Origin of the sequence: Micromonospora noduli (assembly GCF_003264365.1) — a bacterium.
GTDB classification, from domain to species: Bacteria; Actinomycetota; Actinomycetes; order Mycobacteriales; family Micromonosporaceae; genus Micromonospora; species Micromonospora noduli.
In genome coordinates this window covers 1-56,215 of the sequence record NZ_PYAK01000037.1, presented here as the reverse complement: position 1 = coordinate 56,215, position 56,215 = coordinate 1, and the positions used below count along the sequence as shown (strand labels likewise).

The following is a 56,215-nucleotide window of genomic DNA, read 5'->3' as shown; positions in this document are numbered from 1 at the left end:
TTACTACGTTACCCGCTCGTTTCCGCCGTGTCAAACCGATATTTCGCGGTTCGTCGTGCTTCAACCCGATAACGCGGGCACCATGTCGCAACCGGCTTGCGCCGCTCTCGTCATGGATTCGGCAGGCCGGCCGTCGCGATTTCTCGCGACCCGCCCGGTGCCCTACCGGTTCGTAACCATACCCGGTCGGTTTCGCGGCGCCAAATCCGCCTCGCGGCGTTTCTGGCGGCACCTCCCGGTTGGGGCTCCGGTGGGCACGCCCACCCGACCCCCTGGCCGTTGGCCGGCGCTCCGGCCGCCTCAGGCTTTCGCCTGTTTCGTCCGTTCCGCGCTGGCAGAGAGAAAGTTACGCGTCCGGCGGGATGATCGTCAAATCTGCCGGACGCGTCCCCCGTCACATCGTCGACAGGTGGCTATTCACCCAGCTCAACGCCCGCGAACGAACGCTTCCCCCGGCGCAGCACCAGGTATCGGCCATGCAGGAGGTCGGCCGGCGACACCCTCGCGTCCACCTCGGTCACCCGGTTGTTGTTGACGTAGGCGCCGCCTTCGGCGATCACCCGCCGGGCCTCCTTGAGGCCACTCACCAGACCGGAGTCCCGCAGCAGACCCGCCACATCCGGCAATTCGCCGGTGAGGCGTACGAGACCCGCCTCGGTCAGGGCCGCGCGCAGGGTCTCCGGCGCCAGCTCGTCCAACGATCCGCGGCCGAAGAGCGCCTGGCTGGCGGCGATCGCCTGTCGGGTCTCGTCGGCACCGTGCACCAGGATGGTCAGCTCCTCGGCCAGCGCCCGCTGCGCCAACCGGGCCGCCGGTCGTTCGGCGGTCGCCTTGGCCAGCTCCTCCAGCTCCTCGCGGGTCCGGAAGCTGAAGTACCGCAGGTAGCGGTCGACCTCCTGGTCCTCCACGTTGAGCCAGAACTGGTAGAACGCGTACGGGCTGGTCATCGTGGGGTCGAGCCAGACGGCACCGCCCTCGGTCTTGCCGAACTTCGTGCCGTCGGACTTGGTGACGAGCGGCGTGGTGAACGCCTGCACCGGCCCCGCGCCCCGCCGGCGCACGTAGTCGACGCCGGCGGTGATGTTGCCCCACTGATCGGAGCCGCCGAACTGGAGCTGACAGCCGTGCCTGCGGTGCAGCTCGAAGAAGTCGTTGGCCTGCAACAGCTGGTAGCTGAACTCGGTGAAGCTGATGCCGGTCTCCAGGCGGGCACGCACCACCTCCCGCGCGAGCATCTTGTTCACCGGGAAGTGCTTGCCCACGTCGCGCAGGAACTCGACGATCGACATCTCGCCGGTCCAGTCCAGGTTGTTGACCAACTGGGCCGCGTTGTCCCCCGTGTAGGACACGAAGGGCGCGAGCTGCTCTCGGATCCGCTCGACCCAGCCGGCAATCACCTCGGGCGGGTTGAGGGTCCGTTCGGCGCTCTCCTTCGGGTCACCGATCTGCCCGGTGGCCCCGCCGGCCAGCAGCAACGGCCGGTGACCGGCGAGTTGCAGCCGGCGGGCCATGAGGACCTGCATGAGGTTGCCGACGTGCAGGCTCGGGGCGGTGGGGTCGAAGCCCACGTAGTACGTGGCGGACTTCCCACCGTCGAGCAGCTCGCGCAGCTCGTCGAGGCCGGTCGAGTCCTGTATCAGGCCACGCCAGAGCAGGTCATCGGTCAGGGAGTCCCGCCCGGACGGCGGAGGGCTGCTGTCGGTCACGGTCACCGATTCTCCCCCATCGCCGGCACCAACCCGTACCGGGTTTGGCGCAACCCGCCCCGGCTAGGCTTGCGCCTCGTTGATCGAGGAGGGCTTTGCCATGGAGATTCCGGATCTGACGGGCGGTTTCGTCGCCCTGCTCGGCCTCAAGTTCGAGGAGGCCAGCGCCGACCGGGTGGTCATCAGCTGGCAGGTCCGCCCGGAGCTGCACCAGCCGTTCGGCATCCAGCACGGCGGGGTGTACTGCTCGGTCGTGGAGACCGCGGCCAGCGTGGGTGGCTCCCTCTGGCTGGCCGACCGCGGCACGGTGGTCGGGGTGTCGAACCAGACCGACTTCCTGCGGGCCGTCCGGGACGGCGAGCTGAGGGCGGTCGGTACCCCGGTGCACCGGGGCCGCAGCCAGCAGCTCTGGCAGGTGGAGATCACCGACGCCGAGGAGCGGCTGGTCGCCCGTGGTCAGGTCCGGCTGCAGAACCTCTCGCCCGCCTGAGCGACGGCATTCGCCGGACCGGTCAGCTGCGGGCCTCGTCCAGCATCGGCTCCGTGGGCTGGTCGGTGTCGGCGTCGGCGTCGGCTTCATCGGGTACGCGGCTGAGCCGTACCTCGGTGATCGCCCGGTGGTCGATGCCGGCCACCACCAGCACCCAACCGTCCAGGGTGACGTCCTCCCCGGCGACGGTGGGGATGTGCCCGAGCCGGGCCAGCACGAGCCCGGCGACGGTGGTGTAGTCACCGGCCGGACGCGACGGCAGCTCCACGCCGATGTCCGGCAGGTCGTGCACCGGGAAGGTGCCGGGCAGCAGCAGCGCACCGTCGGGGTCGCGCCGCACCGAGCGCACGTCCCGGTCGGTCTCGTCGTAGATCTCGCCGACGATCTCCTCCAGGATGTCCTCCAGCGTCACGATGCCGTCGACGGCGCCGCGCTCGTCCACGACGAGCGCGATGTGCTGACGCTCGGCCTTGAACTGGCGCAGCGCGTCCACCACCGGTAGCGAGTCGGGCAGCAGCATCGGCGGTCGGGCGATCTCGTCGACCGGGCGGTCGTCGGGCACACCCACCAGGTCACGTAGGTGGATCACTCCGGCCGTGTCGTCCAGGCCGCCGTGGCGCACGACCGGAGCCCGGGAGTGCCCGGTGGCGGCCAGCACGAGCCGCGCGGCCTCCGCGGTGGTCCCGCTGTCGAGCGTGAAGACCTGCAACCGGGGTACGAGGACAGCCCGCAACCGCCGGTCGGCGATCTCCACGGCACCCGCGATGATGGTGCGCTGCTCCTTGGTGAAGCCGTGGTTGCCGGCGACGATGTCGCGCAGCTCGTCCGGGCCGATCTCCTCCGGTTGGTGTTTGGGGTTGAGCCCGACCAGGCGGACCACCACGTCGCTGGTGGCGCCGAGCGCCCAGACGGCCGGCCGGGTGAGGCTGGCGAGCAGGTCGAGCGGGCGGGCCACCAGCAGCGCCCACCGCTCGGCGGACTGCATGGCGATCCGCTTGGGCGCCAGCTCGCCGAAGACCAGGGTGACGAAGGTCAGCGCGAGGGTGACTGCCACGATCGCCACCGTCTCGGCGCCGCCGCCGAACACCCCGAGCAGCGGCACCAGGGGTTTTGCCAGCGAGACCGCTGCGGCGGCGGAGGCCAGGAAACCGGCGAGCGTGATGCCGATCTGGATGGTGGCCAGGAAGCGGTTCGGGTCCTTGGCGAGCCGGGCCAGCACCCGCCCGGCTCGGCTGGTGCGCTCCAGCCGCTGGATCTGGCTGTCTCGCAGCGACACCAACGCCATCTCGCTGCCCGCGAAGAGCGCGTTGATCACGACCAGGACTCCGACCAGGGCCAGTTGGCTCCCGTAGCTCTGCACGCCCGGTTCGCTCCCTCGTGGTGGTGGCACCGGCCGCTACGCGCGGCACCCGCCGGTCGGCGAGCCCGCCCGGCGTAGGCGTGTCTTTGCCCCGTCCGGCGCCGGCCGAATCCTGCCCCGGCGACGCTACGCCGAATCGGGCCAGGTGAGGCTACGCCGAATCGGCCGACGGTGACGCTACGCCGGCTGGGGCGTCGGTGACGCTACGCCGGCTGGGGCGACGGTGAGTTACGCCGACTGGGGCGACGGTGACGCCGGCAGGTCGAGGACGTACGAGTCGCCGTCCGGGCGGAAGCCGAGCCGGTGGTAGTAGGGGGCCACCATGCGGGGTGGGCTGACCACCCGGTGGAAGCCCCGTTCGGTGAACAGGTGGCTGCGCCGGTAGACGAACTCACCCGGGGTGAAGTCACGGAACTTCGGGGTCACGTAGTCCAGGTCGATCTGGGCGACGCCGGGCGCCTCGGCGTGCGACAGCACCACGCCGACCACCTCGTCGGCCGTGACCACGAGGAACGCCGAGCGGCCCGACGCGTCCGGGTCCCAGTGGAAGCCGGGGTTGAACCGGGCGATGTCGGCGGCGTGCACCCGCAGCGTGTGCGCGAGGAACTGGTCGCCGACACCGACCTCCACCACCTGGTAGGTCTTCTCGTCGTGCCGGGTGGCGAGCATCCCGCGCAGGTACCAGATGTTGATCACCGCGAGCACGACGTTGAGCCCGACGCCGGGCCAGACCTCGATCGCGGCGTTGTAGCCGATCAGCACGAAGCAGCCGACGAGGTTGAGCGCCCGCAACCGCAGGATGCGCGACTGCAGCAGCGACCAGACCAGCACCGCGGAGCCGGCCCAGCCGACGAGATCCAACCAGTTCACGCCGCGAGACTAGTGCCCGCCCAGGTCAGGGCCGTCGGCGGGCAGCACGAGCAGCCACTCCTCGACGTCTTCGCCGCGGCCGTTGGCGTACCCCGAGTCTTCACCGACCACCACGAACCCGCACTTGCGGAGCACCGCGAGGGAGGCGGCGTTGTCCTTGGCGGCGCGGGCGTGCACCGGCCGGGGCAGCTCGCGCAGCAGGGCGGCCAGGGCCGCCGTGGCGTGACCCCGACCCCAGCGCGCCGGGTCGATCCAGTAGCTGACCTCGGTCTGCCCCTCGGCCGGGAAGGCGCTCACGTAGCCGACCACCTCGCCGTCGACCTCGACGGTGCGGACCAGGTTCGCCGGGTTGGTGAGCACCCGGGCCCAGTGTGCGGCGAACTCCCGACTGTCGGACGGGTCCTTGGGGCCGAACGCGGCCATCCGGTTGGCCTCCGGGTCCTGCTGGTGCAGGAAGAACTCGACGAGGTCGTCCTCACGGACCGGGCGCAGCAGCACATCGGAGGTCATCGGCCGAGGGTACGCAACGGCTGTGACGCGAAGCCGCGGCGCGGAGTCAGCCGGCGACGGCTACGACCGCCAGCACGGCGGCCACCAGCGAACTCGCCACCGACAGCAGCCGACGCCACGGCACCCGCGCGTCGACCACCGGCAGGGCACGCCACCGGATCGCCGCCACTGCCACCCCCGCCGCCGACAGGCCGGCGCCGAGCGGCCACAGCCAGGCCGGCACCACCGACCAGTCCCCCAACCGGTGCCCCAACCCCAGATAGGCGAACGCCCAGACCGCCGCCGCCAGCAGCGTCACCTGGTCCAGTTGGCGGCGGCGGGCGGTGCCGAGCAGGGAGATGCCGCCGAGGAAGGTGAAGGCCACCGCGAGGCCGGCGCCGATCCACGGCAGCACCATCGACGTCGCCGAGTCGGCCTCCTTCGGTGACATCCCGAGCAGCCGCAGCCCGATCGGCTCGACGCCCTTGTCGGTGTTGCCGAGCACCACCACCGCCCGGCCGGTCGCCCGTTCGAGGCCGACGTAGGACCGGAACCCGCCGGTAGAGCCGTTGTGCCAGACCACCTCGCGATCGCCGTGCCGGGTGGTGAACCAGCCGTACCCGATGCGGGTGTCGTCGTCCTCGCGGTAACGGGCGGTGGCGGCGTCGGCGCCTGGTGCGGTGCCGGCGAGGGTCGCGGCGAGCAGCCGGCCGAGGTCCTCCGCCGTTGACCAGGGGCCGGCGCCGGCCGGCGCGTAGCCGGCTCCCGCCCACGGATCGAGCGGCCGGCCGCCGGCCCGGCTGCCCTGGGCGCGACCGGCCGGCAGGTCGTCGTCGCGGCTGGCGATGACGGTGGCCGTCATGCCGAGCGGCCGTAACAGCCGGGCGTGCAGCAGCTCGGGGTACGCGAACCCGGCCTTCGCGGCGAGCGCGTGGCCGAGCACGGACGGCCCGAGGTTGGAGTAGTGGACCTCGCCGCGCTCGTCGTCGTCGGTGCTGATCCGGTCGGTGGCGCTGCGGATGGCGTCGACGCCCTGCCCGGCGTAGGGGTTTCCGCCCGAGACGTTGGACCAGAGGATGCGTGCCCATCCCAGCGGGGAGCCGGGGGCCAGCCGGGGCAGGCCGGCGCGGTGGCTGGCGAGTTCGGCGAGCGTGACGTCGCGGGCGGGGCCGGTGACCTCGGGCCAGGTGCTACCGAGCCGGTCGTCGGGGCCGACGACACCGGCGGCGACCTGGTCGGCGAGGAGCATGCCGGTGAGCGCCTTGGTGACCGAGCCGATCTCGAACGGGGTGCCCGGCTCCACGGGCCGACCGGCGAGGTCCCGGTCACCCAGGCCGGCGGTGCGGATCCGGCCGTTCTCGACCAGGGCGACGGCGAGCCCGCGGAGCCCCGACGGGTCGGGTGTGGCCGACCGGGCGGCAGCGGCCAGGTCGCGATCGCCGGTGGTCTGCGCCCCGAGTCGGGGCACCCGGGGCATCAACGCCACCCCGACCAGGCCGGCGATCAGCACGACGACGAGGACGGTGGCGGTCGTGCGGCGCATGGTGGTTCCTCCGTGGGGGTCGTCGGACGGGCGGCCGAGCCGCGTCTGGTCAGCGGCCGGCGGCGGTGAGGATGGCCAACAGCGGCACCACGCGTTCGGCGGGGACCGCGTACCGGCCTCGGCCGGCGCTGCGCAGCCAACCGGCGGCGGTGATCTGGCGCAGGTGGTGGTGCAGTTGGCCGGTGGTGCCCAACTCCTCGATCTCGGCCAGCTCGCTGGTGCTCTGCCGGCCGCCGAGGATCTCCCGCAGTAGCCGCAGCCGCACCGGGTGGGCCAACGCGGAGAGGGTGCTGGGCAGCTCCGTCCAGTCGGCGGCGAGCAGGTCGTCGACGGTGCGGCCGTACTGCCAGTCGTAGTGCTGGCCGGCGACGCGGACGGTGCCGGTGTAGAGCACCGCGCCCGACCCGTCGGTTGGCAGGCGCTGTTTGAGGCCGTCGAGCGCCCAGAAGGTGCCCTCGGGCGCGGGTGGTGGCGGTGCGGCGGCGAGCCGTTCGCTCAACGCGGCAACCTGTGCTTCCAGCGCGGCGAGTCGATCTTCCACGGTGTTCACATGTCGATACTACGAACTTACGTAATTACGTGCAAGCGCCGGATGGGCGGCTGGCCGGAACCGCCGGGGCCGGCGCGTCCGGCCCCGCCGACGCGGCTGAGCGGTCGACAATGACCTGACCGACCCAGGGAGCGCCGATGAACCGACCTGTCGTGGTGGGCGTGGACGGATCGCCGTCCAGCTTCGTCGCCGCCGAACACGCGGCGCGGGCCGCCGTGCTCCGGTCCCGACCGCTGCTCCTGGTGCACGGCTACCTGCATCCGTCCGGCTACGGCGTGCCACTCAACCCGTACGACCTCGGGGTGCCGGCGCCGTCCGAGGAGGCGCAGCAGATGTTGGAGCGCACGGCGGCCGAGCTGACCGCCCGGTGGCCCGGCCTCGCCGTCGAGGTGCGTCAGGTCCTCGGGGGCCCGGGGGCGACCATGATTGAGGAGTCCCGCCGGGCGGAGCTGGTCGTGGTGGGCAGCCGTGGCCTGGGCGGGTTCGCCGGGCTGCTGCTCGGCTCGGTCGGCACGCAGGTGGCCGCGCACGCGCACTGCCCGGTGCTGGTGGTCCGCCCGGACGAGCAGCCGATCCCGGTGGACGGCCCGGTGCTGGTGGGCGTGGACGGCTCCGAGTCGTCCCGACTCGCCGTGGGTCTGGGCGCTCACGAGGCGGCGCTACGGGACGTGCCGCTGGTGCTGGTGCACGTCGGTCCTTCGAACGGCGACCGGGCGGTGCCGGAGGAAATCGAGGAGTCGCAGGCCGCGTACCAGGCCGAGGCGGTGCGACTCCTGGCCGACGCCTCCGCCGTGGTGCGCGCCGAACACCCCGACCTGGTCGTGCGCGAGCATCCGGTCCGGGCGGCCGGCGCGGCCCAAGGGCTCATCGAGGCCAGCGGCACGGCGTCGCTGCTGGTCGTGGGCACCCGGGGCCGGGCCGGGTTCGCCGGTCTGCTGCTCGGGTCGGTCAGTCAGGCGGCGATCCAGCACGCGCACTGCCCGGTGCTGGTCGCCCACCCGCTCAGTTGACCGGCTCGCCGTCACCTCGGCCGAGCATCTGCAGGAAGTCGGTGGTGAGGGCGAACGGGTCGGCCGGCCCGGTGGCCGGCGGTCGGCGTTCGATCTGGTCGGCCAACTCCCCGGCGGCGCGCCGGATCCGAGCGCGCAACGCGCCATCGGCGGTGCCGTCGGCCCAGTCCTCCGGGGCGGCGAAGACCGCGGTCGGGACGACCACCGACCGAAGGTAGGCGAACATCGGGCGGACGGCGTGCTCCAGTGCCAACGAGTGCCGGGCGGTGCCGCCGGTCGCGCCGATCAGCACCGGCCGGTCGACCAGCGACTCGGAATCCAACACGTCGAAGAAGGACTTGAACAGCCCGTTGTACGAGGCGCTGAAGATCGGGGTGACGGCGATGAGCCCGTCCGCCCCGGTCACCGTGTCGATGACCTCGCGCAGCGCCGCCGGCGCGAACCCGGTGAGCATGTTGTTCACCACGTCGTGGGCGTACTCGCGCAGGTCGACGACGTGCAGCTCCACTTCGGAGCCGCGCCGGACCAACTCGTCGCGGGTGGCCGCGGCGAGCTGGTCGGCGAGCAGCCGGGTCGACGAGGGCTGACTCAGCCCCGCCGAGACCACGGCCAGGGTGCGGCGGGTCATCGGGTCGCCCCCTCCGGCGCCTTGCCGGTCACGTCGTCGACGGCGTGCACGGTGCTGTCCTTGGCACCGCCCGCGGCAGCGACCAGCGAGGCGTGCGTCGGCGCCGCCGGCACGTGCGCCGGACGCAGCGCGGCGAACTCCTTGCGCAGCACCGGCACGACCTCCTCGCCGAGCAGGTCGAGCTGCTCCAGCACGGTCTTCAGCGGCAACCCGGCGTGGTCCATCAGGAACAGCTGCCGCTGGTAGTCACCGACGTACTCCCGGAAGCCGAGCGTGCGGTCGATGACCTGCTGCGGGCTGCCCACGGTCAGCGGGGTCTCCCGGGTGAACTCCTCCAGCGACGGCCCGTGCCCGTAGACCGGGGCGTTGTCGAAGTAGGGCCGGAACTCCCGGACCGCGTCCTGCGAGTTGCGGCGCATGAACACCTGCCCACCGAGGCCGACGATGGCCTGGTCGGCGGAGCCGTGGCCGTAGTGCGCGTACCGCTGGCGGTAGAGCGCGATCATCCGCTGGGTGTGCTCCTTGGGCCAGAAGATGTGGTTGGCGAAGAAGCCGTCACCGTAGTACGCGGCCTGCTCGGCGATCTCCGGGCTGCGGATCGAGCCGTGCCAGACGAACGGGGGCACGCCGTCGAGCGGGCGCGGTGTCGAGGTGAACGACTGCAACGGGGTGCGGTACTTGCCCTTCCAGTCGACCACGTCCTCGCGCCACAGCCGGTGCAGCAGGTCGTAGTTCTCGATGGCCAGGGGGATGCCGGCGCGGATGTCCTTGCCGAACCACGGGTAGACCGGGCCGGTGTTGCCGCGACCCATCATGAGGTCCACCCGGCCGTCGGAGAGGTGCTGGAGCATCGCGTAGTCCTCGGCGATCTTCACCGGGTCGTTGGTGGTGATCAGCGTGGTGGCGGTGGACAGCAGCAGCCGCTCGGTACGCGCGGCGATGTAGCCGAGCATGGTGGTCGGCGACGACGGCACGAACGGCGGGTTGTGGTGCTCGCCGGTGGCGAAGACGTCCAGGCCGACCTCCTCGGCCTTCAACGCGATCGCGACCATCGCCTTGATCCGCTCATGCTCGGTCGGCTCCCGACCGGTGGTCGGATCGACCGTGACGTCACCGACGGTGAAGATTCCGAACTGCATGACCAGCTCCTCGCGTGTCAACCGGGTGCCGGCGTGGTACCCGGACGCAGCTCTCAACTTATTTGACGACGCAACTATTCCGTCGGCGGGACGCCCCGCAGTGGCGCCGGTCACCCCCGTAACGGGACACCGGGTCGGGAATCCCCTCGGTGTCGGCCCGGTCAGCCGCCAGCGACCGACGGCAGCACCTGCACCTCCGCGCCGTCCTTGACCGGGGTGGCCAGACCGCCGGAGTGCCGGCAGTCTTCCCCGTCGACGAAGACGTTGACGTAGCGGCGCAGCTCGCCACGCTCGTCGCGGATGCGTCGGGCCAGCCGGGGGTGCGCGACGGCCATCTCGTCGAGGACCGCCCGCAGCGTCCCGGCGGCGGTGACGTTCAGCCGACTCGCGCCCCCGGCCTCGCCGCGCAGCGGGCCGGGCAGCAGCACGGTGACCACGCTCAGACCTCCGCGGCGCGAACGCAGAGCACGTCGGGCAGGTGCGCCGCGACAGTGGACCAGGAGTCGCCCTCGTCGCGGCTGGCGAAGACCGAGCCGGAGCGGGTGCCGAAGTAGACGCCACCGGGGGTGGCGTCGTCGGCGCACATCGCGTCCCGCAGAACCGCCGGATAGAACGGGCCCTCGGGCAGCCCGACCGACAGCGGCTCCCACTTGCCGCCGGCGTCGGCGGAGCGGAACACCCGGCAGCGGTGGTCGGTCGGGAACCGCTCGCCGTCGGCCACCAACGGGAAGGTCCACACCGTGCCGCCGCGCCCCGGGTGGGCCACCATCGGGAAGCCGAAGTCGCTGGGCAGCCCATCGGCGATCGAGGACCAGGTGCGGCCGTCGTCGTCGGAGCGGTAGACGCCGTGGTGGTTCTGCGCGTACAGCCGCTCGGGGTTGCCGGCGTCCCGGGCGACCTTGTGCACGCACTGGCCGAACTCCGGCCACTCGTCAGGCATGAAGTAGGCGCGGATGCCGGTGTTGCCCGGCGCCCAACTCGCCCCGGCGTCCTCCGAGCGGTAGACCCCGCCGGTGGACATGGCGACCAGCAGCCGAGCCGGGTCACGCGGGTGGGGCAGCACTGTGTGCACGGCCTGACCACCGAAGCCGGCCTCCCACTGTGGGCGGTGCGGGTGGTCCCAGAGGGAACGGACCAGCTCGAAGCTGCGACCACCGTCGGTGGACTTGAACAGCGCCGAGGGTTCGGTGCCGGCCCAGATGACGTCCGGCTCGTCGGGGCCGGCCGGCATCAGCTGCCAGACGCGGCCGAGGGAGACGCCGGTGTCGGCCGGAAACGCGACCGGCGCCTGGTCGGGCTCGTCCCAGGAGGCGCCGAGGTCGTCGCTGGTGGCGACGCTGGGGCCGAAGTGTGAGCTGGTCATGCCGGCGAGCAGCCGCGGGGTGGAACGACGGGTGTCGACCGCGACCGCGTAGACACCGGTCATCGGAAAGTGCGGGCCGGTGATCTCCCAACTACGCCGGTCGTCGGTGCTGGTGGCCAGAAACAATCCCTTGGCTGTGCCGATCGCGAGCAGTGTCGCCATGACGTCCTCCGAACCGTCGGTGAGCAGGTCCGGTGATTATGGCCACACCCCCCGACAGACTCCGGCGCCCACACGCCGCAAGGGCGCTCAGCGCCGGACGCGCGGCACGTGCCGGCGGTAGGCGCTGACCGTGGGATCGCCGTCCAGCCAGAACCGCCAGGGCAGGTCGTGGGCGCCGGTCACCCCGACCCGGGGACCCGCCACCACCGTCTCCGGCGGCACCGGCCGGGCCGGGGGCCGCAGGCGGACCGGGCCGTCGCCGAGCAGGTACGCCCCGTACGCCTCGCGGTCGATGCCGAGCGCGGAGCAGAGCCGGGCAGGCCCGCGGGCCAGGTCCAGGTCCCGCCGGATGGCCGGCCGGCGCTCCCGTGCCGTGGCCAGCCCGTCGACCACCTCGCCGGCGCGCAGCAGCACGGCGGAGGCCGCCCCCTCGACCCCGGTGACCACGTTCATGCACCAGTGCATCCCGTAGGTGAAGTAGACGTAGGCGTACCCAGCGGGGCCGAACATCACGGCGTTGCGCGGGGTGCGGCCCCGATGGGCGTGCGAGGCGGGATCGCCGCCACTTCCCGCGTACGCCTCGACCTCGGTGATCCGGACGGTGACCCCGCCGGCGTGCAGTCGGCAGCCGAGCAGCCCGCGCGCCGCCGGCAGCAGTGGACCGGCGAGCAGGTCCGCCAGCGCCGCCAGGTCGGTGTCGGTGCTGCGATCACCGGACGACAGGGCCATGTCCCGACGGTACCCATCCCGCCACCGGCCCGGCGCCGACCATTCAGCGCCGGCCCGAACAAGACTCACGTCGCACATCAGACAGCCGGCCGAACAGTGAAACCGGACCGTCGGCTCGGGAGTGTTCCCGATGTCGTCGCAGGGAGCGACGACATCACGGGAGGGAATCACCATGACCGTACGGAGCATCCGGCGACCACTGATCGCCACCGGGCTCGTCGCGGCAGCCGCGACAGTGGCCTTCACACCGTCGGCCAGCGCGAGCGTCCCGCTGCGGGCCGCGGCGCAGGCCGACAACGCGTCAGTGACCGCGTTCGTGGTCGGCGCCACGGGCAAGATCGAGGCGAACGGCGCGGCGGCGATCGTGCCGGTCACCGTGACCTGCTCGAAGGCCATCGACTTCGACCTCGAGGTCAAGGTCGCGCAGGCGGTCGGCCAGACGATGCGCGCGGGCACGACGGTTCGGAGGGTCACCTGCGCGGAGGGCACCCAGCAGGTGCGGATCGCGGTGGTCCCGGTCGAGCGTCCGTTCGCAGCGGGCGTCGCGTTCGGCGTGCTGAACGCGCACCCCTGTGACCCGTACTGCACACCTATGCACGACGAGCGCAAGTTCAACCTGGCGCTCTGAGGCGTCGCCTGGCGGCATGGCATGCCCGTGCCGCCAGGCTTCAACATTTCGTTGACAATCAGTCATTCATACGGTGTGCTCGGGGTATGACGACCGAGGACATCTTCACCGCGCCGAACCCTGGCCGGGCCCGCGCCCACCGCACCCACGAGGCGTTACAGCGGATCAGCGAGCGGCACGCCGGCACCGACACGCGGCGGGGCCGGTGGGCCCACCCGTACGTGCTCGACCCGTGGGAGGCCGTCGCCCTGGTCACCGCGCTCGCCGCCGGCGGGGCCGAGCGCGAACCCGCGGAGGAGCCGATCGACGCAGCGGACCTCACCGCCGCGCTGACCCTGCTGCCCCACGTCCGCGCCGAGCTGGACGCCCTGGAAGCCGGCCTGCTGACGCTGGCCCGCGACCGGGGGCTGACCTGGCAGGCGATCGCGTACGGGCTGGGGCTGGGCAGCGCACAGGCGGCCCGGCAACGCTACGAGCGGGTCGCCGCCCGCTCGGCCGAGCAGAGCACCTGACGACCGCGCTGGCACGGGCAAGATCGTTCCCGAACATGGAAGTAGTGGCCTCGACCTCGGCGGAGACCACGAGATCCCGGATCGAGCGCGATCTTGCCGAGCGGGGTGGGCCGGCCGGGAGAGCAGGCCGACGCCCGGATCGGCACGCCGCGCCTGCGACGGCCGCGGGGCGGGCACACTGTGCGCACGACGAGGAGGCACCCATGGAGCGCGCGGAGATGCTGGCGTACTGCCTGGCCAAGCCGGGAGCATGGCTGGACCAACCGTGGGAGGGCGACGAGGTGGTGAAGGTGGGCGGCCGGATCTTCGCGTTCCTCGGCAGCGACAGCGGCAAGCCGACGGTCGGCATCAAGTGCGGGCCGACCCGGGAGGTGGCCGACGAGTGGCTGCACCGACACCCCGGCGACGCCAGCGTGATGCCCTACATCGGCCGGTCCGGGTGGAACACGCTGCGCCTGGACGGCGGGATCGACGACGAGGAGCTGACCGAGGCGGTCGACTCGTCGTACGACATGGTGGTGGCCAAGCTCCCCAAGCGGGAGCGCCCCACGGCCTGAACCGCCGCGGCGCCGGCGGCCGGCGCCGACGCCACGGCACAGCTCAGCGCGGAACGACCCGCTCGGAGGCCCACTCCCGCCAACTGGCCAGCCGGTCCGCCGCGTCGGCGAGCTGGTCGGCGACCGGGCCGGGGCCGGTGGAACCGGGGGTGGTCCGGGCGGCGAGAGCCGAACGGACCGAGAGCACGTCGCGCACCGACGGGTCCAGGTGCCCGCTGATCGCGGCGAGGTCCTCGTCGGAGACGTCGTTCAGCTCGCACTCCCGAGCCGCGCAGAGCGCCACCAACTGGCCGGTGATCTCGTGCGCGTCGCGGAACGGCACGTTGCGTCGGACCAGCCAGTCGGCGACCTCGGTGGCGAGGGAGAAGCCGACCGGGGCGGCGGCGACGAGACGGTCCACCCGGACCGTCATCGTGGAGATCATTCCCGCCAGGGCCGGAAGCAGCAGCTCCAGGGTGTCGACCGCGTCGAAGGCCGGCTCCTTGTCCTCCTGCATGTCCCGGTCGTAGGTCATCGGCAGACCCTTGAGCATGGTGAGCACGGTCACCATGCCGCCGACCAGACGCCCCGACTTGCCCCGGGCCAGCTCGGCGATGTCCGCGTTCTTCTTCTGCGGCATGATCGACGAGCCGGTGGCGAAGGAGTCATCCAGCTCCACCCAGCCGAACTCGTGCGAGGTCCAGAGCACCACCTCCTCGCCGAGCCGGGACAGGTGCACCCCGATCAGGGCGGTGGTGAAGAGGAACTCGGCCACGAAGTCCCGGTCGGCGACGGCGTCCATCGAGTTGGCGAACGACGTACGGAAGCCCAGCTCCTTGGCCACCGCCACCGGGTCCAGGGGGAGCCCGGAACCGGCCAGGGCGCCCGCGCCGAGCGGGCTGATCGCCGCCCGGTGGTCCCAGTCGCGCAGCCGCTCGAGGTCGCGCAGCAGTGGCTGCACGTGGGCGAGCAGCCAGTGCCCGAAGGTGACCGGCTGGGCGTGCTGGAGGTGGGTCATCCCCGGCGCGGCGGTGTCGATGTGCCGCTCGGCCTGCTCGACCAGCGCCTCCGCCAACTCGACCAGACGGCTGGCCACGCCCCGGGCGTGGTCGCGCAGGTAGAGCCGCAGGTCGGTGGCGACCTGGTCGTTGCGGGACCGGCCGGCGCGCAGTTTGCCACCGAGGCTGCCGAGACGCTCCAGCAGACCGCGCTCCAGCGCGGTGTGCACGTCCTCGTCGTCGATGGTGGGGCGGAACGTTCCGGAGGCGCAGGCCGCCTCCAGGTCGTCCAGCGCGGCCAGCATCCGGCCCAGTTCCTCCGGATCGAGCAGGCCGGCGCCGGCGAGAACCCGGGCGTGCGCCCGGGAACCGGCGATGTCGTACGGGGCCAGGCGCCAGTCGAACTGCACGCTCACCGACAGTCGGGCGAGCGCCTCGGCGGGGCCGCCCGCGAACCGGCCACCCCAGAGGCTCGTCCGGTTGGTGGCGGCGCTGTTCTCGGTCAGGCTCTTGTCGTCCACGTCGCCCATCATTGCGCTGGTTGCCTTTCGCTCGCGACTGCGGGGTTCACTCGCCGTGCTCGCGCACTCGGCGCGCTCGCACGGGTCACTGTCCGCCGCCGCCCAATCGGGCGTCCCGAGCGGCGGCCATCCGGCTCGGCAGCCCCCACAGCTGCACGAAGCCCTTGGCCAGGGACTGATCGAAGGTGTCGCCGGTGTCGTAGGTGGCCATCCCGAAGTCGTAGAGGCTCGCCTCGGAGCGCCGGCCGGTCACCGTGGCCCGGCCGCCGTGCAGGATCATCCGTACCTCGCCGCTCACGTGCCGCTGCGCGTCGTCGATGAACGCGTCCAGCGAGTCCTTCAACGGCGAGAACCACAGCCCGTCGTAGACGAGCTCGCCCCAGCGCTGGTCGACGCCCTTCTTGAACCGGGCCAGGTCCCGCTCGACGGTCACCGCCTCCAACTCCTGGTGGGCGGTGATCAGCGCGATCGCGCCGGGCGCCTCGTACACCTCTCGGCTCTTGATGCCGACCAGGCGGTCCTCGACCATGTCGAGCCGGCCCACGCCCTGAGCGCCGGCGCGGCGGTTGAGCTCCAGGATCGCCTGGTACGGGGTGACCGTCTCACCGTCGATCGCCACCGGCACGCCGCCGTCGAAGGTGATCACGACCTCGTCGGGGTCGCGCTCCAGGGTCGGGTCGGAGGTGTACGAGTAGAGGCCCTCGACGGGGGCGTTCCAGATGTCCTCCAGGAAGCCGGTCTCCACCGCGCGACCCCACAGGTTCTGGTCGATCGAGTACGGCGACTTGGCCGACACGTCGATCGGCAGCCCCTTCTCCTCGGCGAAGGCGATCGCCTTGTCCCGGGTCCAGGCGAAGTCCCGGGCCGGCGCGATGATCTTCAGGTCGGGGGCCAGCGCGTTTAGGCCCACCTCGAACCGGACCTGGTCGTTGCCCTTGCCGGTGCAGCCGTGCGACACGATGGTGCCGCCGTGCTTGCGCGCCGCCGCCACCAGGTGCCTGACGATCAGCGGCCGGGACAGCGCCGACACCAGGGGGTAGCGGTCCATGTAGAGCGCGTTGGCCCGGATCGCCGGCAGGCAGTAGTCGGCCGCGAACTCGTCGCGCGCATCCACCACCTCGGACTCGGCGGCGCCGCAGTCCAGAGCACGCTGCCGGATGGCGTCGAGATCCTCACCGCCCTGCCCGACGTCGACCGCGACCGCGATCACCTCGGCGCCGGTCTGCTCGGACAGGTACGGAATGGCGACGGAGGTGTCCAACCCGCCGGAGTACGCGAGCACGACCCGCTCGGTCATGACGTGGCGTTCCCTTCATCGGTGTCTTCCCGGCGGGCCCAGCCGGCGAGCTTGTCTCCGAGTGCGGCCCCGCCGACGGCCTCCCGGGCGACGACGAGGATGGTGTCGTCGCCGGCGATGGTGCCGACGATCTCGGGCAGGCCCGCCCGGTCCAACGCGCTGGCCAGGTACTGGGCCGCGCCCGGCGGTGTCCGCAGCACGGCGATGTTGCCGCTGGAGTCGACCCCGTTGAGCAGTTCGCGCAGCAGCCGTACCAGCCGGGCCGGTGCGGCCTCGGCGTCGCGCAACGGTCGCTGCCCGTCCTCGGGGATCAGGTAGACGGCCGGACCGTCGCCGCCGCGCACCTTGACCGCGCCCAACTCCTCCAGGTCCCGCGAGAGGGTGGCCTGGGTGACGCCCACGCCGTCGGCGGCGAGCAGGTCGGCCAGCTCGGTCTGCGACCGGATCGTCCGGTCGCGGATCAGCTCCACGATCCGGGCGTGCCGGGCCGCACGAGTCAGTGGGGCGGTCACCGCGGGCCCCCGGTGGCGGTGTCGCCGGTCGCGGCGTCTTCCGTCGCGGTTCCCAGCAGGAACGTCAGCAGCGCCTTCTGCGCGTGCAGCCGGTTCTCCGCCTGGTCGAAGACCGCGCTCTGCGGGCCGTCGAGCACCTCGTCGGTGATCTCCTCGCCGCGGTGTGCGGGCAGGCAGTGCAGCACGATCGCGTCCGGTGCGGCCTGACCGAGCAGCTCCTTGTTGACCTGGTACGGCAGGAACGGGGTGATCCGGTCCAACCCGTCGGACTCCTGCCCCATCGACGTCCAGGTGTCGGTGGCCAGCACGTCGGCGTCGCGTACCGCCTGGGCCGGGTCGGTCAGCACCCGCACCGACCCGCCGGTCTCCGCGGCGATCTGGGCGGCCCGTTCCACCACTGCCGCGTCCGGCGCGAAGCCGGCCGGGCCGGCGATCCGCACGTGCATCCCGGCGGTCGCCCCGGCCAGCAGGTACGACTGCGCCATGTTGTTCGCGCCGTCCCCGACGTACGCCAGCGTGCGGCCGGCCGTGCCACCGCACCGCTCCCGGATGGTGAGCAGGTCGGCCAGCAGCTGGCACGGGTGGAAACCGTCGGTGAGCGCGTTGACCACCGGCACGGTGGCGCCCGCCGCCACCTCGGCGATCCTCTCGTCACCGTGGGTCCGCAGCACGATCGCCGCGACGTAGCGGGACAGTACCCGCCCCGCGTCGGCGAGCGACTCACCGCGACCGAAGTGGGTGACCTGGGTGTCCACCACCAGGGGGTGCCCGCCCAGCTCGGCGATGCCGGCGTCGAACGAGATCCTGGTCCGCAGGCTCTGCTTGTCGAAGAGCACCGCCACCGAGCGGGGGCCGACGAGCGGCCGGTGGCCGAACCGGTCCGCCTTCATCCGCGCCGCCAGGTCGAGGACCGTGGACTGTTCGGCTGGAGAGAGGTCGTCGTCGCGCAGGAAGTGCCGGGTCATCGAGTCGTCCCCGTCGTGGTGGTCAGTGTGGCTGGTGCGATCGGCGCGCCGGCGGCGGCCGGGGCGGTCGCGTCCAGTGCGGCGGGCAGCGCCGCGAGGAAGGTGTCCGCCTGGGCGGCGGTGAGGATCAGCGGTGGGGCCAGCCGGATCACACCCGGCTGCACCGGGTTGACCAGGACGCCGGCTTCCCGCAGGGCCTCGGCCAGCACCGAAGCGACCGGCGCGGTGAGCGCCACGCCGAGCAGCAGACCGGCGCCGCGTACCTCGGCGATCAGCGGGTGGCCCAGCGCCTCGATGCCGCGACGCAGCCGCTCACCGACCCGCTTGACGTTGTCGAGCAGGCCCTCGTTGGCGATGGTCGCCACCACGGCGAGCGCCGCCGCGCAACTGACCGGGTTGCCGCCGAACGTGGTGCCGTGCGAGCCGGGGGTGAGCAGGTCCGCGGCGGGGCCGAAGGCCAGCGTCGCACCGATGGGCAGCCCGCCACCCAGCCCCTTGGCCAGGGTGACCACGTCCGGCTCCACACCCTCGGCCTGGTGCGCGAACCAGTGCCCGGTACGCCCGATGCCGGTCTGCACCTCGTCGAGGACCAGCAGCGCGCCGTGCCGGGCGGTGATCCGCCGGGCCGCGGCGAGGTAGCCGGCCGGCGGGACCAGCACACCGTTCTCACCCTGGACGGGTTCCAGGATCACCATGGCGGTGGCCTCGGAGACGGCCGCTTCGAGGGCGGCGACATCGCCGTAGTCGACGTGGGTCACCTCGCCGGGCAGCGGCCGGAACGGGTCGGCCTTGGCCGGTTGGCCGGTCAGCGCGAGGGCGCCCATGGTGCGGCCGTGGAAGCCGCCCCTGGTGGCCACCACGTGGGTGCGGCCGGTGCGGCGGGAGAGCTTGAACGCCGCCTCGTTGGCCTCCGCGCCCGAGTTGGCGAAGAACACCCGGCCCGGTCGGCCGGCGAGCGCCAACAGCAGCTCGGCGAGGGCGACCGGCGGCTCGGCCACGTAGAGGTTGGAGACGTGCCCAAGGGTCGCGACCTGCTTCGACACCGCCGCCACCACCGCCGGGTGGGCGTGACCGAGGGCGTTGACCGCGATGCCACCCACCAGGTCCAGGTACTCCCGGCCGGCGTCGTCGACCACGACGGCACCGTCCCCTGAGACCAACGCCATCGGCGGCGTGCCGTAGTTGTCCATCATGGACTGCTTCCACCGCTGCGCCAACGTGCTCATGTCGCGTCCGTCCCGTCTCCCGGCACCACCATCGTTCCGAACCCTTCCGAGGTGAACACCTCGAGCAACGTGGAGTGCGCCACCCGGCCGTCGACGACGTGCGCGGCGGGCACTCCCCCACGCACCGCCCGCAGGCAGGCCTCCATCTTCGGCACCATCCCCGACTCCAGGCTGGGCAGCAGCTTGGCCAGGTCGTCCGCGGCGATCTCGGAGACCAGGCTGGTGGTGTCCGGCCAGTCCGCGTACAGGCCGGCCACGTCGGTGAGCACGACCAGCTTGCGGGCCCGCAACGCGATGGCCAGCGCCGCGGCGGCGGTGTCCGCGTTGAGGTTGTGCAGCACACCCTCCACGTCCGGCGCCACCGTGGAGATCACCGGAATCCGACCGGCCTCGATCAGGTCGGTCACCGCTGACACGTCGACCGACTCGACGTCCCCGACCTGGCCCACGTCGACCGGCACCCCGTCCACGTACGCCGGACGCCGCACCGCGGTGAACAGCCGGGCGTCCTCGCCGGAGAGGCCGACGGCGTACGGTCCGTGCGAGTTGATCAGACCCACCAGCTCCCGGCCCACCTGACCGACCAGCACCATCCGGACCACGTCCATCGCCTCGGCGGTGGTCACCCGCAGACCACCCCGGAACTCGCTGGCGATGCCGAGGCGACCCAGCATGGCGGAGATCTGCGGACCACCGCCGTGCACCACCACGGGCTTCAGGCCGGCGTAGCGCAGGAAGACCATGTCGGCCGCGAACGCCCGCTGCAACTCCGGATCGGTCATCGCGTTGCCGCCGTACTTGACCACGACCGTCGAGCCGGTGAAGCGCGCCAACCAGGGCAGCGCCTCGATCAGGGTCTCCGCCTTGACCTGGGCGCGAGCCAAATCGCTGCTGAGATTCATGTCGAATAGGCCGAGTTCTCGTGCACGTACGCGTGGGAGAGGTCGTTGGTCCAGATCGTGGCGGCCGACGTACCCGCGTGCAGGTCGATCCGGATGGTCACGTCCCGCCCGGTCAGGTCGACCTTCGAGCGGTCCTCGGCGGCGGCGCCGCCCCGGCACACCCACACCCCGTTGACCGCCACGTCCACCTCGTCCGGCTCGAACGCGGCGGTGGTGGTGCCGACGGCGGCGAGGATCCGGCCCCAGTTGGGGTCGTTGCCGAACAACGCCGTCTTGACCAGGTTGTTGCGGGCCACCGTACGGCCCACCTCGACCGCCTCGTCCTCGTCCGCCGCGCCGACCACGTCGATGGCAATCTGCTTGGTGGCGCCCTCGGCGTCGGCCACCAACTGCTGGGCCAGGTCGTGACAGGCCGCGGTGACGGCGGCGGCCAGCTCGGCCGGCGTCGGCTCCATGCCGCTCGCGCCGCTGGCCAGCAGCAGCACCGTGTCGTTGGTGGACATGCAGCCGTCGGAGTCGACCCGGTCGAAGCTGACCCGGGTCGCCGCCCGCAACGCCTCGTCCAGCGTCGCCGGCCCGGCCACCGCGTCGGTGGTCAACACGCAGAGCATGGTGGCCATCCCGGGCGCGAGCATCCCTGCGCCCTTGGCCATGCCGCCGACCGTCCAGCCACTCCCCCGGGCCACAGTGGTCTTCGGCCGGGTGTCGGTGGTCATGATCGCCTCGGCGGCGGCCGGGCCGCCGTCGCGGGACAGCCCACGGATCGCCGAGCGGACGCCCGGTAGCAGCTTCGGCATCGGCAGCCGCTCACCGATCAGGCCGGTCGAGCAGACCGCGACCTCACCGGCACCGAGGATCAACCGAGGGCTGACCGAGGTCAGCGCGGCGGCGGTGTGCTCGGCGGTGGCGTGCGTGTCCTGGAAGCCGGCCGGACCGGTGCAGGCGTTGGCGCCACCGGAGTTGAGCACCACGGCGCGGACCACACCGCCCTGCACGACCTGCTGGGTCCAGAGCACCGGCGCGGCCTTGACCCGGTTGGTGGTGAAGACACCGGCCACTCCGGCGTCCGGGCCGTCGTTGACCACCAGGGCGACGTCCACGCCGCCGCTGCTCTTGAGGCCGGCGGCCACACCGGCCGCCCGGAACCCCCGAGGGCTCGTGACGCTCAAGGGGTGACTCCCCACACCGACAGGCCCGTCGTCTCCGGCAGGCCGAGCATCAGGTTGGCGTTCTGTACGGCCTGACCGGCCGCGCCCTTGCCCAGGTTGTCCAACGCGCTGAGCACGATCAGACGACCCGAGTCGACGTCGACGGTGGCCTGTAGGTGGCACGAGTTGGAGCCCAGGGTGGCGGCGGTGTGCGGCCAGCGGCCCTCCGGCAGCACGTGCACGAACGGCGCGTCGGCGTACGCCCGCGCCAGCACCTCCTGCGGGTCGACGCCGCGCGCCGGCACCGCGGTGACGGTGGCCAGGATGCCGCGCGGCATCGGCGCCAGGACCGGGGTGAACGACAGGCCGGTCGCGCCGGTGGCCTGCTTGATCTCCGGGACGTGCTGGTGGGTGCCCACCCGGTACGGCGACAGGTCGCCCATCACCTCGCTGGCCAACAGGTGCGGCTTGGCCGCCCGGCCGGCGCCGGAGGTGCCGGAGGCGGCGACCACCACCACGTCGGCGGGGTTGGCCGCGCCGTCGGCGATCAGCGGCGCGAGCGCCAGGGTGATCGCGGCGGCGTAGCAGCCGGTGTTCGCCACCCGGGTGGAGTCGGCGATCAGCTCCCGCTGGCCGGGCAACTCCGGCAACCCGTAGGTCCACTGCCCGGCGTGCGTGCCGCCGTAGTACTGCGCCCAGGCGTACGGGTCGGCGAGCCGGTGGTCGGCACCCAGGTCGACGATCCGCGCCTCGGCCGGAAGCTGGGCCGCGAGAGCCGCCGACTGCCCGTGCGGCAAGGCCAGGAAGACCAGGTCCGCATCGGCCAGGATCGTCGGATCGGTCTCGCCGAGCACCAGGTCGAGCCCGGTGAGCTGCGGGTGCACCACGTCGACGCGGTGCCCGGCCTGGCTGTGTGCGGTGGCGGCGACAAGGTCGAACTCCGGGTGCCCGGCGATCAGGCGCAGCAGTTCACCCCCGGCGTACCCGCTCGCCCCGGCTACCGCGACTCGGATCCCCATACTCACCTCCGCATGACTATGCAGCGAAGGCTAGCAGCAGGACGTGGTGACTGCAATTTTATGTGAAGCACTGCATGAAAGTACGACCGGTTGGAGCGCTGGGGTGACGGTCGAAGAAGTACGGCAGCCAACGCTGACAGAACGCGCCGAACGGCCGGACCGCCGGACAGACCCGCCGGCTGAGGCCGGACAGGGACACCACGTCCCGCCGGTCGGTCTGGTTGAACAGGCCGATGGTGACGTCGAAGACGCCACGTTGCACGGCGGCCTGGACACCCGCGGCCAGGATGTCCGCATCCAACTCGTCGACGGCGACATCCCGCCTGAGCAACTCGCCGGCCACGGCCGGCAACAGGTTGTTGCTGATGACCGTGATCAGTTTCGGATTCGGCGTGAGATCGATGACGGACGACGAGTGGCCCGCGACGTTGACGAAGGCCTCGGTGAAGGGCAGCAGGATCTCCGCCGTGCCCCACTCCCCGACCAGTTCCGACGCCGACCGCGACACCTCGGAGACCAGGTACAGATGGGTGGCGAGGACGGCGTACCGGACACGCGGATCACCGGCCAGCAGTTGCCCGATCCGGAACTCCTCAGCGCTGAAGCAGAGCCGGGCGAGCATGTACACGCGGGCCAACTCCCGCGCCTCGGCGGTCGTCAACAACACCTCGGCAGACCCGGCGCGCGGCGCGGGGACGCCCGCCGACGACCGGCGCGAGCGCCGGCCCTCCTCGCCGGCGGCACCGATCGCGTCGTCGAGCGTCGAGAAGATGCGGTCGGCCGCCGGCGGCGGAGCGTCCGGACCGCCCCGACACCTCTGGACGAGGTCCGGCCAGCGTGTCGACAAGCGGCTCATGACATCCCGGCACGCCTCGGCGTGGGACCGGCCCCGTAGTGACGCGAGCCGCTCGATACTGCGGAGCAGGTGCTCGGCCGGCGAGCCCGCGGTGGTCTCCTCGCGTAGCCGAGCGACCGCGGCCGGCAGGCTCCGGCCGGCCGTCAGCCCGAAGTAGCCGTCGAGGGTGTCGAGGTCGGCCGCGCCGAAGCGCACCGCCACCGGCTTCCCGGTCACGACCCGCCTCCAGTAGTACGCGCTGAGCGCGGCGGGATCCGCCAGCAGCGCGCCGAGATCACCGGACTCCGGCGAGGGCCGCCCCGGCGGCAGCACACGCCGCAGCAGCGCGCGCACGAAGTCGTCGTTGCGCGCGGTCACCTCGGCGGAAGCGGCCTGAAACCAGACCTCGGACGCCAGCTTGGCGGTCTGCCTCTCCTCGTTCACGGATTCGAGGTAGGTGTCCAGCTTCTCCTTCTCCGGGTGTGCCGGGCACTGTTCGCCCAGCGAGGGCGCCGCCAGCCGGATGTACATCCCGAACAACTCGCCCGTGATCTCGCGGCCCGCAGCGCCCAGGTCGAAAAGGTCGTCGGCCAGCACGGAGCCGAGGGCACCGAACACACACCCGGTGGCCAGAGACGCGTCGTCGGCGATGTCAGCGGCCGCGACGCACAGATCGACGATGAAGCGCCGCAGGGACAGCGCGGCCGCGCTCCCGTCGGTCGAACCCCAGATCGGGCCGGCGGGCCGGGACGCGACAGCCGTCGACAGGAGCCGCTGCAGGGCGACCAGCGCGCCGTGCAGCTCCTCGGCGAGTTCGCCGACCGGCCGGCGCGGTGGCGCGGACTCCGCGCGCAGGACCGCACCGAGGTCGTGCCGCGTGACGATGTCCCGGATGTGCTCCGGCGTCATCTCCCGGATCACGATGCGCGCCCGCTTCCGCACCTCCTCCCGCAGGTCGGTGTAGAGCGGCATGTTGAGGGCGCCCTGCAGGTCGTACTGCATGCGCAGAACGAGTCGCTGCACGATGGGCGTGTCGTCGTCGACAGCCGTGGCCAGCGTGGCGCGGCGCAGTCGGTCGAGGGAGACGCCCGCGCTCTGCCGCTCGTACCAGGAGCGAAAGCCCTCGTCGCGAAGGAGATGCCGGTCGGGGTCGACGACGAAGCCGGGCCGGGACGCGGCGGCCGCGAGCGCCGTGACGATTCGGGGCATCTCGTCGGCGAGAAGCTCCAGGAAGGGGCGCCCGTCCCCGGTCGCCAACAGGAACCGGTCGAGAGCCGACCCGGGGAGGTCGCTGGCGCCGAGGAAGCCGGTGCCCTCGTCGGTCCGGTGGAACGCCGCCATGATCGCGCTGCGTGGCCCGCCGGCGGACGTACGGTACCGGTGATGGACCAGCCGACTCGCGGCGAAGATCGTGTGACACGGCGTCGCGATGTCCTGAAGGTGGACGACTCGCGGGAGGCCGTCGTCGAAGAAGCGGGCCTGGGCGGCGAGCGCCTCGTCCACCCGGGCCTGCGAGGGAAAGATGCAGCTGTCCTCGTCGCTCCACGCGGTGCCGTCGTCGTTCACGAAGCACTGCCGCAGGAGCCGATTCGTGCGGGGCAGGTAGGTGAGCCCCTGCCCCGAGGGCCCTCGACCGGTGCCCATCGTCCAGGTGACGATCACCTTGAACTCGTCCATGAAGGGGCTGTTGTCGACGTGCAGGGTGTTGTCCCGCGCCACGACGTCGAGTGGTTGCGTGTCCTTCGCTCGCAAGTCGATGATCTTCACAGGCCCGCCGAGGGCGTGCGCGACGAGCGCGACCAGCAGCGGATGAGCGAACGCCTCCCGGAATTCGGGGTGCTCCACCAGGGAGCCCGCGTCCGCGACGTTCAGGTAGTTGTGCAGCGAGCCACGGCTGCCCCTGGTGTCGATCGCCGAGTCGTACGCCCGCCGCGCGCTGTCGAAACGCTCGGGTGGGACAAGCCCGGCGAGGCTGAGCGCACCCTCGGCCGCGAGGTTCCCGCTCAGCGACGTGAAGGTGCTCCGGAGAAGCGGACCACCCACCTCCGCTCGGCACGCACTGTCGACGATCGCTTCGACTTCGCGCCGGAACCTCGTGGCTTCCCGCTCCCGCCGCAGTTGCCGATATGACTCAGGGCTGGCCAGCTCGTCAGCCGGGACGAGCGGCGCGTACCGAGGGCTCATATCGCCGGACTCCCGACCACCAACGTCGACTGGGTGAGATCCGGATAGTGCTCCAGGCGGGCCAGCGCCCGTCGGACCTCTTCCACGGCGCTGGCGTTTCCGCCCTGACCGTACGCCTGCTCAAGCTGGCCCAGGATCGTCCGGACGGAACGGAAGTTGCCGAGGGACTCCTCGACCCGCCAGGCCCGCTCCAACCAGGTGCAGCCCTCCTCGACCTCGCCCGACCGGAGGCCGGCCGCGCCGAGCAGACGAAGGGCCAGCGCCCGGCCGTAGTCATTGCCGCGCTCCTCGCACATGGCGAGGCTGCGCAGGCCGAGCCCTCGGGCCCAGGAATGGTGGCCCAGTTCGTTCAGGGCCCGGGCCGCGTCGTACAGCCCCCGGGCCTCGCGGACGACATTGTTGCCGTTTCTGGATTCCCGGGCCGCCCGCAGCCCCCAGCGCAGCGCGTCCCGGTGGTCACCCGACCGGAGGCAGAGCTCGGCCATGGCGTGATGCGACGACGCCCGACCCGAATCGTCGCCGGACGTCGCGTCCAGAGCCATGGAGGCGCGCAACTGCTCCTTCGCCGGCTCAAGCTGGCCAATGTCGGCGTAGGCACGCCCGAGGGCGCGTCGGGACAGCGCCTCCATCGCCGGGTCACCGGCGGCCGCCGCGGCAACAGCCTCCCGTTGGACGGACAGCGTTCTCGTGACGTCCTGACGCCAGTAGAGGAACGTGTTGAGCGCCCGCGCGAACCGGGTGATGAAGGCGAAGTCGTCGTCGGCCCGGGCCTGCTCGATGAGGTAGGTCAGGGACGCGGTGATCGACTCGAACCAGGAGAGAGCCTGCGCCACTGTGAAGCTGGTCGACCCGACGACCGCCAGCAGCTCCTGGTCCGCGGGCAGGGAGTCCCGGTGTGGGTCGATGGCGCGATCGGCGGCGTAGCTCAACGCCAGGTGGACGGTGCGGATGCGGCGCGCGGTCAGAACCTGCTCGGCGGGGTCCAGCACCTGCCCGAGCGTCTCCGCGAGATAGGCCTTCATCAGGTCGTGGAAGCGGTAACGGCCAGGGCTGATCTCGTCGATGAGGGATGCCAGGCACAGGGCTTGAAGACTGCGGTCACACACCCGCCTGGGCTGGTCGAGGACGAGGCACAGCACCGCCACCGAGCATTCGTTGCTGGGCAGCATGGACGCGACGTAGAGGACCTTCGTCGTCGCCGCGTCGAGGTCGTCGAGTGACCAGGAGATGACGCGACCGACCTCGATGCCCAGGCCCGCGTCGTCGAGGAAGCGAAGTGGGCTCTGCTCCTCCTCGATTCCCCTCGCGGCGTCGTCGATCGTCCAGGTGGTCTGGATGGCGAGCTTCGCCGAGACGATGGCCAGCGCCAACGGGTGCCCCTCCAGAAGCTGCACGATGCGCCGGGCGGCGGCCTGCTCCCGTTCGACGCGGGCGAACCCGACACGTTCGGCGATGAGCTCCACCCCCTCGTCGAGGGTGAGCAACGGAAGTTTGATGACCCGGGCGTCGTGCCGAACGCTCATCTCCGGGATCGCCCGGCGGCTGGTGACCACCAGCACCGACCCGAAGCCCGGCACCAGGTCCCGAACCTGCTCGTAGGAGCCCACGTTGTCCACGATGACGAGGCAACGCCGGCCAGCGGTGACGGCGCGGAAGACGCCGCCCCACTCCGCCTCGTTGTCAGGAAGGTCGGACCGGTTGATCCCCAGCGTGGCGAGGAAGCTGCGCAGGGCGTCCCGGGTCTCGATGCGCGGTGTGCCGGAGTACGCGCACATGTCGACGAAGAACTGCCCGTCGGGATACTCGGCGATGCGCGAGCTGGCCCAGGCGACCGCGAGGGTGGTCTTGCCCGAGCCGGCCAGACCCCACAGCATGCAGCAGCGCGAGCCGGGCGTCGTCATCGCCTCGTCCATCTCGTGCAGCAGGTGGTGCCTGCCGACGATCCTCCCGATGCCGCCCGGGAGCATGTGCGGTGGCTCGGGCACGCGCGCCGCCGCTCGCGGCTGTTCGACGTAGATCGGGCCGGAGGAGCCCACCTGGAGGACCTGGTGCGCCAACAGGCCTTCGGCCACGTTGTGCGACGAGCTTCCGGAGGCGGGCTCCATGTCGGCCACCTTCCGGCTACATCGTGATGTCGCCGACGCGCTGGGCCTGCACCAGCTTGCCCACGTTGCTGGAGGCCACCACGTTGGTGCTGCCGATCGACGTGGACCCCTGCCGGAGCTCCCGCAGAAACTCCGGATCCTCGGCCGCGAAACGGGCCAGGAGCGCACGGAGTTGCGCCATGTCGTCCGCCGAGGCGTCGCCCTGCGCGACCCGGTCAAGGGATTCGAGCATCCCTGCCGGCTCGTCACTGCGGACGAATCGCCGCCGGATCAGGTCGACGAGTGCCGCCCCGGACCCCTCGGCGATCTTGACGAGCGCCGCGGCGACGATTGCCTCGATCATGCGCTGCTCCTTGACCTGAAGGCCTGCGACAGGCGTCGGCACTCACCCCTTCGCCAGGCAAGGCTACCGATTCGTGTCGACCTCGGAAAGGCTCGTGACATGGTCGGCAACGTCGACACCGAGCCCCCGGCCGATCACCCGAAGGGCACCAGGTATCGACGCCGACGCATGCCACAGCCGACGGATGCCTGGTGCCGAGCCACCGCAACCTGCCAGGGACGGCCTCGCCGCCGACGAGGGCCGGCGCGGCCTGTCGGAAGCCCGACACGGCGCAGCCGGCGGCGAAACGACGACGGCCCCGCTACCCGCTGCGGGGTACCGGGGCCGTCGTGGGTCGCGTCAGGCGCCGCGCAGGGTGGCGCCGAGTCGCTCCGCCGCGACGGCGACCGCCGCGTCCCGCGCCGCGACCGCCTCCTCGACGGTGAGCGTCCGGTCCGGTGCCCGGAAGGTGAGCTTGTACGCCAACGAGCGGCGGCCGGCGCCGAGCTGCGCGCCGGAGTACACGTCGAACAGCCGCACGTCCTCCAGCAGCTCACCGGCGCCCGCCTCCAGCGCCCGGCGCACCTGCTCCGCCGGCACCGACTCGTCCACCACCAGGGCCACGTCGATCAGCGCCGGCGGGAAGCCGGAGACCGTCGGCGCCGGCGTCACCGGGGTCGGCGGCAGCGTGTCGAGGTTCAGCTCCATCGCGCTGGTGCGGCGGGGCAGCTCCAACGCCGCGACCACCACCGGGTGCAGCTCGCCGGCGTGTCCGACGACCGAGCCGTCGACCCGCAGCTCGGCGCAGCGACCCGGGTGCCACGGGGCGTACTCGGCGGCGCGCACCTCGACCCGCTCGTCGGGGATCCCGGCGGCGGCCAGCACGTCACGGGCCGCCTCGATCGCGTCCGCCCAGCCGGCCGGTCGACCCGCACCCCACCAGCCGGCCGGGTCCAGGTCGCCGGAGAGCACCACCGCGACGTGCACCGGCTGCGCCGGCACCACCGCGTCGGCGGCTGCGAACTCCTCGTCGGTGGGGCGCCGGTCCACGCCCATCGCCGGCGGGCTGCCGGCGCCGAGGCGCGGGTGGAAGACCGCACCGATCTCGTAGAGGGCGAGGTCGCGGTGCCCCCGGCCGAGGTTGCGCTTGAGGATGCCGAGCAGCGGGCCGAGCAGCGTGGTGCGCAGCAGCGGCTCCTCCTCGGACAGCGGGTTGGCCAGCCGCACCGCGGGCCGACGCGGGTCGTCGGCCGGCAGGCCGAGTTGGTCGGCCAGCTCCGGCGACACGAACGGGTGCGCGAGCACCTCCACGTACCCCCGCTCGGCCAGCGACCCGGCGACGGCCCGACGGCGACGCTGCCGCGGGGTCAGACCGCGCCCCGGAGGCGCGGTCGGCAGCACCGACGGCACCCGGTCGTACCCGTCGAGGCGGACCACCTCCTCGACCAGGTCGGCCGGGTCGGTCAGGTCCGGCCGCCAGGTCGGCGGCGTCACGCTCAGCACCGTCCCGACGCCGCTGGCCACGCCGACCGCGCCCGGGTCCTCGGACAACCGGTCCGCGCCCTGCGCGACAGTGCAGCCGACCCGCTCCAGCAGGGCGACCACCCGCGCCGGCGGGTACTCGACGCCGACCCGGCGGGTCGGCAGGTCCGCCGGAAGACTGATCGGGGTACGCGGCCGGACGTGGTCGATGTCCAGGATCTCCGCACTCGGCGTGCCCCCGCCGTGTTCGGCGAGCAGCCGCACGGCACGCTCCAGCGCGACCAGCGCCACGGCCGGGTCGACGCCCCGCTCCCAGCGCTTCGCGGCCTCGCTGAACAGCTTGTGCCGGCGGGCGGTGCGCCCGACCATCGCCGGGTCCCAGTGCGCCGCCTCGAAGAGCACTGTGGTCGTGCCGGCGACGACCTCGCTGGTCTCGCCGCCCATCACCGCGGCGAGGGAGATCGGGCCAGTGTCGTCGCAGATCACCATGTCGTCGCCGGTGAGCACCCGGTTGACCCCGTCGAGGGTGGTCAGCTTCTCCCCCGCGTCGGCGCGACGGACCACCAGCGGCCCGGCGATCCGGTCGGCGTCGAAGGCGTGCATCGGCTGGCCCAGCTCCAACATCACGTAGTTGGTGATGTCGACGGGCAGCGAGATGCTGCGGATGCCGGCGGTGACGAGCCGCTGCTGCATCCAGGACGGTGTGGGCGCGGTCGGGTCGACCCCGCGGACCAGGCGGGCCGTGAACCGGTCGCAGCCGACCGTGTCGCGGACCTCCACCGGGTACGCCGGTGTCTCGGTGCCACCCGGGGCCGGCGCCAGGGCCGGGTCGCGCAGCGGCACGTCGAACGCGTGCGACAACTCCCGGGCCAGGCCGCGCAGGCTCAGCGCGTACCCCCGGTCAGGGGTGATCTCCAGATCGAGGACGACGTCGTCGAGGCCGACCACCGGGCGCGCGTCGTCGCCCGGCTTGGCCGTCACGTCCGACCCCAGCACGATGATGCCGGAGTGGTCGTCGCCCAGGCCCAGTTCCTTGGCGGAGCAGATCATGCCCGCCGAGTTGTGCCCGTACGTCTTGCGGGCGCCGATGGCGAACCCGCCGGGCAGCACGCCGCCGGGCAGGATCACCACCACCCGGTCACCCGGGGCGAAGTTACGGGCACCGCAGACGATCTCCTGCGGCTCGCCGGTGCCGTTGGCGGCACCCACGTCGACCCGGCAGAACCGGATCGGCTTCTTGAAGCCGGTGAGCTCCTCGATCTCGCGGACCTCACCGACGACCAACTGGCCGGTGACGGTCTCGGCCAGGTCCACCACGGACTCGACCTCGATGCCGAGGTCGACCAGGGCCTGCTCCAGGTCACCGGTGGGCAGGTCGGCGGGGAGGTCGACGTACTCCCGCAGCCAACTGACAGAAACTCGCATGACTTCAGACCACCGTTCCCGTGTCTCGTACCCGCATCGCCTACGCCCCGGTCCCGAGCGCGCGGCTGAACCGCACGTCGCCCTCGAAGAGATGGCGGATGTCGCTGACCCCGTGCCGGACCATCAGGGTCCGGTCGATGCCCATGCCGAAGGCGAATCCGGAGTAGACCTCCGGGTCGACGCCGCAGGCGCGCAGCACCCGGGGGTTGACCATGCCGCAGCCACCCCACTCGACCCACTGCGGGCCGTCACGGTGCTCCGGGAACCACACGTCGAACTCCGCCGACGGCTCGGTGAACGGGAAGTAGTGCGGCCGCCACCGGGTCTTCGCCTCCGGGCCGAACATCGCCCGGGCGAAGTGGTCCAGCGTGCCCCGCAGGTGGGCCATCGTGATGCCCTTGTCGACCACCAGGCCCTCGGCCTGGTGGAACACCGGGCTGTGGGTGGCGTCGATCTCGTCGGTGCGGTAGACGCGGCCCGGCACGATCACGTAGATCGGCGGCTTGCGGCTGAGCATCGTGCGGGTCTGCACCGTCGAGGTGTGCGTACGCAGCACCAGGCCGGAGCCCTCCGGTGCGATGTGGAAGGTGTCCATCAACCCGCGCGCCGGGTGGTCGGCGGGGATGTTCAACGCGTCGAAGTTGACCCACTCCAGGTCGACCTCGGGCCCCTCGGCCACCTCGTAGCCCATCCCGACGAAGAGGTCGCTGATCGACTCCATCAGGGTGCTCAGCGGGTGCCGGGCGCCGCGCGGACGCCGGTCGTAGGGCAGGGTGACGTCCACCCGCTCCTCGACCAGCACTCGCTCGGCCTGCTCGCGCTCCACCACCTCGGCGCGCTCGGCGTACGCGGACTCGATCGCCCGGCGGGCCTCGTTGACCCGCTTGCCGGCGTCGGACTTCGCGGCCGGCGGCAGCGCGCCGATCTCCCGGCGCGCGAGGGAGACCGGTGACCGGTCACCCAGGTGCACCGAGCGCAGCGCGGTCAGCGCGTCCGGGTCGGCCGCGGCCTCGAACGCCTTCGTGGCGTCAGCGACGGCCTCGGCCAGGGCGGCGGGGTCGAGCAGGGCGACCTGCTTCGGGTCGTACGGATCGTTGCGGTAGCTCATGGCGTACGGGCACTCCCTCACGGCGGCGCCAGCCCTCACCGGGGCGGCTAGGCGAGTCTACGGACGCGCGGCTGTGCCGCAGCCCGCCGGTAGGAGTTGCGCAGGGAGCAGGTCAGGCCCGCCGCCCGCCGACACCGGCGGGCTGGCTAAACGAACGCCGTGTCGCGTTCATGGACGGACGCTCTCCCCTGCTGTCAGTGGCGCCGGAGGCAATCACCTCAGCGCTGTGCTCTCGCTGAAGCGTACAGGCAGACCGCGGCGGCGGCAGCCAGGTTGAGGCTCTCCGCGCGCCCGTACAGCGGCACCCGCACCGTGGTGTCGGCGGCGGCTGTCAACTCCTCGGGCAGCCCGTGCGCCTCCGAGCCGAACAGCCAGGCGGTGGGCCCGACGAGCCGACCGTAGTCGGTCAGGTCGTCCAGGTCGCTGTCGCCGTACCCGGTGGTGGCGAAGATCGACAGCCCGGCGGCGCGCAGCGCGTCGACCACCGCGACCGGGTCGCTGGCGCGCACCACGTCGACGTGGAAGAGGCTGCCGGCCGAGGCCCGCACACACTTGCCGTTGTACGGGTCGACAGCGTCTCCGGCGAAGATCACCACACCCGCGCCGGCCGCGTCGGCGGTGCGCAGCACCGTGCCGGCGTTGCCCGGGTCGCGGATCTCGGCGAGCACCGCCACCAGCCGGGGCGCACCCGCGAGGGCCTGCTCCAGTGAGACGTCCACGTGCCGGCAGACGGCCACCAACCCCTGTGGGGCGACGGTCTCGGTCAGCGCCGCGATGGCGTCGTCGGTCACCTCGGAGACCGGCACGTCGGCGCGGGCCGCCGTGGCGGCCAACTCCGGATACCGGTCGAGCGCGGTGGTCGTACCGAACAGTTCGGTGACCACCTCCGGCCGCGCGAGGGCCTCGCGGACCGCCTGCGGGCCTTCGGCCAGGAAACGGCCGGTGGCGTCGCGGTCCCGGCGGCGTTGCAGGCGGCGGGCGGCGACAACCCTGGGGGTACGCGGGGTGAAAGCCATGATGTGCGCTCCTCCGGCACGATTGAGGCGCCCCCCGGACGGCGGTGCCGACACGGGAGACGCCTCGCTCTGGTGCGTGGGGATCAGGCGGCCTGAGCCGCCGCGCCGCCGGTGCCCTCGGCCGTGACCGCGGCCCGGGCCAGCTCGACGATCGCCGCGAAAGAGGCGGCGTCGTTGACAGCCATGTCGGCCAGGATCTTGCGGTCGACCTCGATGCCGGCCAGACGCAGGCCCTGGATCAGACGGTTGTAGGTCATCCCGTTGGCCCGGGCGCCCGCGTTGATCCGCTGAATCCACAGCTGCCGGAAGTCGCCCTTGCGGTCACGACGGTCCCGGTAGGCGTACTGCATCGAGTGCAGCACCTGCTCCTTGGCCTTGCGGTACAGGCGGGAGCGCTGACCGCGGTAACCACTCGCGGACTCCAGCAGGGTACGACGCTTCTTCTGGGCGTTTACAGCCCGCTTGACGCGTGCCATCTCAACTCCTAATTACGTAAAGGTGGCGCGCGTCAGCGGCCGAGCAGCTTCTTGATGCGCTTGACGTCGGCCTTGGCCAGCACGACCGTGCCGGTCAGCCGGCGGGTCTGGGTGGAGGGCTTCTTCTCCAGGTTGTGGCGGAGGCCGGCCTGCTGGGCAACGATCTTGCCCTTGCCGGTCACCTTGACCCGCTTACCCATCCCCGTGTGGCTCTTCATCTTCGGCATGTGGAACGTCTTCTCCCCTGTTACTCGCCGCTGGTGTCGGCGGCGAGGCCGGTGTCACCGGCTGCTGCGGTCTCGCTGACCGCCGCGGTCTCATCGGCTTCCGGAGTGGCGGACTCGTCCGCTGCCCGGTCCCGAGGTCCGCCGCGAGACGCCGTAGCGGCGACCGCGGAGGCCTTGACGGCCCGATGCGGGGCGAGAACCATGATCATGTTTCGGCCGTCCTGCTTCGGAGCGGCCTCGACGTATCCCAGTTCCGTGATCTCGGATTCGAGCCGGCGCAGGAGCCGGTAACCCAGCTCCGGGCGGCTCTGCTCGCGACCGCGGAACATGATCGTCACCTTGACCTTGTCGCCCGCCTTGAGGAACCGCACCACGTGACCCTTTTTGGTCTCGTAGTCGTGCGGGTCGATCTTCGGCCGAAGCTTCATTTCCTTGATGACGGTCTGCTGCTGATTACGCCGCGCTTCGCGCGCCTTGAGTGCGCTCTCGTACTTGAACTTGCCGAAGTCCATGAGCTTGCACACCGGCGGGCGCGCCATCGGCGCAACCTCGACCAGGTCCAGATCGACGTCCGCGGCCAGCTGAAGAGCGCGCTCCAGCGGGACGATGCCCACCTGCTCACCCTCTGGGCCGACCAGTCGGACCTCACGTGCCCGGATCTGCTCGTTCACGCGTGGTTCGACGCTGATGGGGCCTCCTCGAGTCGTTTCTGCTCAGTCGCCGACCCCTGCGGCTCCCGGGAGGGAACCGACCCGAAAAGCAGAAGGCCCCGGCGCATGCCAGGGCCCGCTCGACCGGTCAGCACGATCACAAGGATCGCGCATCCGGCACCGGGACATGCCCGGAACCGGTGACCGGACCCGGCCACCGTAGCGGCGACTCGGGTGGGAGCAGGCGCTCCGCTTTCAAGGCTGTCTGCTCGCACGCGGAGACAGCCTGGTCGACTCGATAACACTACACCGGCGCCCCGGCGACCCCCAAACCGGGCACGACCTGCGGCCGGGCACGAGCGTGGCCGGCCATTGCGTCGCGGCCGCCGCGTCGCCCTGTCGCCGCTTCGAGATCCGCGCACTTTCTCTGAAACTGCCGCCTCAGGGTGCCGGGAGGCAGCAGTTTCAGGGAAGTTGTCCAGATCTCGGCGAGGGTGCGCGGCGGGCCTGGCCGGTGGGCGACGACGCGAGGTCGGCGGTGGGAGGTTTCGTCAGGTCAGCGGCCGACGGCGCGCTCGGCGAGGCGGGCCTGGTGGGCCTCGTGCAGCCGGCGCAGCGCGCGGACCCCGTCGACGGCCAACTCCTTGTCGGCGGCCTGCAACGCGACCATCGGCAGCAGGTCATCGTCGTGCAGCTCCAGGCTGGCCCACGGCGCGCCCCGGTCGAAGCGGACACCCCGGACAACCTCCCAGGGCAGCTCGTAGGAGCTGATGACGTTACGGACCCGGATGCTCCGTGCGTCCGCCTCCACCCGGGGACGGGTGAACAGCAGGAAGCCCAGCGCCCCGAAGATGCCCAGGCCGATCATGGCGATCTGGTCGCCGCGCTGGAAGCTGCCGTAACCATCGCCGGTCGGGCCACTCAGCGAGGTGGCGACCAGACCGAACACCACCACCAGGGCAGCCGCCGACGACCAGCAGACCACGCGGATGCGGCGGGGCTTCAGGCGGACCAGTTCGGTTTCACTCACCCCATCAGTCTGCCATCCGCACCCGGTCATCGAACGCACCACCCGCCGAGCCACCACCCCGAGCCCACCAGCCACCAGCCACCTCAAGATCGCGCTCGATCCAGGATCCAGTGGCCTCCGTCGAGATCGGGACCACTACTTCAATGATCGAGCGCGATCTTGCCGGTCCGGGCGGGGCCGTCGGGAGGTCCCACGCGCCGAGGCCGCGCTGCGGACGCGACGGTCAGAGGCGGCAGGCGTGGATGTTGGTGACGAGGATGGCGCGGGCGCCCAGTTCGTACAGCTCGTCCATGATGCGGTGCACGTCGTCGCGGAGCACCATCGCCTGCACCGCCACCCAGCCCTCCCGGTGCAGCGGCGACACGGTGGGCGACTCGATGCCCGGGGTGAGCCCGCTGGCCCGGTCCAGCAGACCGGCCGGCACGTCGTAGGCGAGCATCACGTAGCGGCGGGCCACCAGCACACCGTGCAGGCGACGCAGCAACTGCTCGGCCTGCGGTTGGGCGGGCGCGCCGGCGCGCCGGACCAGCACCGCCGACGAGCGCAGCAGCGGCTCACCGAAGACCACCAGGCCCGCCTGGCGCAGGGTCGCGCCGGTTTCCACCACGTCCGCGATCACGTCGGCGACGCCGAGGCGTACGGCGTTCTCCACCGCGCCGTCGAGGCGGATCACGTCGGCCTTGACGCCCACCTCGCCGAGGTGCCGTTCGACCAGCCCCGGGTACGCGGTGGCGATGCGGTGACCGCCCAACTCCTGCACGGAGGCGATGTCGTCGGGGCGGGCGGCGAAGCGGAACGTGGCCCGGCCGAAGGCGAGGTCGACGACCTCCTCGGCCGGCGCGGCCGAGTCGATCAGCAGGTCCCGGCCGGTGATCCCGAGGTCGAGGTCACCGGAGCCGACGTAGGTGGCGATGTCCTTCGGGCGCAGGTAGAAGAATTCGACGTCGTTCGCCTCGTCCCGGCAGACGAGGTCCTTGGGGTCAGTGCGCTGGCGGTAGCCCGCCTCGCGCAGCATCTGGGCGGCCGGTTCGGCCAGGGTGCCCTTGTTGGGAATGGCGACACGCAGCATGACGGAGTGCTCCTTGGGTCCGGTTGGTGATCAACAGGGGTGGGAGGCACTCACAGATGTCGGTAGACGTCCTTGAGCTCGAGACCGCTGGCGAGCATCAACACCTGGACCTGGTAGAGCAGCTGGGAGATCTCCTCGGCGGTGCGCTCCGGCCCCTCGTGCTCGGCGGCCATCCACGACTCGGCCGCCTCCTCGACGACCTTCTTGCCGATGAAGTGCACGCCCTTGTCCAGCGCGGCGACGGTGCCCGAGCCCGGGGTGCCGGCGGCGGCCTTGGCCTGCAGCTCGGCGAACAACTCCTCGAACGTCTTCACGGGGAACGATTCTTCCAGCCACCCGGGTGACGCCCCACGTCCGGGTCCGTCGAAATCCAGCAAGCGGACAATTCCCTACCAACATGGTGGGACAATTGCCGATCGATGCCCATGGAGCTCTACGCTGTCCGCCATGGCCAGCCGCTCACGTCTCCTCGCGCTCACCTTCGCCGGTGCCGTCGTCGTAGCCACCGCCGGATGCGCGCCACAGGACGAGAAACCCACCCCCAATGTCACCGCCGCGCCGTCCTGCGCCAGGGACAGCCTGCCCACGCGTACGCCGGGCAAGCTGACCATCGCCACCGACCAGCCCGCGTACGAGCCGTGGTTCGCCAAGGACAAGCCGGACAGCGGCGAGGGCTTCGAATCCGCCGTCGCGTACGCGGTGGCCGAGAAGCTCGGCTACGCCCGCGGCGACGTCACCTGGACCCGGGTCAAGTTCGACACCGCCATCGCGCCGGGGCCGAAGGACTTCGACTTCGACATCAACCAGTTCTCCATCACCGACGAGCGCAAGCAGGCGGTCGACTTCTCCGCGCCGTACTACCTGGTACGGCAGACCGTCATCGCGTTGAAGTCCTCGAAGATCGCCGGCCGGAAGTCGCTGGCCGAGCTGCGGGACGCTCGGCTCGGCGCGCAGGTCGGCACCACCAGCTACCAGGCGATCACCGACGTGATCAAGCCGGCCGCCAAGCCGCAGGTCTACAACAGCAACGACGATGCCAAGAAGGCCCTCCAGAACGGGCAGCTGGACGGTCTCGTGGTGGATCTTCCGACCGCCTTCTACATCACCGGCGCGGAGATCACCGACGCGACGATCGTCGGGCAGGTGCCGCAGGTCGGTACGCCCGAGGCGTTCGGGTTGCTGCTGGACAAGAACTCCCCACTGACCTCCTGCGTGAGCGCGGCGGTCGGTCAACTCACCACGGCGGGCACACTGAAGGAGCTGGAACAGAAGTGGCTCGCGCAGGTGGCGGGGGCGGCCGAGCTGCGGTGACGCTTCTGGATCATGTGCCCTCGGAGGCGCAGCTGCGGCGGTCGGCGTACCGGCGTCAGCAGACCGTCTACAGCGTGCTCGTCGCGGCGTCCTCGACGGCGGCGCTCGGCACGCTGCTGGTGATCGCGGTGACCGGGGCGCCGGGCTGGGACCGGGTCCGGCGGTCGTTCCTGGATCCGGAGATCGCCCGCGACGCGCTGCCCACGGTGCTGAGCGGGCTCTGGCTCAACGTACGGCTGCTGGTCTGCTGTGCGGTCGGCGCGCTGCTGCTCGGGCTGGTGATCGCCGTGCTGCGGACGCTGCGCGGGCCGGTCTTCTTCCCGGTCCGCGCGCTGGCCGCCGGCTACACCTACACCTTCCGCGGCCTCCCGCTGATCATCGTGCTGTACCTGCTCACCCTCGGCGTGCCCGGGCTGCGGTTGCAGGGCATGCCGCCGGTGCTGGTGCTGGGTGGGATCGCGTTGGTCCTCACCTACGGCGGCTACCTCGCCGAGGTGTTCCGGGCCGGCATCGAGTCGGTGCACTCCAGCCAACTCGCCGCGGCCCGCTCGTTGGGCCTGACCTACCGGCAGACGATGCGGCACGTGGTCCTGCCGCAGGCCGTCCGCCGGGTGGCGCCACCCCTGCTCAACGACGTGGTGGCGTTGCAGAAGGACGTCGGGCTGGTCTCGCTGGCCGGGCCGATCGACGCGGTCCGCGCCGCGCAGATCGCCACCGCCCAGACCTTCAACTACACGCCGTACGTCGTGGCGGGGGTGCTCTTCGTGCTGCTCGCGATCCCGCTGATCGCGGTCACCGACTGGGTGACGCTGCGCGCGGCCCGCCGACAGTCGGGAGGCTGACCCATGGCGTTGCTGCGCTGTCGGGGCGTGCGCAAGGAGTTCGGCGGGCACACCGTGCTCGACCAGCTCGACCTGACCGTCGCCGAACATCAGGTGGTGGCGCTGATCGGCGCGTCCGGGTCCGGCAAGTCGACACTGCTGCGCTGCGTCAACCTGCTGGAGGAGTTGGACGACGGCACCATCGAGTTGGACGGGGAGGACATCTCCGATCCCCGGGTGGACCCCGATCGGGTCCGGCGGCGGATCGGCATGGTGTTCCAGGCGTACAACCTTTTTCCGCACCTGAGCGTGTTGGACAACATCACCCTCGCGCCGCGCCGCGTACACCGGCGGGGCCGGGCGGAGGCCGAGGCGCAGGCCCGGGAGCTGCTCGACCGGGTGGGGCTCGGCGCCAAGGCGGACGCCTACCCGGACCGGCTGTCCGGCGGGCAGCAGCAGCGGGTGGCGATCGTCCGGGCGCTGGCCAACTCACCTCGACTGATGCTGCTCGACGAGGTCACCTCCGCGCTCGATCCGGAGCTGGTCGGCGAGGTGCTGGCGATGATCCGCGACCTGAAGGCCGACGGCATGACCATGGTGCTGGCCACCCACGAGATGGGCTTCGCCCGGGAGGTCGCCGACGAGGTGTGCTTCCTCGACGCCGGGCGGGTCATCGAGAGCGGCCCGCCCGAGCAGGTGCTCGGCGAGCCGACCCAGCCCCGTACCCGGCAGTTCCTGCGCCGGATCATCGAGGCCGGCCGTCTCTGAAGGCCCGCCTTCAGAGACGGCAGGGGCGTCAGCCGCCGAAGCCGACCCGCTGGGCGTTGCCCGCCGCCACGGTCCGCACGGCCAGCGCCGCGTCGAGTGCCGCCACGGTGGCGGCCCAGCCCTTGTCCTCCGCCGAGCCGGGCAGACCGGCGCGGTCGCGGGCCTGCTCGATGGTCTCCACTGTCAACACGCCGTGCGCCACCGGCTTGCCCTCGTCCAGCGCCACCCGGGTCAGCCCGTCGGTGACCGAACGGCAGACGTAGTCGAAGTGGGCGGTGGACCCACGGACCACCACGCCGAGGGCGACCACCACGTCGCAGCGGCGGGCGAGGGCCTGCGCGACCACCGGCAGTTCGACCGAGCCGGCGACCCGGGCGACCACGGAACGCGCGCCGCACGCCTCGGCGGCGGCCACCGCACGCTCCAGCATGTGATCGGTCAGCTCGCCGTGCCAGCGGGCGGCAACGACCCCGACGGTCAGCCCCGCGGCGTCGACCGCCTCGACTCCCGGCTCACCGAAACCCGCCATCGTCATGCTCCGATCTCGTCGTTGGCGACCGGACGCCCCAGTGGCGCCTCGGACACCTCGTCCAACTCGTCCAGCAGGTGACCCATCCGGTCCCGCTTGGTGCGCAGGTAGCGCATGTTCTCCGGGTGCGCCCCGACCGGCAGCCCCTCGCGGCCGGTGATGGTCAACCCGTACCCCTCCAGCCCGGCCCGCTTGGCCGGGTTGTTGGTCAGCAGCCGCATCGACCGCACGCCCAGGTCGTAGAGGATCTGCGCGCCGGTGCCGTAGTCGCGGGCGTCGGCCGGCAGGCCCAGGTCGAGGTTGGCGTCGACGGTGTCGCGGCCCAGGTCCTGCAACTGGTACGCCTGCAGCTTGTGCAGCAACCCGATGCCGCGCCCCTCGTGCCCACGGACGTAGAGCACCACGCCCCGGCCCTCCTGCCCGACCCGAGCCAGTGCGGCGTCCAGCTGCGGCCCACAGTCGCAGCGCAGCGAGCCGAACACGTCCCCGGTCAGACACTCGGAGTGCACCCGGACCAGCACGTCCTGGCCGTCACCGATGTCACCCAGCACCATCGCGACGTGCTCAGCCGGGTCGTGCTCGGCGCGGTAGCCGAGCGCCCGGAACACCCCGTGCTTCGTTGGCATCCGGGCGTCGGCGACCAGCTCGACCTGCTTCTCGGTACGCCGCCGGTAGGCGATCAGGTCGGCGATGGTGACCAGCGTGAGGCCGTGCTCGGCGGAGAACTTCTCCAGGTCCGGCAGGCGCATCATGGTGCCGTCGTCGTTGACCAGCTCGCAGAGCACGCCGGCCGGACGCAGCCCGGCCAGCCGGGTCAGGTCGATCCCCGCCTCGGTGTGCCCCGGTCGGCGCAGCACCCCGCCCTCGCGAGCGCGCAGCGGCACCACGTGCCCGGGGCGGGCCAGGTCGGTCGGATCGGTCGCCGCGCCGGCGAGCAGCCGGCTGGTGTGCGCGCGGTCGGCCGCCGAGATACCGGTGCTGACCCCCTCGCGGGCGTCCACTGTCACCGTGTACGCGGTGCCGCGCCGGTCCTGGTTGGTGTGGTGCATCGGCGGCAGGTCGAGCCGGTCGGCTTCGCTCTCGGTCAGCGCCACGCAGACGTAGCCGGAGGTGTAGCGGACCATGAACGCCATCAGCTCCGGCGTGGCCAACTCGGCCGCGAAGATCAGGTCGCCCTCGTTCTCCCGGTCCGCGTCGTCGACCACGACGACCGGCCGGCCGGCCGCGATGTCCGCGATCGCCTGCTCGATATCCCCAAAGCTGGTCATGCGACAGCCTCCGTGTAGATGGGCGTACGGACGGTCGCCGGTCGGGCGGCGCGGGAGGTGCGCCACCAGGCGGCGAAGCCCCAGACGCAGAGGGCGCCGTAGATCAGGTACATGACGGCCGACGGGTAGAACCCGCCGCGCAGCAGCAGCGGCACGCCGACCGCGTCCACGGCGATCCAGAGCAGCCAGAACTCCACCCAGCCGCGGGCCATGCCGTACGTGGCCAGCAGGCTGCCGGTGAGGATCCAGGCGTCGGGCAGCGGGCCCCAGGAGCCGAGGGCCTTGAGCAGCGGGTACGCCGCGGCGGTGCCGATCACGGCGGCCACCAGCAGCATCAGTCGCTCCCGTCCGGTGGCCCAGCGTGGCACGACCGCGGCCTGCCCGGCGTCGGCGCGACGGTTGCGCTGCCAGCGCCACCAGCCGTAGACGCTGACCGCGAAGAAGAACACCTGCCGGCCGGCCTGCCCGTACAGGTCGTGCTCCTGCGGGGTGGCGAACACCCCGCCGAGGAAGACGGTGAGGAGCAGCGCGTTACCGATCATGCCGACCGGCCACGCCCAGACCAGCCGACGCAACCCGAGCAGCGCCGAGACCAGCCCGAACGCGTTGCCGACGATCTCCCTGGCCAGCACCGGCGAGCCGGCGACGTGCACCTGGGCGTCCAGCAGCCAGCTGAGCGGGCCCATCAGGCCACCCCGCCCGGGTGCGCGGTCGCCCCGCTGGCGTCGGCGTCGGTGAGCCGGTCGCCGAGCAGCCGCTCCACGTACTTGGCCAGCACGTCGACCTCCAGGTTGACCGGGTCGCCGACGCCCTTCGCGCCGAGCGTGGTCAGCTTGAGCGTGGTCGGGATCAGCCCGACGGCGAACTCGTCCGCGCCGACGGCGGCCACTGTCAACGAGACACCGTCGATGGTGATCGAGCCCTTCTCCACCACGTACCGGGACAGGGCGGCGGGCAGTCGGAACCGGACGGTCTCCCACTGCTCGGCCGGCTCCCGGGAGATCAGTTCACCGACGCCGTCGACGTGGCCCTGCACCAGGTGCCCGCCGAGCCGGCTACCGAGCGCGGCGGCCCGCTCCAGGTTGACCGGGTCGCCGGGGCGCAGCGCGCCCAGCGCGGAGCGGCGCAGCGTCTCCCCCATCACGTCGGCGGTGAAGACACCGTCGGCCACCTCCACGACGGTCAGGCAGACACCGTTGACGGCGATCGAGTCGCCGTGTCGGGCGTCGGACGTGACCAGTGGGCCACGTACGCCCAGCAGCGCCGAATCGCCTGCCGTCGGCGCCACCTGGACGATCTCGCCCAATTCCTCGATAATGCCGGTGAACATCTCAGCCCTCCCTTTTGCGGGGCAAAGCGGTGATCCGGAGATCCGGACCGATCTGCGTAACGTCGACGAACTCCAGATCGATGGCCTCGGCGATGGTGGTCACTCCCGCGTCGACCAGAGCGGTCGGGCCGGCGCCGAGCAACCGCGGCGCGACATACCCGACGATCTTGTCCACCAGGCCGGCCTCCAGGAACGCGCCGGCCAGCCGGGGGCCGCCCTCCAGCAGCACCGCGCGGATCCCGCGCTGGTGCAGCGCCGCGAGCAGCGCCGACAGGTCGACCCGGCCGTCCGGGTCGGCGCCGACCTCGTCGGCGGTTGCGATCCACGTCCGTGCGGCGCCGTCGCGAACCCGGGCGTCAGCCGGGGTACGCCCCGAGCTGTCCACCACCACCCGCAGCGGCTGCCGGATGGCCAGGCTGCCGTCGCGCAGGTTGCGGGCGGTCAACCGGGGGTCGTCTGCGAGCACGGTGCCCACCCCGGCGATGACCGCGTCGACAGTGCCGCGCAGCGCGTGCACGTCGATCCGGGCCGCCTCCGAGGTGATCCACATGCTGGTGCCGTCCGCCGCGGCGGAGCGCCCGTCGAGCGTGGCGGCGTACTTCCAGATCACGTACGGCCAGCCCCGGCGCATCGAGGTCAACCACGCGACGTTGCCGGCCTCGGCCTCCTCACCGCGTACCCCCAGGTCGACCCGGACCCCGGCGGAGCGCAAGGTGGCGGCGCCCCCGGAGGCGACCGGGTTCGGGTCGGGCACGGCGATGACCACCCGGCCCACCCCGGCCTGGACGAGCGCGGAACTACAGGGGCCGGTGCGGCCGGTGTGGTCACAGGGTTCCAGAGTGACGACAGCGGTGCCGCCCTTGGCCCGCCGCCCGGCCTGCGCCAGGGCGACGATCTCGGCGTGCGGCCCCCCGGCGTACGCGTGGAAGCCCTCGCCCACGACCTCGCCGTCGGAGTCGAGGAGCACGCACCCGACCACGGGGTTGGGGCTGGTGGTGCCGAGCCCGCGCGCTGCCAACTCGATCGCACGCCGCATCGCCTCATCAACGGAGACGCTGGCCATCGCCCTGCCCCTGCCCTCTCACTCGCCGGTCCGCGCGCGGGCGGTCAGGGAGGCGGTGGCCATGGGGCCACGGGCAGGCGGTGGCGGATTCCGGGAACGGCACAGCCGCCCCGGGAGGGTCGGCACGGCACGCTGAAGCCAGCGGCCGGCTCGGACCCGTCCGTCCCGCGCGCTGTCTCCCATCCGGACTGTCTGGGCGCGGACGAACCGCCCCCAACCGTCGGCCCCGGATTTTCACCAGGTCCACCGGACGGCAGAGCCGTCCGGGTCGCGGGCTGACCACGGTTGGACCGTGGATCACCGCCGGTTCGGAATTTCACCGAGTCCCGCCAGCGCGTGGTGGGTACACGGGAAGTCTTACACGCCGATCCGGCTCCGCCGCCACCTAGGCGAGCTACTTCACAGCGGTATCACGCTCAGGTGACGCCGCGACGCCGGTCCACCGCCACGTACGAGCCCGGTTGACTCTTGGCCACCGTCTTCATCTCCGAGGCCACCGCGATCGCTTCGAGCGGGTCGGTGAACCGCTTGCCGGCGTCGGAGAGGGACACCCCGATGGAGAGCGTGACCAGGGCCGCCCGCCGGATGTTGCCGCGTCGATCCTTCAACTCGACGAAGCCGCGCTCCCGGTCGGTCTGGTCGTAGAGCGTGTCGGCGGCGTTCTCGAAGTCGACGACCGCCCGGGACGTCAGTGGGCGCACCTGGTCCGGGGCGCAGACGATGACGAAGTCGTCGCCGCCGACGTGGCCGAGGAAGGCCGGTGGCAGCCCGACGCCCACCACCGCCCGGTGCAGGCTGCGGGCGAGCGCGGAGATGAAGTCGTCGCCGCGCACGAAGCCGTACCGGTCGTTGACGCTCTTGAACCGGTCGATGTCGACGTAGCCGACGGCGTAGTCCACGCCGTTTCGGACCCGATCGCTGATCTCCCGGCGGATCCGGCTGTTACCGGGCAGCCCGGTCAGCGGGGAGACCTCCCGGAACTCCTTGTTGCGGCGCAGCGTGGACGAGACCCGGGCCACCAGCTCGGCGGTGTCGAACGGCTTGACCAGGTAGTCGTCCGCGCCGGCGCTGAGCCCGTGCACCTTGTCGACGGTCATCCCCTTGGCGGTCAACATGATCACCGGAAGGGCGGACGTCATCGGGTCGGCGCGCAACCGGCGGGTCAGCTCCAGCCCGTCGATCCGGGGCATCATGAGGTCGACCACCGCCAGGTCCGGCCGCTGGCGCTCGATGATCTCCAGTGCCTCCTGGCCGTCGCTGGCGTGGACCACCTCGAAGCCGTGCAGCCGCAGGTTGAACTCGACGAACCGGGCGATGTCCTCGTCGTCGTCCACGACGAGAATGATGTCCTTGCGGTCGGCCTCGGGCTCCACCTCAGGCCCCGGGCGCCGCGCGTTCCGCCAGTGCCCGCAGGTGCCGAACCGCCTCCGCCGGGTCGGAGGCCCCGTACACGGCGGTGCCGGCCACGAACGCGTCGGCGCCGGCCGCGGCCGCCTGCTCGATGGTGTCGGCGGCGATCCCGCCGTCCACCTCGATGCGCAGCTCCAGGTGCCCCGCCGACACGTGCCGCCGGGCCGTCCGCACCTTCTCCAGCAGCTGCGGAATGAACCGCTGCCCACCGAAGCCCGCCTTGATCGTCATGATCAGCAGGGTGTCGAAGCTGGGCAGCAGGTCCAGATAGGGCTCGATCGGGGTGTCCCGGTCGATGGCCAGGCCCGCCTTCGCACCGGCCGAACGCAGGTCCTTGGCCAGCGCCACCGGGTCGTCGGACGCCTCGGCGTGGAAGGTGACGTTGTACGCCCCGGCATCGGCGTACCCGGGGGCCCACCGGCGCGGGTCCTCGATCATCAGGTGCACGTCGAAGGGCATCGCAGTGACAGCCCGCAGGCTCTGCACCACGGGCAGCCCAATGGTCAGGTTCGGCACGAAGTGGTTGTCCATCACGTCGACGTGCAACCAGTCCGCGGCGTCCTCGACGGCACGGACCTCTTCGGCGAGGCGGGCGAAATCGGCGGCCAGGATGCTCGGCGCGACGATCGGCGGCGGTACGGTCACGGGGCCAGTGTACGAACGTGGCCACCCGCCACCCGCATCGCGGCACCTCTGGGGACACGCTGTGATCCAGCAGTGACCATTGGTGCAGAATTGGACGCTCCGGACCCCTGAATCCGGACGAACAGACATCAGCCACTGGCCGATCGACGGAAACGCGACGACACTCCAACCGGGACGGTGCCGTAGGCTGCACGCCCGCCGGGGTCTCGCCGCGGGGCGCGGCGACCGGCCGCCAGCTCCCGGGAGGGCGGACGATGCGACGGTGGCTTCCAGCGCTGGTGCTGGCCAGCGTCACGACGATGCTGCTGGCCGGCTGCACGCCGGCGCGGGGCGCGGACGGTGATCTCACCGACGACTGGCCGACGCTGCGGGTTCCGAAGCCGTTCACCCCCGCCACCGACACCTGCCTGCCACGGATCGCCACGGTCGTGCAGGCCAGCACGTACGAGACGGTGGACTGCGCGCGCAACCACCTGGCCGAGGCCATCCACGTCGGCACCTTCGTCGGGCCCGACGCGCTGACCGAGGCCCGACCGGCACCCGGATCGTCGGCGCTGCGCACGGCTCGCGCCGAGTGCGACCAGCGGGCCCGGGAGGTGCTCGGCGGCGACTGGCACACGGCCCGACTCGCGCTGTCCCTCGCGTTGCCGTCCGCGCCCGCCTGGGCCGGCGGCGCCCGCTGGTTCCGCTGCGACCTCAGCGAGACCGGCAGCATCGACAACACCCGCCCGGTGAACCGCACCGGCAGCCTGCGCGGCGCGTTGATCGGCGACACGCCCCTGACGCACCGCTGCTTCGACCCCAAACTGATCGGCGACAACCTCAACTACATGGCGCCGGTGCTCTGCACCGAGCCGCACCGCGCCGAGTTCGTGGGCGTCTACGAGGAGCGGGACATGAGCTGGGCGGAGTTCGCCAAGTCCGCCGAGCAGGCGCACCGGCGCTGCATGGCGCTGATCGCCAAGTTCGCGGCGGTACCCAACAACAGCGAGCTGCCGTACCGGGCCGGGTCCATCTACTACCCACCGTCGCAGCGGGAGTGGGAGGAGGGCGACCGTGGAGTGCGCTGCTTCCTGTGGAGCGACGACCGCAAACTCACCCGCTCGATGCGCGGCGCCGGTCCCGAGGGACTGCCCGCGATCTGAGCATCGTTGCCGTATGCTGCTGCGCCGTGGCGCTATCGACCGGCTGGGTCCGGTCGGGGGCCAGCAGCGGCGGGAGGTCGGGATGCGACGGTGGCTGGCGGCGTTCGCCGGAGGTGGGGCGCTGGCCCTGGCACTGGCCGGGTGCGGCGCACCCGCCGGAATCGACAGTGACCTCATCGACGACTGGCCGGCGCCCGTCGCGGCGCAGCAGTTCGTCCCCGCCGCCGACGTCTGCCACCAGAGCTCCCAGCAGGTCGGCTTCCTGACCGGCTACAACCCGACGGCGTGCACCGAGGCGCACCGGGTGGAGACCATGCACGTCGGCACCCTCACCGGCCCGGGCGCCGGCGGCGGCACGCCCCCGCAGCCCGGCTCGGCCGGCATGCGGGCCGCGCAGACCGGGTGCGACACGGCGGTCAACAAGGCGGTGGGGGCCGACTGGCGTTCCGGGCGGCTCGGCCTGACCGTCGTGCTGCCCTCGCCGCAGGCCTGGTCGGGCGGAGCCCGCTGGTACCGCTGCGACGTCACCGAGATCGCCAGCATCGACGACACAGCTGTCGACCTGCGCACCGGCAGCCTCCGGGGCGCGCTGTCCGGAGCGGCCCCACTGGCGTACCGCTGCTTCAACCCGAAGATGGTCAAGGACGACATCGACGAGATGGTCCCGGTCTCCTGCACCGCCAAGCACCACGCCGAGTTCGTCGGCGTCTGGCAGGCGCCGGACACCAGCTACGCCGAGTTCACCCGCAGCACCAAGCGGACCCACCGGGCCTGCCAGACGATGATCGCCAAGTACGCCAAGGTCCCGGACAACTCCCAGCTCGACTTCCGCGCCGGCACGATCTACTACCAGCCGTACGAGGAGGAGTGGCGCAACGGGAACCGGGGCGTGCAGTGCTTCCTCTGGATCTCCGACCGGAACCTGACCCGCTCGATGAAGAACGCCGGCACCAAGGGCCTCCCGGTCACCTGAGCGTGAGCGCACGACGTCCGGCCGGTCGGTCGACCGGCCGGACGTGTGGAGCGGATCAGCCTCGGCGCAGGACGGCGAGGAACATCGCGTCGGTGCCGTGGCGGTGTGGCCAGAGCTGCACTGTCGGCCCGTCACCGAGACCGGGCATGCCGGCCGGCAGCAGCGGGCGGGCGTCCACGAAGTCCACCGCGACCCCGCTACGGCGGGCCGCCTCGGTCACCGTCACGTGCGTCTCGACGGTGTGCGGCGAACAGGTGACATAGGCGACCAGGCCACCCGGGCGGACCGCCCGCAGCGCCGCGCCGAGCAGTTCCCGTTGCAGCCGGGTCAGCGGCGGCAGGTCCGACGGTTGGCGACGCCAGCGCGACTCCGGCCGACGACGCAGCGACCCCAGCCCGGTACACGGTGCGTCGACCAGCACCCGGTCGAAGTGTTGCTCCGGCAGTTTCGGGTCGCCGCCGACCTCACGGCCGTCCATGGTCAGCACGGTCACCGGCAGGTCCCGGGTCGCCAGGGAGACCAGCCGGGCACGGTGCTCGGCCACCTCCACCGCTGTCACCCGGGCACCCCGCTGCGCGGCCAGCGCGCCGAGCAACCCGGCCTTGCCACCCGGGCCGGCGCACAGGTCCAGCCAACGCCCGTCCGGGCCGTCCAACGGCGCGTCGGCGAGCGCGGTGGCCACCAACTGGGAGCCCTCGTCCTGGACGTGGGCCCGGCCGTCGACGACCGCAGGGATGTCGCCCGGCGACCCGCCGGGGAGATAGACGGCGTACGGCGAGAATGCACCGGGCGCACCGCCGACCTGGTCGGCCAGCTCGACCGGGTCAATCAGGCCGGGCCGGGCGCACAGGTGCACCGGAGGGCGCTCATTGTCCTCGATGAGGAGGCGCTCCGTCTCACCCAGATCACCGCCGAGCGCCTCGGAGAAGGCCCGCACGATCCACTGCGGGTGGCTGTACGCCAACGCGAGGTGCCCGACCGGGTCCGTCTCCATCGGTGGGGCGAGCTTCGCCACCCAGGCGTCCGCGTCACGGCTGGACACCTCGCGCAGCACCGCGTTGGCGAAGCCGGTAGCGCCCGGTGCGACCGAACGGACCAGGTCCACAGTCGACGAGACCGCGGCGTGCGCCGGCACCCGGGTGTGCAGCAGTTGGTACGCCCCGAGCCGCAGCGCGTCGCGTACCGGCGGGTCGATCCGGGCCACGTCCCGGCCGGCCGCGTCGGTCAGGATCGCGTCCAACGTGCCCAGGTGGCGCAGGGTGCCGTAGGTCAGCTCGGTGGCGAAGGCCGCGTCCCGACCGAACAGCCCCTCCTCCCGCAGAATGATGGGCAGCACCAGGTTGGCGAACGCGTCGTCGCGGTGCACCGCCGCCACCGCCTCGTACGCGGCGCGGCGCGGCCGGTCCAGCGGTGGTCGGACCGGGCGACGATCCCCGCCACGGCCGGTCGACGGGCCGGAGCGCGTCGGTCGGGTTCCCTCCGGTGCCGTCACGCGAAGTCCTCTCCTGTGCCGACCCGGACGCCGCGCGCCCAGTCGGTCGCGTCCATCGCCCGCTTGCCCGCGGCGCGGACCTCGCCGAGACGTACCGGCACGGTCGCCGTGCCGGCCAGCACCCGGGACTTCTCCACCAGCAACTCCCCCGGCTTCAGCTCGGGGCCGTCGGGCACCGGGACGACCGGGCCGAGCTTCACCCGCTCGTCGCGGAACGTGGTCCAGCCGCCCGGCGCGGGCGTGCAGGCCCGGATCCGCCGGTCCACGGCGAAGGCCGGGTCACCCCAGCGCACCCGCGCGTCGTCCACTGTCAGTTTCGGCGCCAGCGACACCCCGTCGGCCGGCTGCGGCTCGGCGCGGGCGGTGCCGTCGGCGATCGCGTCGAGCACCGCCACCAGCAGCCCCGCGCCGGAATCGGCGAGCCGCCCCAGCAGGTCGCCGGAGGTGTCGGTGGGGCGGATCTCGTCGGTCAGCGTGCCGTAGACCGGGCCGGTGTCCAGGCCCTCCTCCAGTTGGAAGACGCTGGCCCCGGTCAGCTCGTCGCCGTGCAGCACGGCGTGCTGCACGGGCGCGGCGCCACGCCACGCGGGCAGCAGGGAGAAGTGCAGGTTGATCCAGCCGTGCCGGGGGATCTCCAGGGCCGCCGGCGGCACCAGCGCGCCGTAGGCGACCACCGGCACGCAGGCCGGCTCCAGCTCGCGTAGCCGGTCGAGGAACTCCGGCTCGCGGGGGCGGGCGGGCGTGAGCACCTCGACGCCGTGCTCGTCTGCCCACGCCCCGACCGGCGACCGGGCCAGGCCACGCCCACGCCCGGCGGGCGCGTCGGGCCGGGTGACCACGGCCACCAGCTCGTGTCGGGAGGCGGCGACGGCGGCCAGGGCGGGAACGGCGACGGCCGGCGTACCGGCGAAGATCACGCGCATCCGGGTCAGCGCCCCAGACCGAAGGGGTCGCTGATGTGCGGGCTGAGCTTGACAGTGGGCGGGGCCGACGCGTCGTACCACTCGGCCTGGCGGATCGCCTTCATGGCTTCCTTGCGCCCCTCCGGGTCGAGCCGGTCCAGGAAGAGCACCCCGTCGAGGTGGTCGGTCTCGTGCTGCACACAGCGCGCCATCAGGCCGGTGCCGACGATCTGCATCGGGTCGCCGAACGAGCTGAAGCCCTTGGCGACGACGTTCTGCCGACGCTTGGTGTCGAAGTAGAGCCCGGGGATCGACAGGCAGCCCTCCGGGCCGTCCTGCTCCTCCTCGTCGGGGAACTCCAGCACCGGGTTGATCAGGTGCCCGAGGACGTCGTCGACGTCGAAGGTGAACACCCGCAGGCTCACACCGAGCTGCGGCGCGGCCAGGCCGGCGCCGTTCTGCTCACGCATCGTGTCGGTGAGGTCGGCGACGAGCCGACGTAGCTCGGCGTCGAAGTCGACCACCGGATCGGCCGGCGTGCGCAGCACCGGATCCCCAAACAGACGGATGGGCTGGACGGTCACGCGGGACGGCTCCTTCTTTGGATGGACGAGCGGTGCCGTACCAGTCTACGGAGTGCCCGGCCGGGCGTCGGGCGGCGCACCTCGCTCAACCACCGCCGGTGTGCCCAGCGTCACCGGCCGGCTCCCCGGCCAACAGCTCCCGCACCCGCTCGGCGTCCGGGTGACCGAGATCGTCGAGGATGCCCAGGGCCCGCCGCAAGGTACGCGCGGCGCCGGCCGCGTCCCCCACCGCCTGCCGGCTCTCGCCGAGCCGGGAGAGGGTGTCCGCCTCGTCGTAGCGGTCGCTGACCCGCCGGTACAGCCCGATGGCCCGCTGGAAACAGCGGATCGCGGCCCGGTGGTCAGCGAGGCGGGCGTGGATGAAGCCGAGGCTGTCCCAGGTGTTCGCCTCGCCGTGCCGGTCGCCTGTCGTCCGCAGCAGCGCCAACGCCTCCCGGCAGTGCCCGAGCGCCGGCTCGTACCGGCCGAGCTGGGCGTACGCCCATCCCACCGCGTTGCGGGCGCTGGCCTCCCCGGCGACGTGCCCGGCGGCCCGGTACAGCGCCAGGGCCCGCTCGCTCTGCTCCAGGGACTCGGCGTGCCGGCCGAGCCCGTCGAGCATCGCGCCGAACGCCCGGTGGGTGCGCGCCTGCCCGGTGTGGTCAGCCAACTCCGCGAAGATCACCAGGGCCTGCCGGTAGTTCCTCGCCGCCTCGTTCACCCGACCCAGCCGGGACAGCACCCGGGCGAGGTCGCGGTGGGCGTTCGCCTGCCCGGGTCGGTCGCCGGCCCGCTGCGCCCCGGCCAGGGCGTTCCGCTGGGCCACGGCCAGGTCCGGCCACCGCCCCCGGCGTTGCAGGAAGTCCACCAGTGTCCAGGCCAGCTGCCACGCATGGCCGTCGAACCCGGCCCGCCTCGCGTGGGCGACCGCCGCCAGCAGCACCGGATACTCGGCGCTGAACCAGGCGAGCGCCTGACCGAGGTCGGTGATCTCCTCGGGCAGCACACCCGGCGCGGCGGCGGTGAGGGTGACCGGGTCCCGACCCGGTTGCAGCAGCAGCGCCGCCGCGTGGGCGGTGTGCAGGTAGTGGTCCAGCCCACGCCGGATCGCGGCCCGCCGGGCCTGCTCCGGTTCGAGACGTTCGACCTGCTCGGCCGCGTACGCCCGGAGCAGGTCGTGCGCGCCGAACCGGCCGGGGGCGTGCTCGGTGACGAGGTGCGCGTGGGCCAGCTCGGTCAGCAGTCGGGGCACCTGGGCCCGGGGCAGCCCGGCCAGACTGGCCGCCGCGGCGAACCCGATGTCCGGTCCGGGATGGCAGCCGAAGAGCCGGAACAGGCGGGCCGCCGCCGGGGTCAGGCTCCGGTACGACCAGGAGAAGACGGCCTGCACGTCGGTGCCGGCGTCCCCTCCGTCGAACGAGTCGAGTGGTCGCGGCGCCGCCCGCAGTTCGGCCGCGAGGGTGGCCAGCGGGAACGTCGGCTTCTCCGCACCTCTCGCGGCGAGCACGGCCAGCGCCAGCGGCAGCCGTGCACACCGCTCGATGATCTCGTCCACCGCCTGCGGCTCGGCCGCCAACCGGTCCGTGCCGAGCCGCCGGGCCAACAGTTGCCAGGCTTCGGCGGTGCTGAGCAGGTCGACGCCGATCGGCCGGGCACCTTCGGCGGCGATCAGCCCGGCGAGCCGGTTGCGGCTGGTTACCAAAACCAGGCAGTTCGGGCTGCCGACCAGCAGGGGGCGGATCTGGTCGGCGTCGCGGGCGTTGTCCAGCAGCACCAGCATCCGGCGACCGGCGAGCAGGCTGCGGTAGAGGCCCACCTGCGCGGGCAGGTGAGTGGGGATGCGTTCGGGCGGTACCTCGAGGGCCTCCAGGAAGCCTCGGACCGCCTCGACGGCCGTCACCACCGTTCCGGTGGCGTCGAACCCGCGCAGGTCGACGTAGAGCTGGCCGTCCGGGAAGCGATCGGCGACCCGGTGCGCGAAGGTGACCGCCAGGGTCGTCTTGCCGACCCCGGCCGTACCGGACAGGGTCATGACGGTGACCGACGCCATGCCGTCGTTCTCGGGCGCCATGGCGCGAGCGCATTCGGCATCGAGCTGGGCGAGTTGGGTCGCACGCCCGACGAACCCGGGCAGCGCCGGGGGCAGTTGGCGGGGTATCGGGAACCGGGGGGACGTGGTGCCGGCGCGCGGGCCGACGACCCTGGCCCGCGCGACCGCCCGTCCGGTGGTCGCGTGTTCCCGGTTCGGGCGTCGGCGTCGCTCCTCGACCCGGTCCCGCGCGGTGGCCAGCACCCCCTGCTCGACGGGGGTGGCCCCGAGCAGCCGGATGAGAGCGTCGAACCGCTCTGGCGGCGGCAGAATGTTGCCGGCGAAGTACTCCCCGATGATCCCGCGTGACCAGCCGGTCTTCGCGGCCAACTGCCGGTACGTCAGCAGGGTCTCGCCCTGCTGCCGGGCCTCGCGGCGGCGCAACTGGCGCAGCAACCCGGCCAACTCGGGCAGTGTCTGCGCCTCGGCGCCGGCGCGGGCCAGCTCGGCTGACCCATGTGACGTCTGATGAGTGCCGGAAGGTATCCACTGCTCGGACATGCGACCCCCACCCCGGTCATCCGGCCCCCCGGATGCGCACGGGCAGGGTAATTCCGGCCCCACGCCATTCGATAGACGGCTGCCAATGTATGACAGTTCCACTGCGGACCGTCTCCCCGTCCAGCGGTGTCCAGCGGTGTCCAGTCCCGTCCAGGATCCGCCCCGTGGCGTCGATGCCCCTGCCACCGTCCTGGTGCGGGCTCGGCCCGCTCCACGATCCCTGGGGGAAGAGGTACCCGATGATCCGTCCACACCCGACCACCCGGCGTCCCGTGGCGATGCTGCGTCGCGTCGCCGTCGCCGCGATCGGTCTCACGCTGCTCGCCGCGGGCGTGACCGCCACCCCGGCCACCGCCGCACCGGGCGGCAAGGCCGCCACCACCGGATCCTTCGTCGACAGCACACCGGTCCCCGGCGGCTTCGCCTCCTGGTCGGAGCTGCTCCGGTTGCAACAGCGCATGAACACCGCCGCCGCCCGGATCACGAACGCGGCACAGCGCAGCGCGAACTCCGGCTTCGCCGGTATCGTCGCCGACCCCACCACCCGCCAGCTCCAGGTCTACTGGAAGGGTGAGCCGCCCGCCAACCTGGTGGCCACCGCCCGGGCCACCGTCGCCACCCAGGTGCTGCCCGCCGCGTACTCACAACGGGAACTCATCGTCGCGGCCGACCGGCTGCGGGCGACAGCCGGCAACAAGATCACCACGGTCGGGCCGCGCGCCGACGGCGCCGGCCTGCTCGTCGGCACCCAGGACGGGCTGCTCGGCGCGACGGCTCTCGCCGGCGTACCGGTGACAGTGCAGACCGGGGTCGCCGCCGCGCCCGCCACCAGATGGGACGACACGGCGCCGTGGTGGGGTGGCGCCGCGTGGCGCAACACCGCCACCGGCGGTGGTTGCTCGACCGGCTTCGGGGTCTTCCAGGGCGGGGTGGCGCGGATGCTCTCCGCCGCGCACTGCGCCAACCTCAACGTCCTCGCGACCGACCCGACCGGGCAGACGATCGGCATCGTCGGCACCCGCAACGCCGGCACCGACACCCTGCTCCTCGCGGGCAGCTCGGGCGGCCGGGTCTTCAACAACAGCACCAATGCCGCCGGCGCGGTGCTCAGTGAGTTCAGCAACCAGGTGATCGGCGCCTCGGCCAGCCAGGTCGGCAACTTCGTGTGCACCTCCGGCGCGTACTCCGGCACCCGGTGCTCGATCCAGGTGAAGGCCCGCAACCTCTGCATCAACGTCCGCGACTTCGGCACTGTCTGCGGTCAGGTACAGGCCGAGAACACCACGCGTACCAACGCCGTCGGTCAGGGTGACAGCGGCGGCCCCGTGGAGATCGTGAACGCGGCGAACAACCTCCAGGTCTGGGCGACCGGCACCAACACCGCCATCGACGACACCAACACCTCGGTGCCCTGCACCGGCTACGTGACCACTAACCGGGTCTGCGCCTGGCGGATGTACTACGAGGACATCTTCTCCGGTATGGCCGGAGTGGGCGCCTCAGGCGTCATCCTCGGCTGAGCCGTCTCGGCGACCGCCGTACGACTCGGTGGCCGGGCCGGCGCGCGTACCCCGCGCGTCGGCCCGGCCTCACGCCGGGTTCAGACGCTGGCGCCCGGGTCGCCCGCGAGCACCGCGTCGCCGCGGAGCAGCGCGGGCTCGGGCAGCGGCAGTTGGATCTTGTGAGCCGCCTCCCAGTCGTAGACCAGGCCGGGGCGCACCTGGGCGGCGAAGTAGTCGATGGCTGTCATCCCACCCACTACCGGCTCGTCGACCTCGGCGACCAACTGGGCGGGGACCAGGGAGAACCCGTTCTGCAGGGCGGCGCTGAGGCGGCGGTGGCCGTCGACGACGAAGAAGTACTCGCCGGTGAACCCGATCTTCAGCGGTTCGAGGGCCTCGTCGCCGGCCTCGGCCACCCCACCGACGAAGTCGGTGTCCCACAGACCGCGCAGGGTGGCGATGTCCTCGGTCGGGTAGACCCGGGCCGGGTCCAGCAGCAGCAGCGGCGGCGCGTCGCGCAGCACCTCGGCGCCGAGCGTGCCCTCGTACGCGGCCACGATGTGCTCGATCACCTCGGTGGCGGATGCCCGGGTGGTGTCACAGATCAGGTCATAGTTGCGCAGCCGGGCCTTGTCCACCCCGTAACGGATGATGAACCGGCTGCGCTCGCTCGCGCTGCGCTCCCGGAGCTTGGCCTTGGCCTCCTCCAGGGAGGCGTAGCTCTCCGCCGGGCCGGAGGGGCGGGCGAGCACCCGGCGGGCCGCCTCACCCGGCTCGGTGATCATGTGCACCTTGAGCGCGTCGGTGAAGAAGTGCCAGGCCAGCCGGGAGTCCATGATGAGGCGCTCACCGGAGGCGGCGATGTCCCGCTGGAGCTGGTCGACGTAGCCGTCGACGGCCTGGTCGAGCTCGGCGTGCAGGTTGAGCTGCAGCGCGGTCATCTGCCGCTGCTGCGCCATCTCCCGGTACAGGTCCCCCACGCTGACCCGGCGCATGCCGAGCCGTTTGGCGATCTCGACCGACACGGTGCTCTTGCCGCTGCCGAGGTCGCCGTTGAAGACGATCGATTGTCCAACGGTCACGACTGGTCCACCCCTGATCACCGGCTCATTGACATCATCGACCTCGCGCCCGACCGACGCGTTCCCGCCATCGTCCGTCGCGCCATCCCGCGACGGCTCCAGCTCGGCGCGGCTGACGCCCCCTCGCGACCTGGAGCCCGTCGTACGCCTTGGCATGACGGGCGATGCTACCACTCGGGCGCCACCACTTTGCCGGACGCGGTGTGCGAGAGCCCCCGGCAGCGGGCGAGGCCCGCGACCGTCGGCACCGGCCGAAACGCCTCAGAACAGGCTCAGCGGATCGACCTGGAGACGAACCGGATCGGCGGCCTTGCGAGCGGCCCGGACGCCGGCGGCCGAGTGCAACGCCTCGGCGAGCGCGGCGGCCCGGGCCCGGGGCACCCGGACCAACATCCGTTCCCGGCCCTCCTCGGCCGGCACCGGCCCGAGCACCTCGGCGTCGTCCGGCAGCCGGGCCGCGGCCAGCAGGTCCGCCACCGCCTCGGCCGCTCCTGTGACGCTCGCCATCCGCACGGCCGGCGACCGGCACCGGCGTCAGCTGACGTTGGGTGATCAGGCCGGCGGTGGCGCGCGCTGTGGCCGCGCAGAG

General features: G+C 72.2%; 54 protein-coding genes, 1 pseudogene and 1 riboswitch. Of the genes and pseudogenes, 11 read left to right on the top strand and 44 right to left on the bottom strand.

Annotation, left to right across the window (positions count from 1 at the left end; translation table 11 throughout):
* Positions 1-413 precede the first annotated feature (413 nt).
* Positions 414-1,706 (bottom strand): tyrosine--tRNA ligase, encoded by a 1,293-nt coding sequence (gene tyrS, locus GUI43_RS23610; RefSeq protein WP_112584640.1) that lies wholly within the window; start codon positions 1,704-1,706, stop codon positions 414-416.
* A 100-nt stretch (positions 1,707-1,806) separates the two neighbouring features.
* On the opposite strand from tyrS, the gene GUI43_RS23605 reads away from it, so the two are divergent.
* Positions 1,807-2,196 (top strand): PaaI family thioesterase, encoded by a 390-nt coding sequence (locus GUI43_RS23605; protein WP_112584626.1) that lies wholly within the window; start codon positions 1,807-1,809, stop codon positions 2,194-2,196.
* A 22-nt stretch (positions 2,197-2,218) separates the two neighbouring features.
* On the opposite strand, the gene GUI43_RS23600 is transcribed toward GUI43_RS23605, so the two are convergent.
* The 5 genes from GUI43_RS23600 to GUI43_RS23580 all read right to left on the bottom strand — a co-directional run bounded on the left by GUI43_RS23600 (position 2,219) and on the right by GUI43_RS23580 (position 7,008).
* Positions 2,219-3,556, bottom strand: a complete 1,338-nt coding sequence (locus tag GUI43_RS23600) for a hemolysin family protein (protein WP_112699807.1) — start codon at positions 3,554-3,556, stop codon at positions 2,219-2,221.
* A 228-nt stretch (positions 3,557-3,784) separates the two neighbouring features.
* Complete coding sequence (locus tag GUI43_RS23595) at positions 3,785-4,426, bottom strand: YgjV family protein (RefSeq protein WP_112699806.1); 642 nt, start codon at positions 4,424-4,426, stop codon at positions 3,785-3,787.
* Positions 4,427-4,435: 9 nt separating this feature from the next.
* The gene (locus GUI43_RS23590) at positions 4,436-4,936 is read right to left on the bottom strand and encodes a GNAT family N-acetyltransferase (RefSeq protein ID WP_112584623.1); all 501 of its coding nucleotides are present in this window, start codon (positions 4,934-4,936) and stop codon (positions 4,436-4,438) included.
* A gap of 46 nt (positions 4,937-4,982) precedes the next feature.
* Positions 4,983-6,458 carry a serine hydrolase domain-containing protein gene (locus tag GUI43_RS23585; RefSeq protein WP_112699805.1) on the bottom strand — a complete coding sequence of 492 codons (1,476 nt, stop codon included), beginning with the start codon at positions 6,456-6,458 and terminating at the stop codon, positions 4,983-4,985.
* Between the two features lie 49 nt (positions 6,459-6,507).
* Positions 6,508-7,008: an ArsR/SmtB family transcription factor gene (locus tag GUI43_RS23580; protein WP_249037832.1), complete on the bottom strand. Its 501-nt coding sequence runs from the start codon at positions 7,006-7,008 to the stop codon at positions 6,508-6,510.
* A gap of 137 nt (positions 7,009-7,145) precedes the next feature.
* Here GUI43_RS23580 and GUI43_RS23575 point away from each other — a divergent pair, with 137 nt between their 5' ends.
* Entirely contained in the window at positions 7,146-8,018 is an 873-nt protein-coding gene (locus GUI43_RS23575; protein ID WP_112699804.1) for a universal stress protein, read from the top strand.
* Here GUI43_RS23575 and GUI43_RS23570 read toward each other — a convergent pair.
* The 5 genes from GUI43_RS23570 to GUI43_RS23550 form a co-directional block, all read right to left on the bottom strand.
* The gene (locus GUI43_RS23570; protein WP_112699803.1) at positions 8,011-8,646 is read right to left on the bottom strand and encodes an FMN reductase; all 636 of its coding nucleotides are present in this window, start codon (positions 8,644-8,646) and stop codon (positions 8,011-8,013) included. The genes GUI43_RS23575 and GUI43_RS23570 overlap by 8 nt on opposite strands.
* Positions 8,643-9,785 carry an LLM class flavin-dependent oxidoreductase gene (locus tag GUI43_RS23565; RefSeq protein WP_091402257.1) on the bottom strand — a complete coding sequence of 381 codons (1,143 nt, stop codon included), beginning with the start codon at positions 9,783-9,785 and terminating at the stop codon, positions 8,643-8,645. Before GUI43_RS23565 ends, GUI43_RS23570 begins: the two co-directional genes overlap by 4 nt.
* Positions 9,786-9,946: 161 nt before the next feature.
* Positions 9,947-10,222: a ubiquitin-like small modifier protein 1 gene (locus GUI43_RS23560; protein ID WP_112584619.1), complete on the bottom strand. Its 276-nt coding sequence runs from the start codon at positions 10,220-10,222 to the stop codon at positions 9,947-9,949.
* A 2-nt stretch (positions 10,223-10,224) separates the two neighbouring features.
* Entirely contained in the window at positions 10,225-11,310 is a 1,086-nt protein-coding gene (locus GUI43_RS23555) for a WD40/YVTN/BNR-like repeat-containing protein (protein WP_112604892.1), read from the bottom strand.
* Positions 11,311-11,397: 87 nt separating this feature from the next.
* The gene (locus tag GUI43_RS23550) at positions 11,398-12,039 is read right to left on the bottom strand and encodes a DNA-3-methyladenine glycosylase (RefSeq protein WP_112584638.1); all 642 of its coding nucleotides are present in this window, start codon (positions 12,037-12,039) and stop codon (positions 11,398-11,400) included.
* A 172-nt stretch (positions 12,040-12,211) separates the two neighbouring features.
* On the opposite strand from GUI43_RS23550, the gene GUI43_RS23545 reads away from it, so the two are divergent.
* From GUI43_RS23545 to GUI43_RS23535, 3 genes are all read left to right on the top strand, one after another.
* Positions 12,212-12,667 carry a hypothetical protein gene (locus tag GUI43_RS23545; protein ID WP_112584617.1) on the top strand — a complete coding sequence of 152 codons (456 nt, stop codon included), beginning with the start codon at positions 12,212-12,214 and terminating at the stop codon, positions 12,665-12,667.
* Positions 12,668-12,753: 86 nt separating this feature from the next.
* The gene (locus tag GUI43_RS23540) at positions 12,754-13,179 is read left to right on the top strand and encodes a DNA-binding protein (RefSeq protein WP_112584616.1); all 426 of its coding nucleotides are present in this window, start codon (positions 12,754-12,756) and stop codon (positions 13,177-13,179) included.
* 203 nt (positions 13,180-13,382) lie between these two features.
* Positions 13,383-13,736: an MmcQ/YjbR family DNA-binding protein gene (locus GUI43_RS23535; protein WP_091402014.1), complete on the top strand. Its 354-nt coding sequence runs from the start codon at positions 13,383-13,385 to the stop codon at positions 13,734-13,736.
* A 43-nt stretch (positions 13,737-13,779) separates the two neighbouring features.
* Here the strand turns inward: GUI43_RS23535 and argH are convergent, their stop codons facing one another.
* From argH to GUI43_RS23435, 20 genes are all read right to left on the bottom strand, one after another.
* Positions 13,780-15,243: an argininosuccinate lyase gene (gene argH / locus GUI43_RS23530; RefSeq protein ID WP_112699809.1), complete on the bottom strand. Its 1,464-nt coding sequence runs from the start codon at positions 15,241-15,243 to the stop codon at positions 13,780-13,782.
* A 76-nt stretch (positions 15,244-15,319) separates the two neighbouring features.
* Positions 15,320-16,531: an argininosuccinate synthase gene (locus tag GUI43_RS23525; RefSeq protein ID WP_112584615.1), complete on the bottom strand. Its 1,212-nt coding sequence runs from the start codon at positions 16,529-16,531 to the stop codon at positions 15,320-15,322.
* A complete protein-coding gene (locus GUI43_RS23520; protein WP_112584614.1) occupies positions 16,528-17,043 on the bottom strand; it encodes an arginine repressor in 516 nt (171 codons plus the stop codon). The genes GUI43_RS23525 and GUI43_RS23520 overlap by 4 nt, the downstream gene beginning before the upstream one ends.
* Complete coding sequence (gene argF / locus GUI43_RS23515; protein WP_112699802.1) at positions 17,040-18,008, bottom strand: ornithine carbamoyltransferase; 969 nt, start codon at positions 18,006-18,008, stop codon at positions 17,040-17,042. Before argF ends, GUI43_RS23520 begins: the two co-directional genes overlap by 4 nt.
* Positions 18,005-19,234 (bottom strand): acetylornithine transaminase, encoded by a 1,230-nt coding sequence (locus GUI43_RS23510; RefSeq protein ID WP_112584612.1) that lies wholly within the window; start codon positions 19,232-19,234, stop codon positions 18,005-18,007. The genes argF and GUI43_RS23510 overlap by 4 nt, the downstream gene beginning before the upstream one ends.
* Positions 19,231-20,136 (bottom strand): acetylglutamate kinase, encoded by a 906-nt coding sequence (argB, locus tag GUI43_RS23505; protein WP_112699801.1) that lies wholly within the window; start codon positions 20,134-20,136, stop codon positions 19,231-19,233. Before argB ends, GUI43_RS23510 begins: the two co-directional genes overlap by 4 nt.
* Positions 20,133-21,305 carry a bifunctional glutamate N-acetyltransferase/amino-acid acetyltransferase ArgJ gene (gene argJ, locus GUI43_RS23500; protein WP_112699800.1) on the bottom strand — a complete coding sequence of 391 codons (1,173 nt, stop codon included), beginning with the start codon at positions 21,303-21,305 and terminating at the stop codon, positions 20,133-20,135. The genes argB and argJ overlap by 4 nt, the downstream gene beginning before the upstream one ends.
* On the bottom strand, positions 21,302-22,303 hold the full coding sequence (gene argC, locus GUI43_RS23495; protein ID WP_112584609.1) for an N-acetyl-gamma-glutamyl-phosphate reductase: 1,002 nt from the start codon (positions 22,301-22,303) through the stop codon (positions 21,302-21,304). The genes argJ and argC overlap by 4 nt, the downstream gene beginning before the upstream one ends.
* A 58-nt stretch (positions 22,304-22,361) precedes the next feature.
* On the bottom strand, positions 22,362-25,181 hold the full coding sequence (locus GUI43_RS23490; RefSeq protein ID WP_112699799.1) for a hypothetical protein: 2,820 nt from the start codon (positions 25,179-25,181) through the stop codon (positions 22,362-22,364).
* 137 nt (positions 25,182-25,318) lie between these two features.
* Entirely contained in the window at positions 25,319-27,427 is a 2,109-nt protein-coding gene (locus GUI43_RS23485; RefSeq protein ID WP_112699798.1) for a tetratricopeptide repeat protein, read from the bottom strand.
* 16 nt (positions 27,428-27,443) lie between these two features.
* Positions 27,444-27,770: a hypothetical protein gene (locus GUI43_RS23480; protein ID WP_112699797.1), complete on the bottom strand. Its 327-nt coding sequence runs from the start codon at positions 27,768-27,770 to the stop codon at positions 27,444-27,446.
* A 339-nt stretch (positions 27,771-28,109) separates the two neighbouring features.
* On the bottom strand, positions 28,110-30,656 hold the full coding sequence (gene pheT, locus GUI43_RS23475) for a phenylalanine--tRNA ligase subunit beta (protein ID WP_112604913.1): 2,547 nt from the start codon (positions 30,654-30,656) through the stop codon (positions 28,110-28,112).
* Positions 30,657-30,696: 40 nt separating this feature from the next.
* Positions 30,697-31,764 carry a phenylalanine--tRNA ligase subunit alpha gene (gene pheS / locus GUI43_RS23470; RefSeq protein ID WP_030335722.1) on the bottom strand — a complete coding sequence of 356 codons (1,068 nt, stop codon included), beginning with the start codon at positions 31,762-31,764 and terminating at the stop codon, positions 30,697-30,699.
* Positions 31,765-31,982: 218 nt separating this feature from the next.
* Positions 31,983-32,780: a TrmH family RNA methyltransferase gene (locus GUI43_RS23465; protein ID WP_112699796.1), complete on the bottom strand. Its 798-nt coding sequence runs from the start codon at positions 32,778-32,780 to the stop codon at positions 31,983-31,985.
* An 83-nt stretch (positions 32,781-32,863) separates the two neighbouring features.
* Positions 32,864-33,256 carry a 50S ribosomal protein L20 gene (gene rplT, locus GUI43_RS23460; RefSeq protein WP_030488429.1) on the bottom strand — a complete coding sequence of 131 codons (393 nt, stop codon included), beginning with the start codon at positions 33,254-33,256 and terminating at the stop codon, positions 32,864-32,866.
* 32 nt (positions 33,257-33,288) lie between these two features.
* Positions 33,289-33,483 carry a 50S ribosomal protein L35 gene (gene rpmI, locus GUI43_RS23455; protein ID WP_007458415.1) on the bottom strand — a complete coding sequence of 65 codons (195 nt, stop codon included), beginning with the start codon at positions 33,481-33,483 and terminating at the stop codon, positions 33,289-33,291.
* A 20-nt stretch (positions 33,484-33,503) separates the two neighbouring features.
* Complete coding sequence (gene infC / locus GUI43_RS23450) at positions 33,504-34,154, bottom strand: translation initiation factor IF-3 (RefSeq protein ID WP_091401946.1); 651 nt, start codon at positions 34,152-34,154, stop codon at positions 33,504-33,506.
* Between the two features lie 535 nt (positions 34,155-34,689).
* The gene (locus GUI43_RS23445) at positions 34,690-35,163 is read right to left on the bottom strand and encodes a PH domain-containing protein (protein ID WP_211326750.1); all 474 of its coding nucleotides are present in this window, start codon (positions 35,161-35,163) and stop codon (positions 34,690-34,692) included.
* Between the two features lie 223 nt (positions 35,164-35,386).
* Complete coding sequence (gene hisG / locus GUI43_RS23440) at positions 35,387-36,232, bottom strand: ATP phosphoribosyltransferase (protein ID WP_030488425.1); 846 nt, start codon at positions 36,230-36,232, stop codon at positions 35,387-35,389.
* Between the two features lie 50 nt (positions 36,233-36,282).
* Entirely contained in the window at positions 36,283-36,546 is a 264-nt protein-coding gene (locus GUI43_RS23435; protein WP_030335709.1) for a phosphoribosyl-ATP diphosphatase, read from the bottom strand.
* Positions 36,547-36,679: 133 nt separating this feature from the next.
* On the opposite strand from GUI43_RS23435, the gene GUI43_RS23430 reads away from it, so the two are divergent.
* Genes GUI43_RS23430 through GUI43_RS23420 form a run of 3 tightly spaced genes read left to right on the top strand, consistent with a single transcriptional unit; the run spans position 36,680 to position 39,132 of the window.
* Complete coding sequence (locus tag GUI43_RS23430; RefSeq protein WP_112699795.1) at positions 36,680-37,543, top strand: ABC transporter substrate-binding protein; 864 nt, start codon at positions 36,680-36,682, stop codon at positions 37,541-37,543.
* Entirely contained in the window at positions 37,540-38,385 is an 846-nt protein-coding gene (locus GUI43_RS23425; protein WP_112584602.1) for an amino acid ABC transporter permease, read from the top strand. The genes GUI43_RS23430 and GUI43_RS23425 overlap by 4 nt, the downstream gene beginning before the upstream one ends.
* A gap of 3 nt (positions 38,386-38,388) precedes the next feature.
* Positions 38,389-39,132, top strand: a complete 744-nt coding sequence (locus tag GUI43_RS23420) for an amino acid ABC transporter ATP-binding protein (protein WP_112604919.1) — start codon at positions 38,389-38,391, stop codon at positions 39,130-39,132.
* 28 nt (positions 39,133-39,160) lie between these two features.
* On the opposite strand, the gene ribH is transcribed toward GUI43_RS23420, so the two are convergent.
* From ribH to rpe, 7 genes are all read right to left on the bottom strand, one after another.
* Positions 39,161-39,661, bottom strand: a complete 501-nt coding sequence (gene ribH, locus GUI43_RS23415; protein ID WP_091401939.1) for a 6,7-dimethyl-8-ribityllumazine synthase — start codon at positions 39,659-39,661, stop codon at positions 39,161-39,163.
* Positions 39,662-39,663: 2 nt separating this feature from the next.
* Complete coding sequence (locus tag GUI43_RS23410; protein WP_112584600.1) at positions 39,664-40,929, bottom strand: bifunctional 3,4-dihydroxy-2-butanone-4-phosphate synthase/GTP cyclohydrolase II; 1,266 nt, start codon at positions 40,927-40,929, stop codon at positions 39,664-39,666.
* Positions 40,926-41,615, bottom strand: a complete 690-nt coding sequence (gene pnuC, locus GUI43_RS23405; protein ID WP_112584599.1) for a nicotinamide riboside transporter PnuC — start codon at positions 41,613-41,615, stop codon at positions 40,926-40,928. Before pnuC ends, GUI43_RS23410 begins: the two co-directional genes overlap by 4 nt.
* Positions 41,615-42,259: a riboflavin synthase gene (locus tag GUI43_RS23400; protein WP_112584598.1), complete on the bottom strand. Its 645-nt coding sequence runs from the start codon at positions 42,257-42,259 to the stop codon at positions 41,615-41,617. The genes pnuC and GUI43_RS23400 overlap by 1 nt, the downstream gene beginning before the upstream one ends.
* A 1-nt stretch (position 42,260) precedes the next feature.
* Complete coding sequence (gene ribD / locus GUI43_RS23395; RefSeq protein ID WP_112699794.1) at positions 42,261-43,322, bottom strand: bifunctional diaminohydroxyphosphoribosylaminopyrimidine deaminase/5-amino-6-(5-phosphoribosylamino)uracil reductase RibD; 1,062 nt, start codon at positions 43,320-43,322, stop codon at positions 42,261-42,263.
* Positions 43,323-43,489: 167 nt separating this feature from the next.
* Positions 43,490-43,660: riboswitch (FMN riboswitch) on the bottom strand.
* Positions 43,661-43,738: 78 nt separating this feature from the next.
* The gene (locus GUI43_RS23390) at positions 43,739-44,695 is read right to left on the bottom strand and encodes a response regulator (protein WP_112584596.1); all 957 of its coding nucleotides are present in this window, start codon (positions 44,693-44,695) and stop codon (positions 43,739-43,741) included.
* Position 44,696: 1 nt separating this feature from the next.
* On the bottom strand, positions 44,697-45,377 hold the full coding sequence (rpe, locus tag GUI43_RS23385) for a ribulose-phosphate 3-epimerase (RefSeq protein WP_112584595.1): 681 nt from the start codon (positions 45,375-45,377) through the stop codon (positions 44,697-44,699).
* A gap of 254 nt (positions 45,378-45,631) precedes the next feature.
* Between rpe and GUI43_RS23380 the strand changes: the two genes are divergently transcribed.
* Positions 45,632-46,522: a septum formation family protein gene (locus GUI43_RS23380; protein WP_112584594.1), complete on the top strand. Its 891-nt coding sequence runs from the start codon at positions 45,632-45,634 to the stop codon at positions 46,520-46,522.
* An 82-nt stretch (positions 46,523-46,604) separates the two neighbouring features.
* Positions 46,605-47,495, top strand: a complete 891-nt coding sequence (locus GUI43_RS23375; RefSeq protein ID WP_112584635.1) for a septum formation family protein — start codon at positions 46,605-46,607, stop codon at positions 47,493-47,495.
* Positions 47,496-47,550: 55 nt separating this feature from the next.
* Here GUI43_RS23375 and GUI43_RS23370 read toward each other — a convergent pair whose 3' ends face one another.
* The 4 genes from GUI43_RS23370 to GUI43_RS23355 form a co-directional block, all read right to left on the bottom strand.
* Positions 47,551-49,029, bottom strand: coding sequence for an RsmB/NOP family class I SAM-dependent RNA methyltransferase (locus GUI43_RS23370; RefSeq protein ID WP_112584593.1), 1,479 nt, complete (start codon positions 49,027-49,029; stop codon positions 47,551-47,553).
* Positions 48,984-49,910, bottom strand: coding sequence for a methionyl-tRNA formyltransferase (gene fmt, locus GUI43_RS23365; RefSeq protein WP_112584592.1), 927 nt, complete (start codon positions 49,908-49,910; stop codon positions 48,984-48,986). Before fmt ends, GUI43_RS23370 begins: the two co-directional genes overlap by 46 nt.
* Positions 49,911-49,915: 5 nt before the next feature.
* Complete coding sequence (gene def / locus GUI43_RS23360) at positions 49,916-50,473, bottom strand: peptide deformylase (RefSeq protein WP_112584591.1); 558 nt, start codon at positions 50,471-50,473, stop codon at positions 49,916-49,918.
* Between the two features lie 85 nt (positions 50,474-50,558).
* The gene (locus tag GUI43_RS23355; protein WP_112604925.1) at positions 50,559-53,042 is read right to left on the bottom strand and encodes an ATP-binding protein; all 2,484 of its coding nucleotides are present in this window, start codon (positions 53,040-53,042) and stop codon (positions 50,559-50,561) included.
* A gap of 239 nt (positions 53,043-53,281) precedes the next feature.
* Between GUI43_RS23355 and GUI43_RS23350 the strand changes: the two genes are divergently transcribed.
* A complete protein-coding gene (locus tag GUI43_RS23350; RefSeq protein WP_112604928.1) occupies positions 53,282-54,562 on the top strand; it encodes a chymotrypsin family serine protease in 1,281 nt (426 codons plus the stop codon).
* A gap of 80 nt (positions 54,563-54,642) precedes the next feature.
* Here GUI43_RS23350 and GUI43_RS23345 read toward each other — a convergent pair whose 3' ends face one another.
* Complete coding sequence (locus GUI43_RS23345; protein WP_112584588.1) at positions 54,643-55,626, bottom strand: AAA family ATPase; 984 nt, start codon at positions 55,624-55,626, stop codon at positions 54,643-54,645.
* A 261-nt stretch (positions 55,627-55,887) separates the two neighbouring features.
* Positions 55,888-56,145: pseudogene (locus GUI43_RS23340) on the bottom strand (primosome assembly protein PriA); the annotation flags it as partial.
* Positions 56,146-56,215 lie beyond the last annotated feature (70 nt).

What these genes read in the sequence shown, in the direction of transcription:
- pnuC (WP_112584599.1), bottom strand. Translation starts at nt 41,615, where the DNA reads ATGGGCCCGCTCAGCTGGCTGCTGGACGCCCAGGTGCACGTCGCCGGC.
- fmt (WP_112584592.1), bottom strand. Translation starts at nt 49,910, where the DNA reads ATGCGCGTGATCTTCGCCGGTACGCCGGCCGTCGCCGTTCCCGCCCTG.
- GUI43_RS23430 (WP_112699795.1), top strand. Translation starts at nt 36,680, where the DNA reads ATGGCCAGCCGCTCACGTCTCCTCGCGCTCACCTTCGCCGGTGCCGTC.
- GUI43_RS23485 (WP_112699798.1), bottom strand. Translation starts at nt 27,427, where the DNA reads ATGGAGCCCGCCTCCGGAAGCTCGTCGCACAACGTGGCCGAAGGCCTG.
- pheT (WP_112604913.1), bottom strand. Translation starts at nt 30,656, where the DNA reads ATGCGAGTTTCTGTCAGTTGGCTGCGGGAGTACGTCGACCTCCCCGCC.
- GUI43_RS23605 (WP_112584626.1), top strand. Translation starts at nt 1,807, where the DNA reads ATGGAGATTCCGGATCTGACGGGCGGTTTCGTCGCCCTGCTCGGCCTC.
- GUI43_RS23565 (WP_091402257.1), bottom strand. Translation starts at nt 9,785, where the DNA reads ATGCAGTTCGGAATCTTCACCGTCGGTGACGTCACGGTCGATCCGACC.
- GUI43_RS23355 (WP_112604925.1), bottom strand. Translation starts at nt 53,042, where the DNA reads ATGTCCGAGCAGTGGATACCTTCCGGCACTCATCAGACGTCACATGGG.
- argB (WP_112699801.1), bottom strand. Translation starts at nt 20,136, where the DNA reads ATGAATCTCAGCAGCGATTTGGCTCGCGCCCAGGTCAAGGCGGAGACC.
- GUI43_RS23375 (WP_112584635.1), top strand. Translation starts at nt 46,605, where the DNA reads ATGCGACGGTGGCTGGCGGCGTTCGCCGGAGGTGGGGCGCTGGCCCTG.
- GUI43_RS23555 (WP_112604892.1), bottom strand. Translation starts at nt 11,310, where the DNA reads ATGGCGACACTGCTCGCGATCGGCACAGCCAAGGGATTGTTTCTGGCC.
- GUI43_RS23575 (WP_112699804.1), top strand. Translation starts at nt 7,146, where the DNA reads ATGAACCGACCTGTCGTGGTGGGCGTGGACGGATCGCCGTCCAGCTTC.
- argC (WP_112584609.1), bottom strand. Translation starts at nt 22,303, where the DNA reads ATGGGGATCCGAGTCGCGGTAGCCGGGGCGAGCGGGTACGCCGGGGGT.
- GUI43_RS23540 (WP_112584616.1), top strand. Translation starts at nt 12,754, where the DNA reads ATGACGACCGAGGACATCTTCACCGCGCCGAACCCTGGCCGGGCCCGC.
- GUI43_RS23420 (WP_112604919.1), top strand. Translation starts at nt 38,389, where the DNA reads ATGGCGTTGCTGCGCTGTCGGGGCGTGCGCAAGGAGTTCGGCGGGCAC.
- rplT (WP_030488429.1), bottom strand. Translation starts at nt 33,256, where the DNA reads ATGGCACGCGTCAAGCGGGCTGTAAACGCCCAGAAGAAGCGTCGTACC.
- GUI43_RS23535 (WP_091402014.1), top strand. Translation starts at nt 13,383, where the DNA reads ATGGAGCGCGCGGAGATGCTGGCGTACTGCCTGGCCAAGCCGGGAGCA.
- GUI43_RS23400 (WP_112584598.1), bottom strand. Translation starts at nt 42,259, where the DNA reads ATGTTCACCGGCATTATCGAGGAATTGGGCGAGATCGTCCAGGTGGCG.
- GUI43_RS23590 (WP_112584623.1), bottom strand. Translation starts at nt 4,936, where the DNA reads ATGACCTCCGATGTGCTGCTGCGCCCGGTCCGTGAGGACGACCTCGTC.
- GUI43_RS23380 (WP_112584594.1), top strand. Translation starts at nt 45,632, where the DNA reads ATGCGACGGTGGCTTCCAGCGCTGGTGCTGGCCAGCGTCACGACGATG.
- GUI43_RS23480 (WP_112699797.1), bottom strand. Translation starts at nt 27,770, where the DNA reads ATGATCGAGGCAATCGTCGCCGCGGCGCTCGTCAAGATCGCCGAGGGG.
- hisG (WP_030488425.1), bottom strand. Translation starts at nt 36,232, where the DNA reads ATGCTGCGTGTCGCCATTCCCAACAAGGGCACCCTGGCCGAACCGGCC.
- GUI43_RS23550 (WP_112584638.1), bottom strand. Translation starts at nt 12,039, where the DNA reads ATGGCCCTGTCGTCCGGTGATCGCAGCACCGACACCGACCTGGCGGCG.
- GUI43_RS23570 (WP_112699803.1), bottom strand. Translation starts at nt 8,646, where the DNA reads ATGACCCGCCGCACCCTGGCCGTGGTCTCGGCGGGGCTGAGTCAGCCC.
- ribH (WP_091401939.1), bottom strand. Translation starts at nt 39,661, where the DNA reads ATGGCGGGTTTCGGTGAGCCGGGAGTCGAGGCGGTCGACGCCGCGGGG.
- argF (WP_112699802.1), bottom strand. Translation starts at nt 18,008, where the DNA reads ATGACCCGGCACTTCCTGCGCGACGACGACCTCTCTCCAGCCGAACAG.
- pheS (WP_030335722.1), bottom strand. Translation starts at nt 31,764, where the DNA reads ATGAGCTACCGCAACGATCCGTACGACCCGAAGCAGGTCGCCCTGCTC.
- GUI43_RS23510 (WP_112584612.1), bottom strand. Translation starts at nt 19,234, where the DNA reads ATGAGCACGTTGGCGCAGCGGTGGAAGCAGTCCATGATGGACAACTAC.
- GUI43_RS23525 (WP_112584615.1), bottom strand. Translation starts at nt 16,531, where the DNA reads ATGACCGAGCGGGTCGTGCTCGCGTACTCCGGCGGGTTGGACACCTCC.
- GUI43_RS23585 (WP_112699805.1), bottom strand. Translation starts at nt 6,458, where the DNA reads ATGCGCCGCACGACCGCCACCGTCCTCGTCGTCGTGCTGATCGCCGGC.
- argH (WP_112699809.1), bottom strand. Translation starts at nt 15,243, where the DNA reads ATGGGCGACGTGGACGACAAGAGCCTGACCGAGAACAGCGCCGCCACC.
- GUI43_RS23410 (WP_112584600.1), bottom strand. Translation starts at nt 40,929, where the DNA reads ATGACCAGCTTTGGGGATATCGAGCAGGCGATCGCGGACATCGCGGCC.
- ribD (WP_112699794.1), bottom strand. Translation starts at nt 43,322, where the DNA reads ATGGCCAGCGTCTCCGTTGATGAGGCGATGCGGCGTGCGATCGAGTTG.
- rpmI (WP_007458415.1), bottom strand. Translation starts at nt 33,483, where the DNA reads ATGCCGAAGATGAAGAGCCACACGGGGATGGGTAAGCGGGTCAAGGTG.
- GUI43_RS23350 (WP_112604928.1), top strand. Translation starts at nt 53,282, where the DNA reads ATGATCCGTCCACACCCGACCACCCGGCGTCCCGTGGCGATGCTGCGT.
- GUI43_RS23545 (WP_112584617.1), top strand. Translation starts at nt 12,212, where the DNA reads ATGACCGTACGGAGCATCCGGCGACCACTGATCGCCACCGGGCTCGTC.
- GUI43_RS23465 (WP_112699796.1), bottom strand. Translation starts at nt 32,780, where the DNA reads ATGGCTTTCACCCCGCGTACCCCCAGGGTTGTCGCCGCCCGCCGCCTG.